Origin of the sequence: Flavobacterium sp. (assembly GCF_044341265.1) — a bacterium.
In the GTDB taxonomy this organism is placed as follows: Bacteria; Bacteroidota; Bacteroidia; order Flavobacteriales; family Flavobacteriaceae; genus Flavobacterium.
This window is the reverse complement of record NZ_JBIISA010000027.1, coordinates 1-53,141: the sequence shown is the minus strand read 5'-3', so window position 1 is coordinate 53,141 and position 53,141 is coordinate 1. Positions and strand designations below refer to the sequence as shown.

At 32.8% G+C, this 53,141-nt stretch carries 38 protein-coding genes and 1 tRNA gene; 32 read left to right on the top strand and 7 right to left on the bottom strand.

The window, feature by feature from the left end; genetic code table 11:
* Positions 1-340: 340 nt before the first annotated feature.
* Positions 341-1,663, top strand: coding sequence for a hydroxymethylglutaryl-CoA synthase family protein (locus ACIQ06_RS12440; protein WP_396146775.1), 1,323 nt, complete (start codon positions 341-343; stop codon positions 1,661-1,663).
* Positions 1,664-1,726: 63 nt separating this feature from the next.
* On the opposite strand, the gene ACIQ06_RS12435 is transcribed toward ACIQ06_RS12440, so the two are convergent.
* The gene (locus ACIQ06_RS12435) at positions 1,727-3,262 is read right to left on the bottom strand and encodes a YifB family Mg chelatase-like AAA ATPase (protein WP_396146773.1); all 1,536 of its coding nucleotides are present in this window, start codon (positions 3,260-3,262) and stop codon (positions 1,727-1,729) included.
* A gap of 181 nt (positions 3,263-3,443) precedes the next feature.
* On the opposite strand from ACIQ06_RS12435, the gene ACIQ06_RS12430 reads away from it, so the two are divergent.
* From ACIQ06_RS12430 to ACIQ06_RS12415, 4 genes are all read left to right on the top strand, one after another.
* Positions 3,444-6,437 carry an amidohydrolase family protein gene (locus ACIQ06_RS12430; protein ID WP_396146771.1) on the top strand — a complete coding sequence of 998 codons (2,994 nt, stop codon included), beginning with the start codon at positions 3,444-3,446 and terminating at the stop codon, positions 6,435-6,437.
* Between the two features lies 1 nt (position 6,438).
* Entirely contained in the window at positions 6,439-7,737 is a 1,299-nt protein-coding gene (locus ACIQ06_RS12425) for an amidohydrolase family protein (protein WP_396146769.1), read from the top strand.
* 89 nt (positions 7,738-7,826) lie between these two features.
* A complete protein-coding gene (locus ACIQ06_RS12420) occupies positions 7,827-8,306 on the top strand; it encodes a hypothetical protein (RefSeq protein WP_396146766.1) in 480 nt (159 codons plus the stop codon).
* Complete coding sequence (locus tag ACIQ06_RS12415; RefSeq protein WP_396146764.1) at positions 8,296-8,496, top strand: helix-turn-helix transcriptional regulator; 201 nt, start codon at positions 8,296-8,298, stop codon at positions 8,494-8,496. The genes ACIQ06_RS12420 and ACIQ06_RS12415 overlap by 11 nt, the downstream gene beginning before the upstream one ends.
* A 35-nt stretch (positions 8,497-8,531) precedes the next feature.
* On the opposite strand, the gene ACIQ06_RS12410 is transcribed toward ACIQ06_RS12415, so the two are convergent.
* From ACIQ06_RS12410 to ACIQ06_RS12395, 4 genes are all read right to left on the bottom strand, one after another.
* Positions 8,532-10,541, bottom strand: coding sequence for a cytochrome c biogenesis protein CcdA (locus ACIQ06_RS12410; protein ID WP_396146762.1), 2,010 nt, complete (start codon positions 10,539-10,541; stop codon positions 8,532-8,534).
* Positions 10,542-11,849, bottom strand: a complete 1,308-nt coding sequence (tilS, locus tag ACIQ06_RS12405; protein WP_396146760.1) for a tRNA lysidine(34) synthetase TilS — start codon at positions 11,847-11,849, stop codon at positions 10,542-10,544.
* Between the two features lie 236 nt (positions 11,850-12,085).
* Positions 12,086-12,475: a hypothetical protein gene (locus ACIQ06_RS12400; RefSeq protein ID WP_396146758.1), complete on the bottom strand. Its 390-nt coding sequence runs from the start codon at positions 12,473-12,475 to the stop codon at positions 12,086-12,088.
* Between the two features lie 47 nt (positions 12,476-12,522).
* Complete coding sequence (locus ACIQ06_RS12395) at positions 12,523-13,812, bottom strand: anthranilate synthase component I family protein (protein WP_396146756.1); 1,290 nt, start codon at positions 13,810-13,812, stop codon at positions 12,523-12,525.
* A 201-nt stretch (positions 13,813-14,013) separates the two neighbouring features.
* Here ACIQ06_RS12395 and ACIQ06_RS12390 point away from each other — a divergent pair, with 201 nt between their 5' ends.
* The 4 genes from ACIQ06_RS12390 (at position 14,014) to ACIQ06_RS12375 (ending at position 16,221) form a co-directional block, all read left to right on the top strand.
* The gene (locus ACIQ06_RS12390; RefSeq protein WP_396146754.1) at positions 14,014-14,916 is read left to right on the top strand and encodes a DUF4349 domain-containing protein; all 903 of its coding nucleotides are present in this window, start codon (positions 14,014-14,016) and stop codon (positions 14,914-14,916) included.
* 100 nt (positions 14,917-15,016) lie between these two features.
* Positions 15,017-15,397, top strand: coding sequence for a DoxX family membrane protein (locus ACIQ06_RS12385; protein ID WP_396146752.1), 381 nt, complete (start codon positions 15,017-15,019; stop codon positions 15,395-15,397).
* Positions 15,398-15,464: 67 nt separating this feature from the next.
* Entirely contained in the window at positions 15,465-15,971 is a 507-nt protein-coding gene (locus ACIQ06_RS12380) for a hypothetical protein (RefSeq protein WP_396146750.1), read from the top strand.
* A gap of 109 nt (positions 15,972-16,080) precedes the next feature.
* Positions 16,081-16,221 carry an SsrA-binding protein gene (locus tag ACIQ06_RS12375; protein ID WP_298306146.1) on the top strand — a complete coding sequence of 47 codons (141 nt, stop codon included), beginning with the start codon at positions 16,081-16,083 and terminating at the stop codon, positions 16,219-16,221.
* On the opposite strand, the gene ACIQ06_RS12370 is transcribed toward ACIQ06_RS12375, so the two are convergent.
* A complete protein-coding gene (locus ACIQ06_RS12370) occupies positions 16,218-16,730 on the bottom strand; it encodes an adenine phosphoribosyltransferase (RefSeq protein WP_396146748.1) in 513 nt (170 codons plus the stop codon). The two genes, ACIQ06_RS12375 and ACIQ06_RS12370, sit on opposite strands and share 4 nt — an antisense overlap.
* Positions 16,731-16,801: 71 nt before the next feature.
* On the opposite strand from ACIQ06_RS12370, the gene ACIQ06_RS12365 reads away from it, so the two are divergent.
* The 23 genes from ACIQ06_RS12365 (at position 16,802) to ACIQ06_RS12255 (ending at position 43,697) form a co-directional block, all read left to right on the top strand.
* Positions 16,802-16,875: transfer RNA gene (locus ACIQ06_RS12365), tRNA-Arg, on the top strand.
* 181 nt (positions 16,876-17,056) lie between these two features.
* Positions 17,057-17,182 carry a hypothetical protein gene (locus ACIQ06_RS12360; RefSeq protein ID WP_396146746.1) on the top strand — a complete coding sequence of 42 codons (126 nt, stop codon included), beginning with the start codon at positions 17,057-17,059 and terminating at the stop codon, positions 17,180-17,182.
* 112 nt (positions 17,183-17,294) lie between these two features.
* Positions 17,295-20,600: a T9SS type B sorting domain-containing protein gene (locus ACIQ06_RS12355; RefSeq protein ID WP_396146745.1), complete on the top strand. Its 3,306-nt coding sequence runs from the start codon at positions 17,295-17,297 to the stop codon at positions 20,598-20,600.
* A gap of 472 nt (positions 20,601-21,072) precedes the next feature.
* Complete coding sequence (locus ACIQ06_RS12350) at positions 21,073-21,705, top strand: hypothetical protein (RefSeq protein WP_396146743.1); 633 nt, start codon at positions 21,073-21,075, stop codon at positions 21,703-21,705.
* Between the two features lie 83 nt (positions 21,706-21,788).
* A complete protein-coding gene (locus ACIQ06_RS12345) occupies positions 21,789-22,604 on the top strand; it encodes a hypothetical protein (protein WP_396146741.1) in 816 nt (271 codons plus the stop codon).
* Between the two features lie 132 nt (positions 22,605-22,736).
* Positions 22,737-24,329 carry a hypothetical protein gene (locus ACIQ06_RS12340; protein WP_396146739.1) on the top strand — a complete coding sequence of 531 codons (1,593 nt, stop codon included), beginning with the start codon at positions 22,737-22,739 and terminating at the stop codon, positions 24,327-24,329.
* A 151-nt stretch (positions 24,330-24,480) separates the two neighbouring features.
* Positions 24,481-25,332, top strand: coding sequence for a DUF4328 domain-containing protein (locus ACIQ06_RS12335; RefSeq protein ID WP_396146737.1), 852 nt, complete (start codon positions 24,481-24,483; stop codon positions 25,330-25,332).
* 176 nt (positions 25,333-25,508) lie between these two features.
* Complete coding sequence (locus ACIQ06_RS12330; RefSeq protein ID WP_396146735.1) at positions 25,509-26,996, top strand: N-6 DNA methylase; 1,488 nt, start codon at positions 25,509-25,511, stop codon at positions 26,994-26,996.
* On the top strand, positions 26,989-27,408 hold the full coding sequence (locus tag ACIQ06_RS12325) for a hypothetical protein (RefSeq protein WP_396146733.1): 420 nt from the start codon (positions 26,989-26,991) through the stop codon (positions 27,406-27,408). The genes ACIQ06_RS12330 and ACIQ06_RS12325 overlap by 8 nt, the downstream gene beginning before the upstream one ends.
* Positions 27,409-27,414: 6 nt before the next feature.
* Positions 27,415-29,241, top strand: a complete 1,827-nt coding sequence (locus ACIQ06_RS12320; RefSeq protein WP_396146731.1) for a DUF262 domain-containing protein — start codon at positions 27,415-27,417, stop codon at positions 29,239-29,241.
* Positions 29,242-29,252: 11 nt separating this feature from the next.
* Positions 29,253-30,029: a hypothetical protein gene (locus ACIQ06_RS12315; protein ID WP_396146729.1), complete on the top strand. Its 777-nt coding sequence runs from the start codon at positions 29,253-29,255 to the stop codon at positions 30,027-30,029.
* A 4-nt stretch (positions 30,030-30,033) separates the two neighbouring features.
* The gene (locus tag ACIQ06_RS12310) at positions 30,034-31,494 is read left to right on the top strand and encodes an N-6 DNA methylase (protein WP_396146727.1); all 1,461 of its coding nucleotides are present in this window, start codon (positions 30,034-30,036) and stop codon (positions 31,492-31,494) included.
* Positions 31,494-32,630: a restriction endonuclease subunit S gene (locus ACIQ06_RS12305; RefSeq protein WP_396146725.1), complete on the top strand. Its 1,137-nt coding sequence runs from the start codon at positions 31,494-31,496 to the stop codon at positions 32,628-32,630. Before ACIQ06_RS12310 ends, ACIQ06_RS12305 begins: the two co-directional genes overlap by 1 nt.
* On the top strand, positions 32,630-33,316 hold the full coding sequence (locus ACIQ06_RS12300; RefSeq protein ID WP_396146723.1) for a hypothetical protein: 687 nt from the start codon (positions 32,630-32,632) through the stop codon (positions 33,314-33,316). Before ACIQ06_RS12305 ends, ACIQ06_RS12300 begins: the two co-directional genes overlap by 1 nt.
* Positions 33,317-33,391: 75 nt before the next feature.
* Positions 33,392-34,363 (top strand): hypothetical protein, encoded by a 972-nt coding sequence (locus ACIQ06_RS12295; protein ID WP_396146721.1) that lies wholly within the window; start codon positions 33,392-33,394, stop codon positions 34,361-34,363.
* Positions 34,356-36,290: a hypothetical protein gene (locus ACIQ06_RS12290; protein WP_396146719.1), complete on the top strand. Its 1,935-nt coding sequence runs from the start codon at positions 34,356-34,358 to the stop codon at positions 36,288-36,290. Before ACIQ06_RS12295 ends, ACIQ06_RS12290 begins: the two co-directional genes overlap by 8 nt.
* A gap of 3 nt (positions 36,291-36,293) precedes the next feature.
* Positions 36,294-38,003: an AAA family ATPase gene (locus ACIQ06_RS12285; protein ID WP_396146717.1), complete on the top strand. Its 1,710-nt coding sequence runs from the start codon at positions 36,294-36,296 to the stop codon at positions 38,001-38,003.
* On the top strand, positions 38,004-38,876 hold the full coding sequence (locus ACIQ06_RS12280) for a hypothetical protein (protein WP_396146715.1): 873 nt from the start codon (positions 38,004-38,006) through the stop codon (positions 38,874-38,876).
* A 1-nt stretch (position 38,877) separates the two neighbouring features.
* Positions 38,878-41,850 (top strand): type I restriction endonuclease subunit R, encoded by a 2,973-nt coding sequence (locus tag ACIQ06_RS12275; RefSeq protein ID WP_396146713.1) that lies wholly within the window; start codon positions 38,878-38,880, stop codon positions 41,848-41,850.
* 11 nt (positions 41,851-41,861) lie between these two features.
* Positions 41,862-42,224: a hypothetical protein gene (locus tag ACIQ06_RS12270; RefSeq protein ID WP_396146711.1), complete on the top strand. Its 363-nt coding sequence runs from the start codon at positions 41,862-41,864 to the stop codon at positions 42,222-42,224.
* 3 nt (positions 42,225-42,227) lie between these two features.
* Positions 42,228-42,518 (top strand): hypothetical protein, encoded by a 291-nt coding sequence (locus ACIQ06_RS12265; protein ID WP_396146709.1) that lies wholly within the window; start codon positions 42,228-42,230, stop codon positions 42,516-42,518.
* Entirely contained in the window at positions 42,515-42,874 is a 360-nt protein-coding gene (locus ACIQ06_RS12260; RefSeq protein ID WP_396146707.1) for a hypothetical protein, read from the top strand. Before ACIQ06_RS12265 ends, ACIQ06_RS12260 begins: the two co-directional genes overlap by 4 nt.
* Positions 42,875-42,893: 19 nt before the next feature.
* A complete protein-coding gene (locus ACIQ06_RS12255) occupies positions 42,894-43,697 on the top strand; it encodes an SseB family protein (protein WP_396146705.1) in 804 nt (267 codons plus the stop codon).
* A gap of 220 nt (positions 43,698-43,917) precedes the next feature.
* On the opposite strand, the gene ACIQ06_RS12250 is transcribed toward ACIQ06_RS12255, so the two are convergent.
* Positions 43,918-52,929 carry a DUF4082 domain-containing protein gene (locus ACIQ06_RS12250; protein WP_396146703.1) on the bottom strand — a complete coding sequence of 3,004 codons (9,012 nt, stop codon included), beginning with the start codon at positions 52,927-52,929 and terminating at the stop codon, positions 43,918-43,920.
* Positions 52,930-53,141 lie beyond the last annotated feature (212 nt).

Sequence of the window (53,141 nt, the reverse complement as noted above, 5' to 3'; positions counted from 1 at the left end):
TACAATAAAAAACAGTTGCAAAAAGTAAAACGCTTATAACGGATGTATAAAATCCTACTATAAGCGTTTTTTTATTCTCTAAAAAACGGTGCTAATCAAAATAAACGATGTTTTTCAGTGCCCTCTTTTGAAATTGCTCTTTTTTTTATGCAAAAATGTTTTTATCAAAAATCAGCTTTTGATAACTATTTGAGATAAACCAAACCAATAATTTTAAAAAATATAAAAAAATAAACTAAAAATTATCACATTCACAAATCGACATCACTTCAATTAAATTTAGACATTGTTCAAGTATTAATATACTTTCAAATAGTAATTTTGTCTAAAATTTACTATCATGAAAGTCGGAATTGACAGCATTGCATTTGACCTACCAAAAATACATTTACCTATAAAAGTTCTTGCAGAAAATAGAAATATTGAACCCGAAAAACTTGTAAAAGGTTTAGGCTTACATAAAATGAGTTTTCCAGATGTACACCAAGATGTTGTAACTTTTGCTGCTAATGCCGTTTACAAACTTATCCAACAAGAAAACCTAAACCCAAAAGATATTGCCCGAATTTATGTTGGAACAGAAAGCGCTGTCGATTCTTCAAAACCTATAGCAACTTATATAACTTCATTATTAGAACAACAATTTGGTGAAGGAAGTTTCAATTATTGTGATACTTTAGACATGACTTTCGCTTGTATTGGAGCTGTAGATGCTCTTCAAATAACTCTCGATTTCATCAGATTAAATCCAACCAAAAAAGCCATAGTTGTAGCCACCGACAATGCCAAATACGATTTGAATTCAACTGGTGAATATACTCAAGGTGCTGGAGCAATTGCTATGTTAGTTACTGCTAATCCAAGAGTTTTAGCATTCTCTCAAGAAGTTAGTGTTTCTGCTCAAGGTGTTTTTGATTTTTTTAAACCAAGACGTTACTTTTCAAAAGAAGAAATTTTAAATACAAATGAAAACCCTGAATGGTTTGGAATTCTTGAAAATGAAATTGCTTTCTACAAAGAACAACCTGTTTTTGACGGACAATATTCAAATCAATGCTATATCAACAGAACTTCTGAGGCTTATTTCAAATACAAAGAAATCACCAACCAAAATGGAAAGTTGTACGAAAGTTGGGAAAACATTTTGATGCACCTACCCTATTGTTTTCAAGCTCGAAGAACATTTATAGAAATTTTTGCCAAAGAAAATAATCTAACAGAAGATATTAAAACCATTTCAAAATCACCTGAATATTTAGAATTTGTAAAACAAACTATTTTTCCCTCAGAAATCGCTTCTGGTCAAGTGGGAAATATGTACACTGGTTCTATTTTCCTCGGAATGTTATCTACATTATGCTATCATGTACAACAAAACACTAATCTTACAAACAAAAAATTTGGTTTCATTGCTTATGGAAGTGGCTCAAAATCAAAAGTTTTCGAAGCCGAAGTTCAAGAGAATTGGCAATCAGTAATTGAAAAAACACAGTTATTTGAAACCCTAAATAATTCAACTGAAATAGATTTTGGAACCTATATCACACTACACAAAAAAGAACGTAAACAATCCGTATTACAACCTAAAAATGAATTTGTTTTAGATTATATCGAAAAAGAAAGTCCTGTTTTAGTTGGTGCTAGGTATTATAAATTTCAATAGCCAACACCTTAAGGTGTTGGCTATTGATTAGTGAAAATATAATCTTTTATCTAATATCTAAAATCATCCAAGCCATCCATCTCTATCTAAACTTCTGTATTGAATAGCTTCTGCAATATGATTGGAAACCACAATTTCTGAATTTTCTAAATCAGCTATGGTTCTAGCAACTTTCAAAATTCTATCAAAGGCTCTTGCAGAAAGATTCAATCGCTCCATAGCAGTTTTTAGCAATTGTAAAGATGCTTCATCTAAGGCACAATATTCTCTAATCTGTTTCGAATTCATTTGTGCATTATAATGAATGTTATCAAATGTCTCAAATCGTTTGCTTTGAATTTCTCTTGCTGCTGTTACTCGTTTTCTAATTTCGATACTACTTTCTGATTTTCGTGTTTCTGTTAATTTGTCAAATGGAACTGGCGTAACTTCTATATGAATGTCAATTCTATCTAAAAGTGGTCCTGAGATTTTACTCATATAGCGTTGCATTTCATGAGGCGAAGAACTTTGTGGCGCATCTGGATCATTAAAATAACCACTCGGACTCGGATTCATACTAGCCACCAACATAAAAGATGATGGATAAGTAATTGTGAATTTAGCTCTCGAAATAGTCACTTCCCTATCTTCCAGAGGTTGACGCATTACTTCTAAAACTTCTCTTTTGAATTCTGGTAACTCATCAAGAAACAAAACGCCATTGTGAGATAAAGAAATTTCTCCAGGTTGCGGATAACTTCCTCCTCCAACAAGAGAAACACTTGAAGCGGTATGATGTGGCGCTCGAAAAGGTCGTTGACTCATCAATCCAGCGTCTTTAATTTTTCCTGCTACCGAATGTATTTTTGTAGTCTCCAAGGCTTCTTTCAAAGTCATTGGTGGTAAAATACTTGGCAATCGTTTGGCAAGCATTGTTTTTCCTGAACCTGGTGGACCGATTAAAATAATGTTATGTCCGCCAGCTGCGGCAATTTCCATACATCTTTTAATAGACTCTTGACCTTTGACATCTGAAAAATCAAACTCCGGAAAATCTAATTCCTTGTAAAATTCTTCTCTTGTGTTGATGATGGTTGGTTCTAACGTTCCTTTTCCTTCAAAAAAATTGATTATTTCAGTTACGTTTTCAATTCCATAAACTTCCAATCCATCAACAACTGCAGCCTCTTTGGCATTTTGTTTTGGCAGAAAAAAACCTTTAAAACCTTCTTCTCTAGCCTGAATTGCAATAGACAAAGCGCCTTTTATGGGTTGCAAACCTCCATCTAAAGACAATTCACCCATAATAACATATTTATCTACATCATCGGCTTTAATCTGACCAGAAGCTACAAGAATTCCAACTGCTAATGTCAAATCATAAGCAGATCCTTCTTTACGTAAATCAGCTGGCGCTAAATTTATTGTGATTTTTTTTACTGGTAATTGATAACCATTATTTTTGAGTGCAGCAGCAATTCGATAACTACTTTCTTTAATGGCGTTGTCGGGCAAACCTACAAGATGGTATCCAACTCCTTTATCAATATTTACTTCAACAGTGATTGTTGTGGCTTGAACGCCAAAAACGGCGCTTCCATAAACTTTTACTAACATGGCGTATATAATTAAGTCACAAATATCTAAAAAAAAATTATTCAACAAAAATTTTTGACTTTTTTTATTCCTCATCAGTTCTTCATAACATGTTTAAAAAGTTAAAACTCAAAAAAATTCAAACAAAAGTTTAATATTACTAAAACGTTTTTTACTTTTAACGAATATACTACTAACCACTATGAAGAAAATTCTATTTCTAATTGTACTTAGTTTAATTACTAGCACAATTTCCGCACAAGATTATTTTCCAATCAATGAAAATGTAAAAAACAAAAGCACTAATTATACTGCTTTTACCAATGCAAAGATTTACGTTACACCAACTCAAGTTATTGACAAAGGAACATTGTTAATTTTAGATGGAAAAATTATTGCCGTGGGAACAACGGTTTCAATTCCTAAAAATTGTCTAGTCATTAACATTGAAGGAAAATCTATTTATCCCTCATTTATTGATATTTACACCAATTTTGGAGTAGAAAAACCGAAAGCAATTAGCAGTTTCGAAGGTGGTCAATTATATGATACTAAACGAAAAGGATATTATTGGAACGAGCACATTCGTCCAGAAATAAATGCTTTTGAGTTATTTAAGTATGATGAAAAAAAAGCAGAGGATTTTTTAAAAATTGGCTTTGGTGTTGTAGGAACTCATAATCAAGATGGTATTGCTCGTGGTACTGGAAGTTTAGTAGCACTTAATAACGCTCCAAACAGTTCTAAAATTATAAGTAATTCCATTTCAAATCATTTTGGATTTACTAGAAGTTCTGGTTCGGCACAATCGTATCCAAATTCTCTAATGGGAATGATGGCACTTCTTAGACAAATGTATTATGATTTAGACTGGTATAAAAAAGGAAATTCAGAAACTACCGATTTGTCACTTGAAGCGTTAGCTAAAAATGAAAAATTAATACAAATATTCGCATCAGAAGATAAATTAAATAGCTTAAGAGCATCAAAAATTGGAAACGAATTTAACATCAACTACCTGCTTAAAGGTTTTGGAAACGAATTTGAACGCATCGACGAAATCAAGAAAACCAATGCAAAATTCATCATCCCAATAAATTTTCCTGAAGCTTACGATGTTTCCAATATATTTCAAGCCAATCAAATGGAATTAAATGATTTACGCTATTGGAATCAAGCTCCTACCAATCCGAAAGTATTATCAGAAAACGGAATTACTTTTGCGCTAACAACTGATAAACTAAAAAAATTAGACGATTTTAGAACGAATCTATTACGTGCAATTAAGTTAGGATTTGATAAGACTAAAGCCCTAGAATCATTAACAACAATTCCTGCACAAATGCTTGGTAAAAGCAACGAAATTGGCAGTTTAAAAGTAGGAAGTTATGCCAATTTTCTAATTACATCTGGAGAAGTATTTGGAGAAGAAACGATACTTTTTGAAAATTGGGTACAAGGAACAAAATATGTAGTAAACGATGGAACTATAAAAGATATACGTGGCGATTACGATTTAACCCTAGACAATGAAACCTACAAAATGAAAATTGAAGGAAAAATTGCTAGTCCAAAAGTAAACATCAAATCAAAAGAAGATAAAACAGTAAGCTCTAAATTTTCTTTTTCAAACAATTGGATTACACTTATTCTAAAATCAAAAGATACAATCAATCCATCAATAAATAGATTAACTGGATATGTTGAGAATACTTCAAATCTCTTTGGTAAAGCTATTTTAAATGATGGCAAAGAAGTTTCGTGGAGCGCCATAAAAACAGCACCTTTTGTAAATAAAGAGGAAGTAAAAGAAGCTGAAAAACCTTTCAAAGTCTTTCCGGTAACCTACCCTAATTTACCTTTTGGAAATTCGCAAAAATTAGCATCTCAAAATTTACTATTTAAAAATGCAACGGTTTGGACCAATGAAAAAGAAGGCATACTTCAAGAAACCGATGTATTAGTAAAAAATGGAAAAATTGTAACCATCGGAAAAAACATTTCGGATGCTAGTGCAACAATAATTAATGCTAAAGGCAAACACATTACTTCAGGAATAATTGACGAACATTCACATATTGCAATTTCAAGAGGTGTAAATGAATCTGGACACAATTCAACTGCAGAGGTTACTATAGAAGATGTGGTAAATTCTGAAGATATTAATATTTACAGAGAACTTGCTGGTGGCGTTACAACATCACAATTACTTCATGGTTCTGCTAATCCAATTGGTGGTCGTTCGGCCATTGTTAAATGGAAATGGGGATTAGCACCAGACGAAATGTTGTATAAAAATCAACCAAAATTTATCAAATTTGCCTTGGGTGAAAATGTAAAACAATCTAATTGGGCAGATCAAAATCCGACACGTTATCCTCAAACTAGAATGGGTGTTGAACAAGTTTTTACCGATTATTTTCAACGTGCCAAAGAATATGATGACGCTTGGAAAAGCTACCGTGCTAATTCAAAAAATACTAAAGCACCAAGAAAAGATTTAGAATTACAAACCCTTGCAGAAATCATCAACAAAGAACGATTCATTACTTGCCACTCCTATGTGCAATCTGAAATATTAATGATGATGAATGTGGCTGAAAAATTCAATTTCAAAATGAATACCTTCACTCATATTTTAGAAGGCTATAAAGTAGCTGATAAAATGAAAGAACATGGTGTTGGAGCCTCAACGTTCTCCGATTGGTGGGCTTATAAATTTGAAGTTAATGATGCCATTCCATACAATGGTCCGATAATGCATAATGCTGGTGTGTTAGTTGCCTACAATTCTGATGATGCTGAAATGTCTAGACGTTTAAATCAAGAAGCTGCCAAAGCAGTAAAATACGGCAATGTTTCTGAAGAAGAAGCATGGAAATTTGTAACACTAAATCCTGCAAAATTATTGCATATAGATGATAAAGTAGGAAGCATAAAAGTTGGTAAAGATGCCGATTTAGTAGTGTGGAATGAAAATCCGTTATCTATTTACGCAAAAGCAGAAAAAACAATAATTGAAGGCGTAGTATATTTTGATATTGAAAGAGACACCATACAAAGAGACGCAATTACAAAAGAAAAAAATGAATTGATTAGTCAATTGCTTGAAGAAAAAAATAAAGGAATGCTTACGCAAGAGCCTATAAAAAAAGAAAAGAAAGAATATCATTGTGACACTTTAGAAGAAAACTAAAATGAAAAATTTATGTATAATCATTGTGATTTTAAGTTTAACAACAAACTTAATCGCTCAAAAAAAGCCAGCTGATAAACAAAGTAAATCCGTTTTAATTATGAACGGAACAGCTCATTTAGGCAACGGAAAAGTTATAGAAAATAGCATCATTGCTTTTAAAGAGGGTAAATTGCAATTTGTCGCCGATGCAACGCTTATCAGAATTGATATGAATACTTATGATATAAAAATTGATGCTGCCGGCAAACACATTTATCCCGGATTTATTGCTCCAAATTCCACATTAGGATTGGTTGAAATTGATGCCGTAAAAGCCTCTGATGATGAAGATGAAATTGGAAACTTTAATCCAAATGTCAAAAGTTTAATGGCTTACAATTCTGAATCAAGAGTAACCGAAACTGTGGTTAGTAATGGTATTCTTACAGCGCAAATCACTCCAAGAGGAGGAAGAATTTCTGGATCATCTTCTATCGTTCAATTAGATGCTTGGACATGGAAAGATGCGGTTCTTAAAGAAAATGATGGTATTCATTTGAATTTTCCTAACACTTTTAGAACTGGTCGTGGAGCAGAAAATGGTGTTATTGAAGTTAACAAAGACTACAACAAACAAATTGAAGAAATTGTAAATTTTATCAATACCGCGAAGAGCTATTCTAGCAGTACTCCGAAAGAAAGAAACCTTGTACTTGAAGCAATGAAAGGATTACTTGACGGAACACAAACACTTTTTATACACGCCAATGACGAAAAACAAATTATTGATGCTGTTAATCTATTCAAACAAAACGGAATCAATAAAATGGTTATTGTTGGAGGATATGAAGCCTATAAAACAACAGAGTTGTTATTAAAACACAACATTCCTGTTCTTCTAAGACGTGTACATGATATGCCGGTAAATGATGATCAAGATTATGACCTTCCTTTCAAAATGGCTAAAATACTTACCGATAAAGGTATTCTTGTAGGACTAGAAAACAGTGGTAATATGGAGCGTATGAATACTCGTAACCTACCCTTTCTTGCTGGTACTTGTGCAGCATACGGACTTGATAAAGAAATAGCCTTACAACTCATAACTTCTAATACAGCCAAAATTTTAGGAATTGATTCTTTTTGTGGAACCTTAGAGGAAGGTAAAGACGCAACTCTATTTATTTCTGAAGGTGATGCATTAGATATGAGAACCAATAAATTAAAGGAAACTTTTATCCAAGGAAGATTAATCAATTTAGAAAACCATCAAAGCAACCTTAATAAAATATACAAATCAAAATATAATCAAAACTAAAAAGTAAAATATTTCATTCTTTTTGTAAAATAAAGTTGTCTATATGTAAAATATACTTTACATTTGTTTCAACTTTAAATCATTTATATATGAAAACACACTTTTTATTTCCAAACGCATTTAAAAAAATTGGATGGTTGTTGTTTGTGCCAAGTTTCATTCTAGGTACCTACCTTCTTTTGAGTGGCTTTGATTTTGACAACTCATTTGTTGTAAAAACATTTGCAATAGTCAATGATAGACTATTTAATCAATCTAAGTATTTTAATTTTATTGAAAATGGAATTCTTGATGAACTAATTACTGTTTTAGTAATAGTTGGCGGCATACTAGTAGGATTTTCAAAGACCAAAAATGAAGATGAATATATCTCAAAAATAAGATATGAAAGTCTTGTTTGGGCAACCTATTTCAATTTTGGCTTATTACTTTTTACAACCCTTTTTATTTTTGGATTTCCATATTTTTACATCCTAATTGCTAACATTGCAGCTATGTTGTTGTTCTTTATTATAAGATTCCATTATAAAATTTATCAATTAAATAAAGCTACTAACGATGACGAATAATTTGAAAGTCTTGCGAGCTATTAAGAATATTTCGCAAGAAGATTTAGCCAAGCAAATTGAAGTCAGTCGTCAAACGATAAACGCAATGGAAAAAGGAAAGTATGTTCCCTCAACAGTTTTAGCACTTAAACTAGCACGCTTTTTTGATAAACCTGTAGAAGACATTTTTACCTTAGAAGCAACCGATTAAAAAAAATCCCATCTAAATTAAGATGGGATTTTTTATTATTTTTTAAAATTTACAATTCCTTGTTTCAACCAATTCTCATACAATGCAACATCAGGATCATAACTTGTAGTTGGTGTTACCTTATTCAAATTATTACCTTTATTGTCAACCAATACGTATAATGGTTGCGTATTAGTGTTGTATTTAGTTATCATAAAATCGGTCCATTTGTCACCAATAGTTTCTATTTCTGCTCCTGTAGATTTAGAAACAAACTGTTCTTCATTTGGCAATGGACGTTTGTCATCTGCAAATAATGAAATTACAACAACATCGTTCTTTAATATTTTCAAAACTGGTTCTTCTGACCAAACATTGTTTTCCATTTTTCTACAATTCACACAAGCGTGTCCTGTGAAATCTAATAATGCTGGTTTCTTTACTTTATTAGCATAAGCCATTCCTTCTTCATAATCTGTAAAAACTACTATACCATGCGGACCAAGTTCAGCGCCTTCTGGTAATTTTTCTCCTGTACCATTAGAAGAAGAACCTCCTACTCCATTTGGACTTTCACTGTAAGTTTCAGGTGGTGGAAATGCACTGATTAATTTTAAAGGTGCACCCCAAAGTCCTGGAATCATATAAATGGTAAAAGCTAATACTGTTAAAGCCAATCCTAATCGTCCTACAGAAATATGAGTTATCGGTGAATCGTGAGGCAATGTGATTTTTCCAAATAAATAGAAAGCCCAAGCTCCGAAAATAGCAATCCAAATTGCTAAGAAAGTTTCTCTTTCAAAATAATGCAATTGCAACACTAAATCAGCATTTGATAAAAATTTGAACGCCAAAGCTAATTCTAAAAATCCTAAAGATACTTTTACTGTATTCAACCATCCTCCAGATTTTGGTAGCGAGTGCATCCAACCCGGAAACATAGCAAAAAGCATAAAAGGTAAAGCCAAAGCTGATGAAAATCCTAACATCCCAATAATTGGTGCAATACCTCCTTTAGAAGCAGATTCCACCAAAAGAGTTCCAACAATTGGTCCTGTACAAGAGAACGAAACTATAGCCAAAGCTAATGCCATGAATAAAATTCCAACAATACCGCCTCTGTCTGCTTGTCTATCTACTTTATTTGCCCATGAGTTAGGCAACATAATTTCGAATGCACCCAAAAATGAAGTAGCAAATACAACCAATAGCAAAAAGAAAATGATATTAAACCAAACATTGGTTGAAAGCGCATTCAAAGCATCGGCTCCAAAAATACCTGTAACTGCTAATCCTAAAACAACATAAATTGCAATAATTGAAATACCATAGATAATAGCATTTCGCTTGCCTTGAGCTGGAGTTTTACTTTGCTTAGTAAAGAAACTAACCGTCATAGGAATCATTGGGAAAACGCAAGGAGTTAATAAAGCTGCAAAACCTCCTAGAAATGCTAGAAAAAATATAGTCCAAAGTCCTTTTTTCTCTTCTTTTTTAGGAGCAACTTTTGCTGCTGTTTCTGTGGCAGCTTTGACTTCAGTTTTAGTAGTATCAACAGTTGTTGCTGGTGCTACTTTGGTTGTATCTAAAGCTGGAGTAACTACAGCTGCTGTTTCTATTACTGGAATAGCAAAACTAAAATCTTTATTATCGTTAATACAACCGTCTTTACAAACCTGATAATCAACGTTTAGAAGTATTTTACCAACTTTAGGATTGGTGATTTTTACTTTTTGAATCAGTGTAAACTTCTTTTCAAAATAGTATTCATCGACTCCAAAATCGGCATTGAATTGTTTCTTGTAGGGACTTTCTTTTGCCTTACCTACCAATTCATAATTTCCTTTTTGGTTTTTGAATTCTAAAACAATTGGTAAAGGTCCATCTTCTGGTGTGAATTGAGAATAGACATGCCAACCTTCTTCAATAGTAGCATTCATAACTAAATTAAACTCTGTATCGGATACTTTTTCTACTTTAGATGTCCAAGTTACTGGCTTTTTTATTTGTGCATTTATATTGGTTAAAACCAAAAAAGCAATCAATGTGTAAAAGAAATTCTTCATTTATTGAATGGTTATTTTTAAAATTTTAGTGGTGTTAGAAGTTGCTTTAAATTGTTCATCTTGTCGCATTCCAACTATCCAAATAATTTGATTATCAGAACATAACAACCATTGATTTGATTTTTCAATCAACGATAATTTCTCGTCCTTAAAATACTTGCTAACTTTCTTTTTACCAAGCATTCCTGCAGGATAGAAAAAATCGCCTTCTTGCCATCTTCTCAAGACCAACGGAAACAACAATTTTTCTTCATCGACAAAGATACTATTTGAATTTGATTCAGAAATGTCACCTAAGTTACAAAACTCAAATTTTAAGGGAATATTAACTTGGCTTACATTTTTATCTATCAAATAAACATCGGTTGCAGTAGCTTCCTCTTTCAAAGATAAAATCAAACAATCTCGGTCTTTCAACAAACAATAGTCTTCGGAATAAATCTGTTTGCCTGATTGTGCCTCAACCAAATTATAGATATCATCCCAAGCTGTAAATCCGTAATTTTTGAGCCATTGAAATAAATAGGCTTTATAATTGGGCAATTTCAACAACTCTATTAATTGAAATTTTAAAAGATTCTTTTCCTCTTTAACTACAATTTTATAAACCAATTTTGAAGCATCATCTACCAAAGATTGTGCTTGTTTCAAATGTTCTAAAGTGTTTTCAAAAGAAGCCAACAAATTGGGATGCAATTCTTTCAAAACCGGAACCACATCATGACGCAACTTATTACGCAAATATTTATCGGAAGCATTACTGGAATCTTCTCGCCATTGAACCGCATTTGCTTTAGCATAAAGTTCGATATCTAATCGTGAGAAAGACAATAACGGACGAATGATTCTATCATTTTGATTGGGAATTCCTGTCAGTCCATCCAATCCTGTTCCTCTGCTTAAATTGATTAAAAAGGTTTCTAAGCTGTCATCCAAGTGATGAGCTGTCAATAAATAATCAAAGTGTTCTTTATCTAAAAGTTCATAAAACCATCCATAACGTAGCTTTCTAGCTGCCAACTGAATGGAAAGTTTATAATCTTCAGCAAACTTTGCAGTGTCAAATTTTTGAACAAAAACTTCTATTTGCCTTTCATTACAAAAAGAAGTCACAAACGCTTCATCACCATCACTTTCCTCTCCTCGAAGCTGAAAATTGCAATGAGCAACAGCAAAATCATACTTTAATTGATGTAGTAAATGCACCAAAACCATACTATCAATTCCGCCACTTGTAGCCAAAAGAAGCTTCTTTTCCTTTAGAAAAGGAAAGTTATTTTGTAAATGATTTTGAAATTGGTGTAGCATTTATAGTATGAAAACGCTAAAGTAGTAATAATAAAAGTTTGACGAAAAGAACTCATCAAACTTTTATTGTTATTGAAGTCGTTTAAACTTTTTTGATTGAAGCGAAAAATTAGGGTTTTTGTTTCAGATTTTAGTTTTTTTTCATTGCATAGCAGTGCTACGGAATTAAAAAAAACTGAAATATGGGATAAAAATACAATTTTGTAGCCAATTGAAAAAAGTTTAAACGACTTCATCTATAAAGAAGCAACTCGTTCAAGGGTTTTGGTAAGTTCTTCGGTAGTTTTTGAAATCGGAATTGATTCTACGATTTTTTTAGTTCTTGCATCAACAAAGAATAGAATTCCTGAAGAACGCAACTTTACAAATTCCAAGCCATTGGCTTTCAAAATTTCTGCAGAAGCAGCTTTGGTTTCTTTATTTGTAATGTCGTTTGTTAAAACTGTCATACTATTGCTATCCACTTTAGATAGGAGTTCGCTAACAACTCTATCTTCGTTTTTAATGCAAGTAGAACACCATTTTGCTTTAACCAAAACCACATAATATTTAGGATAGGTTTGAGCAAAAAATGAAGTAGTAAACAGTAATACCGCCAACACTATTAGTTTCTTGAAATTCTTCATAATACCTTTTTTAAATTGTAAGATTGCGCTAAGTTAAACATAAAAAATTAATTATTTTGTAAGGTATCTAACATTGCTTTGGCTTTTAACAAACATTCGTCGTATTCATGTTCTGGAACTGACTTTGAAGTTATGGCACTTCCTACAGAAAATGAAACGTAGTGCAATTTTTCATTGTACAAAATGCTTCTTATGACTACGTTAAAATCAAAGTCACCATTGGGAGAAAAATAACCTACTGCACCACTGTACAAACCTCGCTTGGTTTCTTCTAAATCTTCAATGATGTTCATTGCCGAAATCTTTGGAGCTCCTGTCATACTTCCCATTGGGAAAGTAGTTTGCAACAACGCTGTTGATGATGTAGTGCCTTCAACCTCTGAAACAATAGTTGAAATCATCTGATGCACTTGTTTAAAAGTATAAATGCCACACAACTCTTCTACTTGAACTGAACCTCTGGTAGCTGTTTTAGACAAATCATTACGAACCAAATCAACAATCATGATGTTTTCTGAACGTTCTTTTTCGTTATTTGAAAGCTCGCTCTTTAGAATCGCATCTTGTTCTAAATCAAAACTTCGTCTTGCAGTTCCTTTAATGGGTTGTGAAATCACTTTATTACCTTCTTTTTTCAAATAGCGCTCAGGAGAAGCACACATTAAATAATCGGTGTTGTTTTTGAAATATACTGCAAATGGTGGCTCCGAAATGGCATTCAATTTTTGATAAATGGTAACTGGATTTATTATAGCATTTTCAGCATAAAATTCCATACAAAAATTGGCTTCATAAATATCGCCACGATGAATATGCTGCAACATTTTGCCCACTTTAGAAAGATACTCTTCTTTAGAAATGCGTTGTTGAATTACTACTTCCGAATGTTGGGTACTGAAAACAGAACACTGGTTGATTTCTTCAATATCCGAAGTCATTTCATCATCACACAAATACAAATAGTGCAGCTCTAGTTGATTTCCTTTCAATAAAAACAACTTTTTGGGTTGGAAGAAAAACAAATCAGGAAAGTGCAAACCATCATAATTGTTGGAATGTAAATCTTCAATATCGTTTTTTAAATCGTAGGATAAATAACCAAACAACCAATCGTTTGACTGACTTTGATATTGATGTAAATCTTCAAATGACTTATCAAAATCAGTTTTTATTGAGGTAAAAGCATCAACGGCAACTACACAATCATAATTGGAATAGTGTTGATGGTATTCATTAGAATCTAAAAAAACCACTTCTCTAAATTGATTGGACCACAACAAAAGCTGTTGCTTGAATAATTTAGGGTTTTCAATAGTTCTAGATTGGATTGTTCTCAAAGGGAATTTTATTTTTTCAAAATTACAACAAAAAATATTTTGAGCTAAAATTATAATTTCATTTTTTTTGGCACGATTTTTAGACTGCTAAAATTAAGCACATTTACTTCACTTAAAATTAAATTATTATTGATAATAAAATTACTTATATACATATAGTTAAATACAATTATCTAAATAATAACTTTAATTTTAATTTCTATGAACAAAACCACCAAATTCGTATGGGCAGTGTTACTTATGGGCACTGTCGTTGCTTGCAAACAAGCAGAAAATGAAAACGCAACCGAAGCGACTTACAACCAACCAAGTGCTTCTGCTGATTCAACAAGTGTAATTTCTTCCTCAGCAGCTGTTGAACCCAAGAACAGTAATCGAAAATTTGTTAGAACTGCCGACATCAAATTCAAAGTCAAAAACGTAGCCAAATCAACTACAATTATTGAAGACGCTACAACGAAATTTGGTGGATTTGTAACCTACACCAACCTGCAAAGCCATATAAATGAGGAAGACAAAACCAAAGTAAGTCCAGATAGTACGCTTGTTACCACAAAATATACTGTTGACAACAATATAACTATTAGAGTTCCTAACACCCAATTGGATACCGTTGTAAAAAGTATTGCTAAGCAAATTGATTTTCTAAACTTTCGCGTTATTAAAGCCGATGATGTTACACTTCAAATGTTGTCTAATAAGATGGCTCAAAAAAGAAGTACTGTTACCGAAAAGAGAATTGCAACTGCTATTGATGAGAAAGGTAAAAAACTAAATCAGGTTATTGATGCCGAAGAGAATCTTGACACCAAAAAAGAACAGAATGATGCTAAAACAATAGAAAACTTATCCTTGCAAGACCAAGTGAACTTTAGCACACTAACACTACAAATTTATCAAGATCAAACCGTCAAACAAGAAATGGTTGCCAATGAAAAAAGCACCAACGCCTATCGTCCGAATATTGGACTTCAGATTTGGGACAGTTTAAAAACTGGTTGGTTTATTTTAGAAAGCATTATTTCTTTTGTAGTTGTGCTTTGGCCTTTTGCCCTTATGGCCTTCTTAGGATATCTGGGTTATAAAAAATATTTGAAAAAGTAAATTTGGAATTATAGTCTTACAGAACCACTCTTAGTAGTGGTTTTTCTATTTGAAATAAAATTTATTATCTTTGAGAAACTAACCAATAAATTTTAAAACTATGAGAATTGCAATTATTATTGTGAGATTACTACTTGGTGGCATGATGTTGTTTGCTTCCATTTCCTATTTCTTTAATCTCGGACCGGCACAGCCTCAACCTACAGGTGATATGGCTACACTAATGGCAGGTTTTATGGCTTCTAAGTACATTTTCCCAGTAGCAAAAACAATTGAACTGTTGGCAGGATTGACCCTGATTTCAGGAAAATTTCTACGTATTGGGATTATTGTCCTACTTCCTATTAGCATCAATATTTTTCTTATTCATGCAGTAGTTACCAAATCAGATTTACCAATGGCAACAGCTATTTTATTGGCAAACGTTTTCTTGATTTACGCAAACTGGAACAGCTACAAACATTTATTTGAGTGGAAATAAGAACAAGAGTTTCTGAATTTGAAGACTTTATTTTAAAGGTAGTAGCAATTTTACCAAAACCTAACCGATGAGATATTTTATAACCTTTCTTACTATAACAACGCTTTTTACGTCGAATTTTTCATTTGGTCAGAAGAGTAAAAACTACAGTTATTTAATTGATTGTTTTAAAAATTCTTCCACTGAAAAAGGTGAAAGAACTATAAATGGAATTGGTAATGTGGAAGAAATTGCTTTAAGTTCTAATGAGCTTAATGAAACTGGGATTTTATACTTTGAAATTCCAAAAAATAAAAAGAGCAAGTCACTTGTAAAATTAGCTGAATTGGTGACGAATGATTATATAATAACTTGGAAAAACAATTCAAAAGTCTTACTTAATCAAAAATACGAAAATACTAATGCTTGTATAATTGATTTGAGACTTCATATTAAAATTGAAAATATTTATATGCAGGTAATTGTTATAAATGATGGTGAAAAGATTTATCAGATAATGTGTTTTAGAGATACTGCAGACGAAACTTATTTTAATTTATTAATAGATAAAGTAAAAGTGCAAAACTGCTTATAATAGTCATTTTAATCAATTTAACACCAATGAGCTCAATACTATTTTGGGCTCATTTTTTATTTTCCAAACTAAATAAAAACTAAAAAACTATCTTTGCAAAAAAAAAGTGATGTACAAAGTCTTAGCTAAAATAAACAAACTTTTACTGCCAAGTTTTACCAAACAGCAATTGGATTTGGCTAAAGCTAAAAAGTGGCAAATGGCGCTTATCGCTTATCGTTATTATGTAACTTGTCGTGCCATTGACTAATATGTCATCGCCGCAAAAATCTCATTGTCACCCAATTTATCTCTTCCGTGAAGGAAAGTTAACTCCATTAGAAAATTGCATTGCACTATTTCTCCGCCTAAGCGTTCAACTAGTTCGCAAACCGCTTTTGCAGTTCCGCCTGTGGCTAAAACATCATCATGAATTAGCACTCTATCGCCTTTTTCAATAGCATCAATATGGATTTCTAAAGTATCCGTACCATATTCTAAATCATAGGATGCAGAAATAGTTTCATAAGGCAACTTCTTTGGTTTACGAACAGGAATAAAACCTGCATTTAATGCTTCGGCTAAAAGTATTCCGAAGAAGAAACCTCTGCTTTCTACTCCAATTACTTTACTAATTTGCTTATCTTTTATGGTTGAAAGAAGTAATTCAAGTGTTTCTTGTCTTGCAACTGGGTTACTTAGTAAAGGTGTAATGTCTTTGAAACCAATTCCTGGCTTCGGAAAATCCTGAATATCACGGATGTATTTTTTAAGTGGCATAATTTTTAAATTTAATCCTCATTTTGATTTGCAAGTTACACATTTATCTTTATATTTGCACCCACAAAAAAGGCCTCGTGGCGCAACTGAATAGCGCACTTGATTACGGCTCAAGAGGTTACTGGTTTGAATCCAGTCGAGGTCACTTAAGAATGAAAAGCTCTGACGATAGTCAGGGCTTTTTTTGTATCCCATTTTTAATTTTGAGCTTGCTCAAAGAATTAAAAATGGGATACAAAAAAAGTTTTTCAATAGCAGATTGAAAAAAGCTTTTCATTTCCACTACGGAGCTCTTTCTGGAACTTGCGAAGCAAAATCCAGAAAAAATGCAGATTGAAAAAACCTTCCCATTCATCTACAGCACCCATTCTGGAATAACGAAGTTAATTCAGAATAAAAAAGCTTTTCAATCGCAGATTGAAAAAACTTACTCCTTTCTAAATGGAAAATAAATGTAATCAAATACATACAAAAAATAAAAAAAACACCATTTTATCGTTAAAATGTTACCAATAATCGTGTTTTATTAAAATACATTTAGTAGATTTGTTAATAATATTTATTATGAAAAGGTACCTTTACATACTTCATCTTATCTTTCTTCTGAACCAATTTGATGGTTTTGGATTCAACCTTTCTGTTACAACTGCTAACGAAACTTGTGCTGGAAATGGTAGTTTGCTATTTAATGCAACCAATACTATTGCTGGAGGAAGTATTCAGTACATCATCTATAAATTACCCAATACCACTACTCCTTTTGCAACAACTACTGCTGCAACACTCAACGGATTAGTTGCAGGAGACTATAGAGTAATTGCAAGAGAAACAGTTGGTACCACTACTACAGAGCAACAACAAGATGCAACCATAGTAAACTCCGTTGTGCCCTTAGCTTTTTCGGTTCAAAGTTTAAATCAGGCTTGTTCTAACACAAGTACTATCTCGGTTAATACCCTTACTGGATTTCCTGTTTCTTATGAAATATTTAGTGGTCCGTTATTGTTCCCATTACAGAGTTCTAATACTTTTTCAGGTTTGCCGGTTGGCGTTTATAAAATTAGAGTTTTTGATAATTGTGGAATAGGTATTGTAACAACTTTTACGGTGGTTCAAAATACTACTGGTCTTACCATTGGACAACCTCAAACCGCTCAAACTTCACCAGTTAATTGCAACTTAGTTTCGGTTACCAATACCTTGACCGCTGCTACTGGAACTGTTATTGGCTATCCGCTAAACATTACTTATACCATTTTTCCACCTGCTGGAGCTACACCTATTGTTTTAAATAGTACACTAAATACAGGGAATGCCACATCACAAAATTTGGTGCAAACCATGACCAATTACATCAATCAGAATTTTAGTTATTCGCTTGCTATTCTTGATGCTTGTGGAGCAACTTATTCTTCAAATTTTATTGTAAACAACGGAATAAATTTAACCAATACCATTACCACACTCGATTGCAACGAAAACTTTTTTACGTTTACGCTATCGAATTTTGTTCCTCCTTACAATATAAATTTTAATTCATTTCCGGCTGGATTTAATCCTGCGCTTTTCAACAACGCTTATCCTGGTCCTTACAATCAAAATAGTGTCTCTTTTGGAGATGATTCGTTACCTACACCAATTGGAAATTATGATGCCACCATTACAGATGCCTGCGGTACTATTCAAAATGTGTCCTTTTCAATAATAAACCGACCTCCTATTCCAACAGCAAGAGGAACTCACAATGGTTGTTTGACTACAACAGGAAACATAAACATCGCTATACCTGGCTATATCATCACCAGTGGCTTAGTTACGGCCGCTCCTTCGGATTATCCGTTTCCATTGCCACACAACATCACATCTTCGATTGATGCTAATGGTACTATAACCCTAAATCCTGTTCCTCTAGGAAACTATAGTTTTCAGTTGACCAATACTTGTAATGATGTTATACCACCTATTTCAACTGTTGTTCCTGCTTATGTAGATCAAGGTTTAGCTAGTGCCATAAGAAATGGTTGTGGTTTGACTACTAGTGCTATTAGAATTGAAAGTTTGAATTCAAAATTAACTTCTATTAGTATTACAGCTGCTCCTACTTCATTTGGATTTAGCTTACCTTTTAATGTATCTTCCAACATTGCCTCTGATGGTGTTCTTTACATGAATAATCTACCTGCAGGAAGTTACACTTTTACTGGAACTGACGAATGTAGTTTCACTAATTCAATTACCGTAAGTGTACAAGGTTATAGCATTACTGCTTCCAATTTTTCATTGATTCCTAATTGCGGTTCTTTCAATATTGCGTTAAATTTTGTAAGTAATGGAACTACAGGTCAAACCTATTGGTTGCAAAAATTAATTAATCCGGTAGCTAATACTTGGGGTAATCCTAGCACCAATGCCCTTTATACCGAAGGTACTGTGCCCAACGAAACTAATTCTATTTCCTTAGCCAACAATACCACCAATTTAAATTTCAGTTTTAATGGTACTTTCCGAATTGTTCGTGCCTTTTTATCATACAATAACGGTAGCGAGTGGAACACAGGTGCTGTAAGTAGTGCTAACAAAAATTGTATTGAAATATTAGCTCCAACATTAAGCTACAATGAATCCTTAGAATTTATAGATGCCTATAGATTGCCTTGTTCTGCTAGTGGAGCTTTAGATGTTTTTATTGAAGCCAACGGAACTACTCCTTTGCGCTATACTTTGGTACAAAAAGACGGACTACCATTCTTTTTTGATAATGGTACTTCCAATACTTTTTTCAATTTAGCGCCTGCCATTTATCTTTTTCAAATAGAAGATATTTGCGGAAATATCGTCAACCGATTGTTTGATGTTAGTGCACTTGGTTCCATCATTTTGATAACAACTCCAAGTGATGTATTGGAATGCAAAACGGTTATTACCAACAACGAAACTTTCGATTTAACACAACAAACTGCTGTTATTTTAGGAACGCAACCAGCTAGTGATTATACCATAACTTATCACACTACATTGGCAAATGCGCAAAATGGAACTAACGCTATTACTAACTTGGTTAATTTCAATCCGGTAAGTAATCCGCAACTTATTCATACTAGAATCGTACTTAATTCGCTTCCGAATTGTTATGAATTAAGAAGTTTTAATTTAATTGTCGGACAAACTCCTAGTTTGAATCTTAATTCCAGCTATTTAAATTGCTCAACAAATCCTACGGTCGTTGATGCATCGCTCAATAATTTACCAACAACCACTTACCTTTGGTCGAATGGTGCTACTACTCCATCGGTAAGTATTACGGCTATTGGTGAAACCAATCTAACGGTTACAGCAACAAATACCTACAACGGACAAACGTGTACCAACACAAAAGACATCACTGTAATTAATTCGGGACCACCAGTTATAGAAGGTTTTGAAACCTCCGATTGGACTTTGAATGAAAATAGTATTACTGTGATAACATCTGGAAATGGTTCTTATGAGTACTCTTTAGATGGCACTACGTTTCAAGACGAAAACTACTTTAACAATTTAGCACCAGGATTGTATACCATTTATGTAAAAGACAAAGCCGGTTGTGGCATTACCCTTAAAACCATTTGGTTGCTTTACTACACCAAATATTTTACACCCAATGGTGATGGCTATAACGATTACTGGAGAATTGAGGACGCTGAAAACGAACCTGAATTTAGAGTAGAGATTTTTGATAGATATGGTAAAACCGTTACAGCTTTCACTTCAAAGAGTGCCGGTTGGGATGGCACTTACAACGGAAATCTACTAGTTTCTGACGATTATTGGTTTGTTGCCTACCGTGCCGATGGTAGAACGCATAAAGGACATTTTAGTATGAAGCGATAATCTTTCGTTCTTTTGGAGCACAGAGTTGCACGAAGTATGGCACGGAGTTACACAGAGTTTCTTTTTTAGAATTCTCCTCCTTTGGAGGAGTGGCCGAAGGTCGAGGTGGCTTTTATTTGGAGCACAGAGTTACACGGAGTTTTTTTTAAAATCTTCTGTGATTGTTGTTCTTAATTGGAAAGCGGATTTACTCAGATATCTTTTATAAACTAAATATTTAATGTCATAAACTTAGTTAAGATTAGTTAGCTTTAGTAACTATTTAAACAAGACTTATTGCTTGAGTACTAGCAATTGGTTTAACAGCACAACAAAGTTTAAAACGCTCGACCTGATAGGTTTGAGCGTTTTTTTTTGAAAAATAACCATTTCTAGGGATGCATATTTTAAGAAATACTTGTTTATTTGTAGTATTATCCAGTAAGCCGAAAAGGGAATTTATAGAGTAGGTCGATTTAAAAATAGAGATACTATGAAAACATTTGAAAAATTTATTGAGCAATATTACAAAGGATTCAACTTTATTTCCATAGCCAGTGAAGCCTTTTTACCTGGTGCTATCATTAATAGTGATGACCGAATTATTGACTATGTTGGTAGAATATTTCCTAAAGAAAATCCGGAAAAATGGTCTTATAAAACCATAAAAGCCAACATCCCTAGTGAGATTATAAAAGGCGAAAGAAGTTTGGACATGGGCATTTCTATTTTGGGATTGTTTTCTTTAAAAGGTGGATTTACCTCAAAATATGATATCTCTTTTGAATTTAATGAAGTTACCCAAATCGTTTTTGATACTGAAAATGGTGGCGCCTATGAAAATGAGATTAGAAGAATGATCATGAACTTAAAAAAGTCGGATAGAGACTTGTGGAAAAGTATCTTACATGAGCATGTAATAATGGAAGTAGTAATTGTTAAATCAGCGGTTATTGAGTTTAAGAAGAATGGAACTGTGGTGGGTGAAGCTGAATTTGAAGACATTAAAAAAAATGTAAGTATTAATGGCTCTTTCAAATGGAATAGCGAAGGCAAAATGGTTATCGATAATGTCAACAATATTCCTTTCGGAGTAATGGATTTTCAAATAAAGCGAAATATGTAAAAATGGAGCTTCATTTCGAGCAAGACATCAGATAATTTCTTAGCGTATTTCATTGGAATACTAACTACACAAACCAACTCATTATGACTACAACCACTACCAATTCTAATACTGGAAACGAAAACCGAGTAATCTCTTACCATAAAATACGCCGTGCCGTTGGGCTTATTGGTATGCTCCTACCCTTTAGTTTATGGCTGTTAAATACCATCATCAATGAATCGGGTATTTTGTATAATACTTTTTGGATTACCTTTAGTGATACCTATGAACCTGCCGATAATCTAAAAGATTCTATAAGTCATTTTTATTATGCTACCGTTGGCGAACTATTTACAGGAGCTTTGTGTGCTGTTTCGTTATTTTTGTTTTGCTATCGCGGTTATGACAAGCCCAAATCTGGAAAATATCATTTCGTACCAGGAGATAACTTTATGTGCAATTTTGCAGCGGCTATGGCACTTTTGGTAGTCATCTTCCCTACTAGTTCTGAACCTATAACGGATAACTTTAGGGCTTTTGTTAGTAGTGAATTTACCGGCTATATTCATTATGGAGCTGCTGTGCTTTTCTTTCTTTCTTTGTCTGTTATATCGTTTGTAAACTTTAGACGCACCAAAGACCCAAAAAAGTTTGGCAAAATGAAATCGCATCCTATCTATAAAAACTGTGCTCTGATTATGGTAGCTTGTATGGTAGCGTTGTTAGTGATTTTTGTTATTAGTGGAAAAGATGCCTCTATAACTTGGCCCGATGACTACAACATCACCTTTTGGCTAGAAACTGTTATGCTTATTGCCTTTGGAGTTTCTTGGGTGGTAAAAGGCGAAATTGACCAACAGGTAATGAATACCAACTACTTTGGTAATGGTGTAGAGGAAAGTAAAGAAAATAAATAATTACTTTGTTTATGTTTAAAACGCTCGACCTGATAGGTTTGAGCGTTTTTTTTTTGAAAAATACCTATTTGTAGGGATGTTTATTTTGTGTAATAATAGTTGGTTTGTAGTATTAACCAACAAATTAAAACTATGAAAACAAAATTATTTCTATTGCTTTTACTACTTTCTGCTATTAGCAATGCACAAACTGTAACTCTACTTTCGCCAAATATTAAAAATAAATATGAGGTTAAATTTGAGGATAATAAAAAAGAGGAGATTGAAATTAGCATTATTGATAGTGAAAAAAAATCAATTGCTCATAAACTAACAATGAAAGACGACACTCCAATTAGTTTTATAAATAGTGGTATAGTAAAAAAAATAGATGAAATATCTTCAAATTTCTTCTATGATATTTTAGATTCTAAAATTTTTATTAAGACTAATGTATCAAAGGAGACTATGACTAAAAATGATTTTTATATTGAGTTAAAAAAGCTCTCAAAAAAAGATTTTATTCTTTTACTTAGAACTGTGACAATGTTTAATGAAAAACCAGACTATAAATCTTATTTAAATTCAATTGCTAATATAAACGGCTCTGATAAAATTTTCAATAATACCGATATAAAATATCAAATAAAAAAAACTGCTGTTAATGAATATAAATTATTTGATAATTTAACCGAAATAAAAGTTGTTGATATTGAAAATGAGGATGGATTTTTTGAAATCCTCTACAATGAAGTTAAGGACAAAAACAATATAATTGATTTGTTTTTTACTGACGATATCTTTAAAAAATTTAAAGCAACCGATTTATTATCTGCTGAAAATACTAAAGAATTAGAAAAGGCTTACCAAAAATTGAAAGGTCAAGAAAAAGTTTCAGATTATAATTATATGGGGTATATTGGAACTAACTTTGATTTGGTAGAAGGTGTTAAAGCTAAAAATGTTTTTTTTGCTATAAATGTTCTTTCAAAACCAAAAAGAGAAAAAGATAAAATTGGGTTTTATATAAGTCTTTATGGAAACAGAACTCTCTCTAAAAATGACTCTATTAAAAATATAATAAGAGAGTATCGAGTTTTTGATTCAATTGTTGATACACAGACACAAAAATTTTCTCAACGACAATTATATGATTATAGTAAAACCGTAAACATAGATAATTTAGGTGCTTATTTTTCTCCTTTAGTAAAAGTTTGGAAGTTGAGTAACCTAGATGGTGCAACACAATTCTTTATCAGTCCTTCATTAGAATTTATTTGGAGAAGAATCTCAATAGTTAATAAAATATCAAATATCCAAAATGAAACTCCTTTTTTAGTTCCTGGTTCAACTAACAATTATACACAACAAATCAGCAAAAATCCAAAATCTTACCAATATAATATTTACGATTTCAATTTAGGAGCTGGTTTTTGGCTAATACACGAAAATCCCAAAATCAGTGTGCGCCTAAATATGAATCTTGGATGGTTAAGAAGTTTTGCTCCTAATATTGAAAATGCCCTTGAAACAGAATCATCGGGTATCACTACGTATTACATAAAAACTGCTGATATTTTTTATACTGGAAAACTATGGATAACCGAATCGGGCACTGGAATAACTTTACAAGCCGAAATACTAAATACATTTACTACACCAAATCCATTTTATGGAGTAACACTATCCAAAGCATTTGATTTTGAAAAACTTGGTAACTTTTTCAAACCAATTACATCGAGATAAAAATAAATTTTGCTTTTTTACCCAAAATACGGAAAACCGTAAAACCAATCGTTTTGCGGTTTTTATATTTGTAGAAAATCTTATAAACAAACAATTCTTGCCCAAACAAATTATTTTTGATACGTTTGACAAAACTAAACCAACCAACCCAATGACCGACGTACAACTAGCGCAATGCAAAACTTGTTTAAATCGAAAAAAAGGCACTTTCGAAGCTGATGATATCTGTAATATTAGAGGATTTAAACCTAAAGACGATGAATCTTGCCCTTACTTTGAACAAGACAAACAAGTAATTCCTACTACCGAAAACAAACAAGACCATTTAAAACCCAACGAAAACAGAGCCAAATATGTAATGATAGCTATCTTGATAGTGTTGTTGATAGATATGGCTTCGGCGGTTTCTGCCTATTTTCAATACCAGCTTTTGATTGACTTAAAAAACGGTATTTTTACGCCAGACGAAGTACTAGAAAACAACGATTTGCGCGAACAAATTATTGGATACTTCTATATCGTTGCTTATATAGCGAGTGTAGTCTTTTTTATTCTGTGGTTTCGTAGGGCTTATTTTAATCTCGCTGTGCGCACTGGTAACACCCAACACAGTGAGGGCTGGGCTGCCGGAAGTTGGTTTGTACCCATCATAAGCTTGTATCGACCTTACCATATTATGAAGGAACTCGATGAAGAAACCAGCGAATTACTTACCACTGCTACCAAAAAAGAGGTGGCTACCAATACTTTTATTATTGGCACTTGGTGGACGCTTTGGATTATTACCAATTACGTTGGACAATATCTTTTTAAAAGAATGTTGAAAGGTGAAACTCTTGAAGACTATATCGATTTAACGCGCCTTGATATTGTTACTTCTTGTTTGGGAATACCTTTAGCACTTATCACGGTGTACATGATTAAAAACTACGCCAACAAAGAAACTGCGCTAGTTGCCGAAGAAAATAGAAAACCCGAACCTCAAACCGAACACCCTATTTAAATACGTTTTTTTAATTATTTTTACCCTCATACGGAAAACCGTAAAACACATCGTTTTGCGGTTTTTATTTTTGTTTTTAATCACGTAAAACTACCTAGTAAACTATTGTTAAAGTTATTTATTTTTGGTAGGTTTGGATACAATAATTTAAATCCCTTCTAGAATTAACTTTATTAATGAAATCAGAAAAACTAAAACTCTCTCAATTAGAGCAATACCTATCAAAAGCAGCTTGGATTCTTAAAGGTCCTGTTGATGCTTCTGATTTTAAAATCTATATATTTCCGCTTTTATTCTTTAAAAGATTGTCTGATGTATTTGATGAGGAATATCAAATTGCCTTAGAGGAATCGGATGGTGATAAAGAATATGCTTTATTACCAGAATTTCATCGCTTTATTATACCTGAAGGTTGTCATTGGAATGATGTTAGGGAAACAACTTCAAATGTTGGATTAGCTATTGAAAAAGCATTACGTGGAATTGAACAAGCCAATCAAGAATATTTGTATGGTATTTTTGGTGATGCACAGTGGAGTAATAAAAACAAACTATCTGATAGATTACTTACCGATTTAATTGAACATTTTTCTCAATACTCTTTATCAAATTCATTGGTTGAACCTGATATTTTAGGGCAAGCCTATGAATATTTAATCAAACATTTTGCAGATTTAACCAACAAGAAAGCTGGTGAATTTTATACACCACGTTCTGTTGTTCATTTGCTTGGTTTGATACTAGACCCACATGAAGGAGAAAACATTTATGACCCTGCTTGCGGAACTGGTGGAATGTTGCTGGAATGTGTTGACCATTTAAAACACAATAATGAAGATTACAGAACCTTAAAGTTGTACGGCCAAGAAAAGAACTTAACATCTAGCTCGATTGCTCGAATGAATATGTTTTTACACGGAATTGAAGATTTTCAAATTGCCCGTGGTGATACCTTGAGAAATCCTGCTTTTTTTGAAGCAGACGGACTAAAAACTTTTGATTGCGTGATTGCCAATCCTCCTTTTTCATTGAAAGATTGGGGTTCTGATATTTGGGTTAACGACCCATTTGGAAGAAATATTGCCGGAGTTCCACCACAAGGAAATGGCGATATGGCTTGGGTACAACACATGATTAAATCTATGAACGCGACAGGTAGAATGACTGTTGTTTTACCTCATGGAGCTTTGTTTAGAAAAGCATCAGAAGGAAAAATTAGAGAAGCCATATTGAAAAAAGATGTGCTTGAAGCCGTGATTGGTTTAGGACCGAATATTTTTTACGGCACCCAATTAGCCGCTTGTGTATTAGTTTTTAAACAACAAAAAGAAAAACATAAACAAGGCAAAGTGTTGTTTATTGATGGTTCGGAGCAAGTACGAGTAGGAAGAGCACAAAACTTTTTAGAACCTAATCATGTGCAGCAATTGTACCAATGGTTTACACAATTTGAAAATGTAGAAAACTTTGTGAAAGTAGCTTCTATAGAAGACATAAAAGAAAATGATTACAATTTAAACATTCCACTTTATGTGGAAAAAATCATCGAAGACAATTTACCTTCGGTTGAAGAAGCATTAGCTGATTTAAAAACAGCTTGGGAAGAAAGTTTAAAAGCAGAAGAAAAGTTTAAAAATATTCTGAAAGAGTTCATTAATGAATAGAAAAGACAAAATAGTTCATCATAGTAACTTACTTGCTAAACAAATAGGATTAAATCCTGAAGACAAAGAGTTCAATTATGGCAGAGGAATTGGTCAAGCAGATAATTACTGTTTAATATCTGATTGGATTATAATTTTTGAACTCGAGTTTTCACAAAGACATCCTGAAATGAATGTTTTAAAAGTCTGGCCATTTTTGGATGAATATTCTAATAAAAAAATATTTCTTATTCATCATATTACTGATACAAAAAGCGTTTCTCCGAATAGAATCGAATTGAGTACATTCATAGCTAATAAGGTTAAAAATGAACACAATAATAGATTTGATTATTTTCAAATACTCAATGAATTTGATAAGTCAAAAGAGGCAGAATTAAAAAAGGTATTAAAACAAAAACAAATTATATAATTTATCATGGCATACGAAACTCCCATTACTATTAAAAAGGCTATCGAAAACATCAGAAAGCGTTATTATGTGCTTCCTTCAATACAACGAGAATTTGTATGGGATACAGAACAAATTGAACGTCTTTTTGATTCTATTATGCGTGATTACCCAATTAGTACTTTTCTTTTTTGGAAAGTAGATAAAAACAGAATTAAAGATTTTCAATTTTACGAGTTCTTAAAAAATTATCACGAAAAAGATGCCCGACATAATAAAAAAGCTGATTTAAGTAATGACGAGGACGTGATTGCAATACTAGATGGACAACAACGAATGACTTCTATGTATATTGCATTGACTGGAACTTATGCTAAAAAAATACCTTACTATCGTTGGGACAGTCCTTATGCTTTCCCTAAAAAGAAATTGTATTTGAATTTATTAAGTAAATCGGATAATATGGAGGTAGAATACGATTTTAAATTTTTAACCAAAGAAGAAGCTGAAAATAAAGAAACATTTATTGCAGATATCAATGATGATACCGAAGAAACTGATTTGAAAAAATCTTCTTTTTGGTTTGAAGTTAGTAAGATTCTAGATTTTACAGATATTAGTAAAGTTATGGAATTCTTAATGCTTAATGGCTTAATGGATACCTCAAAATATACACAAGTTGAAGCAACTTTTGCATTACAAACATTGAATCAATTCTTTAACGTAATTCACCAAAAAGGAACCATTAGTTATTACCTTGAAGAAAGCGAAGAACTTGACAAAGTATTGCAAATTTTCATAAGAATTAATAGTGGAGGAACAAAACTTAGCTACTCTGATTTATTACTTTCAATAGCTACAGCTCAATGGAAAGAAAAAGATGCGAGAGAGGTGATTCATGAGTTTGTAGATACCATTAATGGTATTGGTGAAGGATTTAATTTTAATAAAGATTTTGTTTTAAAATCATGTTTAGTATTAGCTGATTTCTCAGACATCAAATTCCAAGTGGATAACTTTACCAAAGAGAATATGGCTATTATTGAAGCTAATTGGGATAGCGTTTCTTCTGCAGTACAAAAAGCCATTGAATTGGTAGCCAAATTTGGTTATAGCCGAGACAATTTGTTAGCTACAAATTCCATTATACCTATAGCCTATTTTATCTATAAAAATCAATTTGATGCTACTATTTTACATGCTGGAGTTAGAGAAAATGATAGAAAAGCAATCAGTGAATGGCTTGCTAGAGTATTGTTGAAAGGAACATTTGGTGGAACACCAGATGCTATATATCCTGTTATGAGAAACCTTACCAATGAGCATTTAGGCAAATTCCCTCTTGAAGAAATTATTGACTATTACAAAGGTAAACGTAAATCAATATCATTTAGTGATGATGATATTGAAAATATCTTAGAAATGGAATATGGTTCTGCAAGAACTTATTGTGCTTTGACTTTATTGTATCCATCATTGAATTACAATTTTAAATACCATCAAGACCATATTCATCCCAAATCATTTTTCAATAAACGCAAATTAGCCACACTTGGTATTGAAGACGACAACACTAAACAAGAATTTATTAATAGTTTTAATAAATTGTCTAATCTTCAATTATTACAATCCAATTCCAATATTGAAAAAAGTGATAAAACCTTTAAAAATTGGTTGGAAGAAATGTATTCCAACCCAAATGATATTCAAACTTTCTTAATTCAAAATCATATTAAATCAGATGCTTCAATAGAATTTACAGATTTCATTAATTTCTATACTGAAAGAAGAAGTAGTTTGAAACTAAAATTACAAGAAGTTTTGAATGTTAGAAATACAGAAGTTAATTCATAAACAAAAAGCTTATGTTTTATTCAATATTATTACAAGTAGCAAACACACCACAAGAAACAGATGTGGATTATAAATTAATCATGACTTTAGTTTCAGCATTGTCAGGAGCACTCATTGGTGGCGGAATTACCGTTTGGCATAAACGAAAAGAAATTAAAAACTTATCAGAAACCTTAAAACTTCAAATGGAAAATTTGAATTTGCAAAAAGATTTATTTCAAGAAACTGTAGTGAACAATGAATTGAAAATAAAAGCAGAATTAGTAAGACTTGAAGATTTAAATAGACAATATCAATTAAGTTTACAAAAGTATGATTTTGAGCATTTATCAAAAGTTTTAGATTTTGCTGGTGACTCAAATGAAAAAGTAAAAATGCTAAAAGATTTTTCTAAAATTTTGAAGGACTACAATCCAAATCATACTTATTATTATGATCAATGTGAATATGAAGAATACATAATAAATCATGTTTATTATAAATTGGATTTTATTAATACGAGTATTATTAAATTATTACATGACTATCCTGCTGTCTTCAATACACTTCACGATGAGTTCAAGAGCGTAAGTGCTGAAGCTAATTATTTAATTGGCTATTCGGGTGAAATATCATCATATAGCGATGATATGGATGAAGAAAGAATTATAAATCAACTAGCACCAAACCTTCTTAAACTTCATGAAAGCTTTTATGATTTACTAAAAAAAATGCAACAAGAATTCTTAGAACTTGATACCCTTAAAAAGAATTATATCAGAAGTCAATTTACCACAAGAACACAATAATAAAATGACCCAACAACAACTAGAAAAATACCTTTGGGGTGCAGCAACAGCTTTGCGTGGTACCATAGATGCAGGAGATTACAAGCAATACATATTTCCGTTGCTGTTTTTCAAACGTATTTGTGATGTATATGACGAAGAATTTGAAAAAGCATTAAAAGACAGCGATGGCGATTTAGAATATGCCGCATTTGCTGAGCACCATCATTTTTTAGTACCAGAACAAGCGCATTGGAAAAAAGTACGTGAAACTACAGTCAATATTGGTATGGCCATTCAAGAAGCCATGCGCGAAATTGAAAAAGCCAACCCTGAAACTTTGTTTGGGATTTTTGGCGATGCGAGTTGGACTAATAAAGACCGACTTTCGGATGCAACCTTGACCAACTTAATTGAGCATTTTTCACAACACCAATTGAATCTTAAAAACGTACCTGATGACCAATTAGGAAACGCATACGAATATTTAATCAAAGAATTTGCCGACGATAGCGGACATACAGCAGCCGAGTTTTACACCAACAGAACTGTAGTAAAACTGATGACCATGATTATGAATCCGCAACCAGGCGAAAGTGTTTATGACCCAACTTGCGGAAGCGGTGGTTTGTTGCTAAACTGCGCATTGCACCTAAAAGAAGAAGGCAAAGAATACCGTACTCTAAAACTCTACGGACAAGAAATAAACCTCATTACCTCAGCCATTGCACGAATGAATATGTTTATGCACGGCATTGAAGAATTTGATATTGCTCGTGGTGATACCTTGGCACAACCAGCTTTTATAGAAAACGACGAATTGAAAAAGTTTAATGTAATCTTAGCCAATCCTCCTTACTCGATTAAAGCTTGGGATAGAAAAAGTTTTGAAACCGATGCTTACGGACGTAATATTTGGGGAACGCCACCGCAAGGTTGTGCGGATTATGCTTTTCAGCAACACATACAAAAAAGTTTAAACAAAGATAACGGACGTTCTATTTCACTTTGGCCTCATGGAATTCTATTTAGAGATTCTGAAGCCGAAATGCGCCGTAAAATGGTAGAACAAGATTTGGTAGAATGTGTGATTGGTTTGGGACCGAATTTGTTTTATAATTCACCAATGGAAGCGTGTTTGTTAATTACAAATAACAATAAACCGAAAGAAAGAAAAGGAAAGGTTTTAATTGTAAATGCTTTAAAAGAAGTAAAACAAGAAAAGAATATTGCCTATTTAGAAAATAAACACATTCAAAGAATTTACAATTCTTACAAGTCATTTATTGATGAGGATGGATTTTCAAAGATTGTCTCTAATGAAACTGTATTAGAAAACAAAGGAAGTTTGAACATTGCTCAATATCTCAGTAACGTAACAATCGATTTAAATAAAATGTCTTTTAAAGATGCTTTTTCTAATTGGGAAACCAATTCTAAAAAACTAAAAGATAATATGAATGAATTATTTCAAATCTTAAATTAATGGAAACGATAATGACAAAAATAGATTTGAATAACTTAGATAAATCAACTTGGGAAACATTTACATTTGAAGAAATAGCATCTAAAGTTTCTGAAACTGTTGACCCTAACAAAACCGATTTAGGTATTTATGTAGGTTTAGAACATATTGATGCCGAAGATATTCACATAAGAAGAACTGGAACTCCAGATGATGTAAACGGTCAAAAGCTAAAATGTTATCCAGGTGATGTTATTTTTGGTAAACGTAGAGCCTATCAAAGAAAAGCAGCTATTGTAGATTTTGAAGGAATTTGCTCAGCACACGCTTTTGTTCTGAGAGCTAACCCAGAAGTTATTGACCCTAAATTATTTCCTTTCTTTTTGCACTCTGACCAATTTATGCATCGTGCAGTAGATATTTCTGTTGGTGGACTTTCTCCAACTATAAATTGGGGTGATTTGAAACATCAAGAATTTCAACTACCTCCCAAAGACCAACAAGCTCAATTAGCGGAATTACTTTGGACGATTAATGATGTTATTGAGAATGAAAATGAAATATCGAATAATTTGAAAACAATTGATTTGGCATATTTAAAACATTATTTTTATGATAATATAACTTCAAAAAGAATAAAACTTAAACAAATTGTTTCTATTAAAAAAGGTAAGCAACCTTCTGAATTAATATCAGATAAAATTGGAGTACCTTATTGCAAGGCTAAATATTTAAGATATGGTATTATTGAAGAAGTTGTTCCTGAAAATTCATTGCAAAATTCAATACTTATTGAAGACAATAATATCGTTGTACTATGGGATGGGGCAGCTGGTGAAGTTTTTAAAGGAAAAAAAGGAGTTTTAGCGAGTACAATGTCTAAGCTTACTATAAAAAATAAAGAATTTCTTAATGATTATTTATTTGAATTTATAAGATTTAGATCAAACTCTATTAACAGAGCCTCAGTTGGTTCAGTTATTAAACATGTTGACCCTACTTATTTTAATAACATCTTAGTGCCAAAATTAAGTATTTTAGAACAAGAGTTAATTATTAAAAAATTTGATTTTTTAAGAAAAAGTATAGAAGATTTTGAGTTAAAAATTTCCAGTTCCCAATCGTTACAAAAAAGTTTAATTAATCAGGTGTTTTAATGGCGTATAAAGTTTTCTTTGCTTTTCAAATGGATATCGATGATAGATTCGGAAAGGGATTTATTCAGTCTGCTATAGAAATTGCTATTCAAAAATTCAAAACTGAAGGGATTGATATTTCTCTCGACTTCGGTTTTAGAGGAACGCCTGGAACCCCATTACTGATTGAGGAAATGCTGAAGAAGAGTTCGGAATCTGACATGGTAATTGTTGATTTAACCTTTACTTCTTCAAAAGCTTGGTCCGAAGCAAAAAAAATTAAAATTTGGGGCAAAGAGATTAAAATAAAAGGCAAAGAGTTATTAATGCTGGACTTTACGCAGGAAAAAAAATCACCTAATCCAAATGTACTCTTGGAAACAGGTTATGCATGGGCTAAAAAAGGAACCTACCGAACTTTGGTTGTGATGAACGAAGCATTTGGGGCTCCAGATGAATTACCTGTAGATTTGAAGGGATTCAGATGGGGCATTACCTATGATTTGAATGAAGGCAATTATAAAGCACGAAAAGAAAAAAGAAAAATTCTAGCAGATAATCTTTACGATGCCATAAAAGCTTCGATAAAATCAGAAGCTTTGTATTTGCAGGAAAAATTGACTCCTATATATGTTAAATCAGAATGGGATAAAGATTATAACTATCCTTATTTTTTGACAGCCAAAGTAAAAGCAAAAATTATATAACTTAGGACATTAATTAAAAAAAATAACGGCAGTATACGACTAACAGGGCTAAAAGATACCGGTAAAACCAGATTAGTGAATGAGGTTTTTAAATCGAATAGTGTTGATTTAGTATATGACAATAAAAATGAATCATTATTATATTATGATATAGAAGGCCCGCTAAAAGGAGATATTGGTAAGCAACTTGTTGATTTGAGAATGGCAAATCAAGAAAAGTTTTTAATACTTGATAACTGTAGTAAAACTGAACATGATAAATATGTTCAGTTATTTAAAAATACAAAAGTAAGGATAATCTCTATTGCTACTGTCAAATCAAATCTGGATACAGATCATGCAAACGTATTTTTAGATGAAGAAATTACGAAGGAAATACATGAGAGTGTTTTAACTAAAAAATTTGATTCTGTGGGAAAAAAGGTCCCAATAGAATTGGTTTCATTAAGTTTGTCTGAAACCATAACATTTCTTGAAAATAATGTTGAAGAAGAAACAGGAGACAGAACAATTATTGAACTTTTAGAAACAATAATCGGAGAGGATAATTTAAAAAATGGAGCTTTCGAATTTTTACAGATAATTAGTTTATTTGGCGCTATTGGTGTATCCGATCGCTATGTTACCGAAATTAATTCAATTAAATCATTTTTTTTAAATGATATGGGTGATGATAATATTAATAATAATATTCAAATATTAATTGCAAAAAAGCTTCTTTCAAAAAAAGTAGACTATATTTTAATAACTGGATTTGAGGAAGAATTGATTGCAGACTGGTGGGTTAAGAAAAAAGCATCATTAAATGAGATTCTTAAAAAATTAGAAGGTACAGGTTTATTGTTTAAATTTATTAATAGAATAATGACTAATCTGAATGAAGAATTCCAAAAAGAATTAAACAGTCTTTTATTCTCTGATAACAGCATTCTTTACGATAACGATTTTTCGGAATCACTTGAAGGTGCTGAGTTTATTAATAAATTAACTATTGAATTTCCTTTGGAAGTATTAGACATCATGGATAAAAAAATTAACAATGAGTAATGCTAAACTAAATACATTAGAAAAACTATGTTATACTAGCGAAACTGCTAGAAAAGCAATTGAGCTAATTTATAAGTTAGCTATTACTGATAACGATTTAAATAATAGTGCTTACTTCACTTTTGTAGATTTATTTCAAGTTTATTTGGCAGAAACAGTAATTGATTTAAAAACTAGATTAGAAATTATTGATGAGTTACAAAGCAAAAGATTAACCAAACTAATTATTACTGCTTATGAACGAGGATTAAAAGCATTTGGTTTCATAGGACATGTTCACGGTTCAGATGATAACTTAATTGAAAAACAATATAGACCTTCTTTTGATGAAGTAAAAATATATCAAGAAGAAATAATTAGAAGACTCAAATTAATTACTCTAAGTGATACAACAGAATTAGGTATTCAAGCAAAGGAATCTTTATATTCAAGATTTTCAGAACAAATTCATTATGGTCAAAGTGAATTGATACTTACGACCATTGAAGAAATTGTATTTACTAAAAAAATACTCGATGATCATTTAAGAAATAAATTTATTGAGTTTACAGCAAAAAAAGCTGAAGTTCCTAATAAGATCAAGATAAGAATCAATGCCATTTTAGAACAATTTCAACCAGAAAGCGTTGAAGAAGAGTTACGATTAATAGTTAGTGAATCTCCATGGATTAATGAAAAAGTTGGAGATAGTTATGTAAATATTTCAAGCCAAAAAGCAACTGATTTAGCTAATCATTATATTAAAGAACAGATTGATTGGTTACCTCACTTAATTCAATTACTAAAAGGAGAACAAAGGCAAACTTTTTATTTTGCTGAAGCGATAGCAAAAAATGGTTTTGAAAAGGATTTAATTATTAATTCATTAATTGATTGTTTAAAATCTATCCCATTAGAAGAACAAAATTCTGTTTTTGTTAATGGTTTAGTAATTGGTATCAATGATAATAACTTTACAAGACAAGTAATTTCAAAATTAATTGAACATCCAGAAACAGAAGTGCATGGAATCAGACAAATTCGTTTTTTAAAGCCAATTACGAAAGAAGATATAATTTTTGTTAGACCTCTTTTAGAAAAAAAACCTGAATACTTAAGAAATCTTGAATATATTGAATTGACTAATTTTTCAAAAGAAGATTTAATTGAAGTTACTTCCTGGATTAAGGACATTAATTACTCTTTTGCGATTGAACTTTTGTACGAAGTTTTAAGAAAGCAAGATCGATGGTATGAATTAAAAGACGTCGTAAACGAGTATCTTTATGTTGATAAGATATTTCAAATAAAATCCTTCATAAACTTAAGTCTACATATTGAAGAGCTAATAAAAAAATCTATAATAGAAAACCCCGAAGAAAGTAAAATCTGCTTTTTAATAGATTTAATAATCAAAGGCTATGATGATTTTAATAATGAAAGTATATTAGACCATTTGACTTATTTTTTCCTTGAAAATTATTGGGAAATTTCATGGAACTATATTGGTGATTTTCTTGCCAACGAAGAAGGTCGTTATCATGGTTTAACTATGTTTTTAGAAAAATATAGATTTGAAAATGAAAAGTTATTTGATTGGTCACAAAAAAACACAGAAAAATATCCTGCTGTAGCATTTCAATTTATGAATATATATGTTGAAGAATCAAATGGTGAATTATCATGGGAGCCTGTTGCAAAAAAAATGATTGATTTATTCGGAAAACAAAATAAAATACTTGAACATCTTTCTTCAAAACTCTCTTACTATTTAATTTATCATTATTCCGCTGAAAGTTTGTATAAGAAAAGAAAACGATTTATTGAAGAATTAATAGAACATCATTTTGATGAAGTAAAATCATTTGTTCAAAAAGAAATTGAATATCTTGATAATAAAATAGAACAAGAAAGAAAGTTTGGTGAGAATTACGAATTAGGAAGATAATTTATGGCAATATTAGATATACATAATGAATTATTGGATTTGTTGGTTAGTTATAGTAAAGATATTCCTAACTTCAGATTCAGACCGCGTAAGACCAATCGCTCCAATAGATTGGCAAGTGGACATTGGTTTTTAGGTAACGAAGACTATTTAGCTATAGGTTTTTGGTCAGGTGATGATTGGAGAACTAAATTACCCAACATTGCCTTTATGGTTGATTATGAAGGTAGTTGTTGGCTACATTTTTCTGCAACAGATACTGATAAAAAATTCAATTTTATACTTAATAATATTTTTCCTGAACTTGGCATAATAATTAGAGAAAAAGATTTTATTGAGAAAGGTGGTAAATATAACCACCCATTTAAAGGTAGAAATATCAAGGAATGTCTCTTAGAATTTATAGATTATTATTGGCCTAAAATTGATAACGTTATAAAAAAACAATCCGTAAATGAAGATAGTTTAATTAGAATTATTGATGAAAGCGTCTTCAATAGGGATCTTGAAAAAGTTCTTTATTATAAAAAAAATATTGAACAGATTGAAGAGGAAATAAATTATATAAAACCTTCTAAATTAATAGGATTTGAAATCAAAAACTATCGTTCAATAAAACATCTAATTTTAGAAAACATCCCATTAAAATCCCAATGGATTTTTTTGACAGGTGAAAATGGTGTAGGTAAAAGCAATATAATAAAAGCTCTAGCAAAAACAATTGGTTTTGGAAAAATTGAAGAAAATGAAACTGATAAAGTAAATCTTTTCGAATGTGAGTTATTTTTAAAATCAAGCTCAATTCCAGATGAAAACCAAGCTTTTTTGAGGTCAGCAAATAATCACATAGGTCGAATTAAACCTCTATTATTGGGATTTGCAGCATATGGTCCATTTCGCTTGAATCCAATTCATGGTGGATTAAGTGCAAATCAATTACAAGAAGCAAGAAGTAAAAATGGAAATTTAAGCACGTTATTTAGTAACAAAGCATATTTACTAGATTTAGAAACTCAATATAAAGAATGGTATGATTCTCCTAATAATCAAGAATTTGCAAATCGAACCTATATTATAAAAGAATTTCTTGAAGGGCTTTTACTTAACATAGGAGAAGTAGGATTTGGTCATAAAATTAATGGTATTCCAACTACTTTATTTAGAGAGAAAGATGGCGAGAATAATTTATATAATCCAGTTGGAATTGAAAAACTTTCTTCAGGCTATATGAGTATACTTGCCATGATGAGTGACTTGTTAGTCAGATTATATAGACAACAGCCCGAGATAGATGACCCAGGCGAATTGAGAGGAACCGTATTGATTGATGAGATTGATATTCACTTACACCCAAAATTTCAAAAACATTTTGTAGAACAATTAACAGCAGCTTTTCCTAAAGTACAATTTATTGTTACAACTCATAGTCCAATACCCTTATTGGGAGCACCAAAAAATAGTGTGATTTGTGTTGTTAAAAGGAATGTAGAGTTGGGAACTTATATCGACCGAATTGACGAAGAAATTATAATTGAAGACATGTTACCTAATGCAATATTGAGTTCTCCAGTATTTGGCTTTAAAGAATTATTTCCTGTTTCACACAATAAAAATAAAAAAATAAGAACAGAAGATAACTTTGAAGATTTAATAAAAAATGATGAATTAAAGTCCAAACTGAAAGAAATTGCTATTAATTTAAGAAACAAATAAGTGAGACATATTCAAAAAGACATAGATAATCAAATTGCAAGAACGAGATTAGAATCTGTTAGCTATATGACAGATACTAATCACTCTATTAATGTTACTAAAGGTAAATATTATCAAAGTAAAAAATATGGACATAAAATTATAAGAGATGAATTAAAAGATATTTATCATAATAAATGCGCCTTTTGTGAGTCAAAAATTAAACCAGTTGCTACACCCAATGTTGAACATTTCAGACCAAAATCTGAAATATCAAGAGTTAATGAAAATGGATATTATTGGCTTGGATATGAATGGTCTAACTTATTATTAGCTTGTCCTTCATGTAATGGAGCTAAAAGTACAAAGTTTCCTTTATATGGGGATAATCATATAACAACGCATCCGGTTGACGTTCATGGTAATATCGATTATTCAAGATTTCCTGAAAATCAAGGATATCTTGCGAAAGAAAGACCTTTATTGATAAATCCTGAGTATTGGCATCCAGAAAAGCTAATGTATATAGACTATTTTGGCAGATTGATTCCAATTAAGAATAATGTTTTCGCAACTACAACAATAAGAGAAATTGAATTAAATAGAGATGATTTAGTTGCAAAAAGACAAAAAAAAATTGATAAAATTATAGTTAGACTTGAAGAACAAATTTTTGCAAGATATGGTGATAATCCATTGAATGATTTACAATACCAATATCAATTAAATATAATTTTTAAGGATATCGTAGGAAGACTAGACAAAAAAGCTGAATATACTTTGTTAGGAAAATGTATGGTCGAAAGGTTTGATGAACTAATTTTAGAAGATATAGAGCCTGAATTCAGAGAAGAAATAATGAATTATTTTATTGACTTTTTAAACAACCTTTAAGATGGCATTTAACGAATTAAACAGTGTAGAACATTATATCATTCATCAATTGAGTGGTGTAAACTTGAATGCCTTAGGTGTTGCCGAAGGTAAAACTCCTTATGGAGCGCAATGGCAATATATTTCTGCCACAGAACTTAACAGAACTGTAAATGAAGTGCTATTGGAAACCGAACTAAAGAATGCTTTAATTCGTTTGAATCCTGAGATAGCATTAAAAAACGAATTAGCAGAGGAGATTATCCATAAATTAAGAGCAATACTCTTATCAGTTAATCAAATTGGTTTAGTCAAAGCCAATGAAGAGTTCTTTAAATGGATGTGTGGCGAAAAAACCATGCCGTTTGGAGAAAACAACCGCCATGTGCCTGTTCAATTAATAGATTTTGATGATATTTTAAACAATACTTATTTAGTTACGAATCAATACCGAGTTCACAGCAGAGAAACTAAAATACCTGATGTAGTTTTATTGATTAACGGATTGCCAGTAGTTATTGGTGAGGCTAAAACACCTATTAGACCTTCGGTAAGTTGGTTGGATGGTGCACATGAGATACATGATATTTATGAAAATGCTGTCCCTCAATTATTTGTTCCTAACATTTTGTCATTTGCTACAGAAGGCAAAACCTTTTATTATGGTGGTGTACGAACTCCATTAGAGTTTTGGGCTCCGTGGCGATTGGAAGATGATGAAGATGATGATAAATTAGCCAAACAACTAGGTTTGGGAGAAATTGGCAAAGAACTTTCTGATTTATTACATCCTAAACGATTGTTAGATATTTTGCAAAACTTCTCTTTGTTTACTACCAACAAAAAGAAACAACGCATCAAAGTATTGTGTAGGTTCCAACAATATGAAGGAGCCAACAAAATAGTTGAACGCGTAAAAGAAGGAAAAATTAAGAAAGGTTTGATTTGGCATTTTCAAGGTTCTGGTAAATCGTTGTTAATGGTTTTTGCAGCACAGAAATTACGCAAAATGCAAGAACTTAAAAGTCCTACTGTTATTGTATTAGTAGATAGAACTGATTTGGATACACAAATTACAGGAACCTTTAATGCGGCAGATATTGCTAATGTAGTAACAACTGAAAGCATATCAGAACTGCAAACCTTATTAGAAAGAGATACCCGAAAAATAATTATTTCGATGATTCATAAGTTTAGGGATGCTAAACCCAATATGAATACTAGAGATAACATTATAGTATTAGTTGACGAAGCGCACAGAACCCAAGAAGGTGATTTGGCACGACAAATGAGAGCTTCATTACCCAATGCATTCTTATTTGGATTAACAGGAACACCAGTCAATAAAGCTGATAAAAACACCTTTTGGGCTTTTGGAGCACCTGAAGATGAAGGTGGATATATGTCGCGTTACACGTTTCATGATTCCATTAGAGATGATGCCACAAAACCATTACATTTTGAACCACGATTGGTAGATGTTCACGTTGACAAAGAAACCATAGACAAAGCTTTTAAAGAGTTTAAAGATGAAGCGGCATTAACAGATGAAGAAGCGGATGCATTGAATAAAAAATCGGCTAAGATGGCTGCTTTTCTAAAATCGCCAGAACGAGTTGCAAAAATTGTAGAGGATATTGCAAAACATTTTAATGAAAAGGTATTACCTCATGGTTATAAAGCTATGATAGTAACACCTGACCGTTATGCTTGTGTGCAATACAAAGAAGAATTGGATAAGTATTTTGCTACTGAAGCTAGTAAAGTAGTTATATCAACTTCTGCAAATGATGATTTTGAATTCAAACAAAAATGGGGATTGGATAAAAGCCAACAAGAAAAAGTGGTTGATGATTTTAATGATGCTAATTCGGCTTTGAAATTCATCATTGTAACCGCTAAATTATTGACTGGTTTTGATGCTCCAATATTACAAACCTTGTATTTAGATAAATCCATAAAAGACCATACTTTATTACAAGCTATTTGTAGAACCAATCGTTTGTATCCTGGAAAATCCTTTGGAAGAATTGTAGATTATTTTGGTGTCTTTGATGATGCGGCAAAAGCATTAGAATTCGACGAAAAAAGCGTTAGTCAAATGATAACCAACCTTTCTGAATTAAAAGAGAAATTACCTGAAGCAATGGAAAAAGCATTGTCTCATTTTATAGGAGTCGATAAAACTATTCATGGATTTGAAGGATTAGAATTGGCTCAAAACGCAATTAATACCGATGATAAAAAAGATGCTTTTGCTAAAGATTACAAATATCTTTCTAAACTTTGGGAATCATTGTCACCAGATAGAGTATTAGACCAATATCAAGCAGAATACCGTTGGTTATCACAAGTATTTGAATCCGTTAGACCATCATCTGACCATATTGGAAAATTATTATGGTTTACTTTGGGTGCTCAAACAACCAAATTAATTCATGAGAACATCCATGTGGGTGAAGTTCATCAATTAGAGGAATTTGTTTTAGATGCAGACGTAATTGAAAACATCTTCAATAATCCAGACCCTAAAAATGCCAAAAAACTTGAACGAATTTTAGTAAAACGTTTTAAGAAAAATGGTGGTAATCCTAAGTTTAAAAAATTAAGTGAATTATTAGAAGCGTTAAGAGATAAAGCAGAACTTGGTTTAATTACATCTATTGAGTTTGTAAAAGAGTTGTGTAAACTGGCTAGAGAAGTACTTCAAGCTGAAAAAGAATTAGAAGCAGAACAACAAGAAAAAACACCTCAAGCAGCGCTTACTGAATTATTTTTAGAATTAAAAACAGACCAAACACCAGCTGTAGTAGAAAGAATTGTAAATGATATTGATGCTATTGTAAGACAAGTTCGTTTTCCTGGTTGGCAAAAAACAGCCTCTGGTGAAAGAGAGATTCAGAAGTCGTTGCGTCAAGCTTTATTGAAATACAAACTTCATAAAGAGCAAGTTTTGTTTGATAGAGCTTACGAGTATATTAAAGAATACTATTAAACTATTATTTTATGAAAATACCTGATGAAATTATTCCTAGTGCCTATTCTACTGCTAAAAAAGTTTATGAAAATAAGCTAACTCAAAAAGAAGCCAAAGATTATTTAAGTAGTAATTTTAAGATAACTTATGGTTCTACAGGTGATTATTATGTCTTTTTTAGATATTTGATTGAAGGTAAAGGTTCATTCAGAAAATTAAATTGCCCAACTATGGACTACTTTCTAGAAAAAATTCATAAAGATTATGGAAAAGAACAATTAAAAAAATCTTTAGATGCTTTTTTAAATCTTATAAAATATTATGAAGGATTAAAAAAATCGGAAAGTAAATCTATGAGAGCGATTTACGAAAAGTATTCAAAAACTATATAACCTATGAAAAAATTCTTTGGAGTACTACTCCTATTTATTGGTCTGTTTCTTGTTGCTTTGGGTATGTTTGGTATGGGTAACACCAATGGAGAGCGCAATTGCCATTACAGTCAAATAGAAATGACGCCAACTGCTAAACCCTACAAAGAAACCGAAATGGTTATGGGTGGAGCCATTGTAATTGTGGGATTTATTTTTCATGTCATTGGTACTGTTTTATTGGTTACTAAAACCAAAAAACAACTACTGTTGGAAGCAGAACTATATGTCTTAAAAAACAACAGCACAAAATGAAACACCTAACCTTACTCCTATTCCTAACCTTTTCCACTTTATCCCTTGCCCAAACGCCAGTCGTTGCTCTTGATGACATTCGCAATCACATTGGAGCAACCGTTACCGTTTGTGCCGAAGTAAAAAGTACTTATAAAACTAATGACCATCGTCACAGTTTACTCAATATGGGCGGTGTTTATCCAGAGCAAAAGCTTACCATTATCATATTAGAGAAACACCTTAAAAACTTCAGTTATATTCCTGTAGAGTATTTGGCTGGTAAAACCATTTGTGTCACTGGAGAAGTAACGTTGTTTAAAGGCAAACCACAGATAAAAGTTAAAAGAGCATCAGAGATTGTGGTGCAATACTAGTATAGAAAACGATACCACTATGAACTTATTTAAAAAACTATTCGGCACCACCGAAAAAAAAGAAACACCAAAAGAAACCACCTTTACACCAGATAACAGTAGATTAATTGCGTTGCTCCATATTTATCATCAAAATACCTCACAAGCCAATTATAAGGCTGTTTTAGATGAATTGTATGGCGAAACTGCTTTCTTATTAGTGCCTACCAATGGTAAAACTGTCGAAAAATCAAACAGTTGGGAAACTCTAAAAGAAGGTGCAACTATAGAGTTTAAAACAGTTTTCAATGTAGACGGTTTATTGGTTTTTGGTGTGTTTACCTCAGAAGAAACCTTGTCTAAATGGATTAATGAAGTGACAACATTTATGGCTATTCCTGCCAAAACCGTACTAGAGATAGCCGAGGAACAAAGCTTTGGGCGTATTGTAATTGATAGTGACCAAAGCACAATGTTTGTCCTAGAACGCGATGTACATAATCAGAAACGCGAAGTCATAACCGAAGATACACCTATTTTGGTATGGATGCCACAAAATCCGATGTCGGGTAGTCACCAAAAGCAATTTCAAGAAGCGTTTGCTAAAGTGGACAGCATTCAAGAAGTCTATCATTTTGGTATCACTAAAAACAACGAGCAAATCTTCTTGTTGGTCATTGTATTGCATCCGAAAACAGAAAACTCTATTTTAGCCACACAAGCCAGCATCAACGACGGCATGAAAGGACACGAACTAGAATTCCCACTAGAAGTAACTTACGTTGAAGAAGGCGACTATCTACTAGAAACCGCTCGACAATTTGAATTGTTTTATAAAAAGTAGGTTTAAGATGTTTACGTAACGTTGGCTTCGAGAGCATTTCGAGAGCCTCAATGTAAAACCTCAGCCAACGGAGAATATCCTACATTTGAGGAACTCAGACAACGGAGATTTATAGCTTAATGAAGAGTTTTTGAAAGATGTTTGCGTAACGTTGACTTCGAGTTACCTCAGCCAACGGAGCATATCCTATGATAAAATACCTCAGCCAACGTTACATTATTTATCTTTTTATTATTCTTAGTATTTTGTTATTCGATTCTTGAGTTACAATTATGCTATAAATTCCAGATGGATACTCACTACCTATGGTCAGATTTTGAACCTCTGATGGCGTTGCCGTTTTATTTTCTAATAATTTACCAATCATGTCATACACTTTTATTTGAATGTTAGCATCACTGGTTGTTTTGACATCTAGAGTAAAATAATTTTCAAATGGATTAGGATATGCAACGGCTTCAAAAACGGCAATTACATCTAACTCATTTACAGAACTTATAGTTCGAGCTTGCATTGGTGATTTTATATTACAAGCTTTGCCAAAAGGTCCGAAATTAGGTTCATTAGGAAATTTAACAGCTACTTGAACGGAATATATTTCTCTATTTGGAACTATTCCCAGAAAGTTATTCAATGTAAATCTGTTGAATGGCGTGTCATAATACGCATCATATACATTATTATATACTCTAAATCGATACATTGTTGCTCCAACTACTGCATCTGCAATTAGCAACTCTGAATTGCTTGTTACTTGATAAATAGTACATTGCGAAGCTCTAAGTTGTGTTGCTGGATGTGCTGGCGTTTGTATATCACAAGGCAAATTATAAGGCAAAAATGTGCCATCTGTATTTCGTAAAGAAACCTCAACACGATACGAACTTGCATAAAGAATACCTGATAGTTGTGCCATATTAAACTTGTTTGTTGGCTGCGTTATTTCTTGCGCCATTCCCACTGGCAAACCGCCAACTACTCTAGTTACTCTAAACCTATAGGCAGTAACAATAGGAACATAACTCGCTGTAATCCATTGGTTCATAGCAGTTAAAGTGCTTCCGCATTGCAATCCAATAGTACTCACAGGATTTGGTGTGTACAGATAACAAGCCGGACCATAAAATGGTTGCCATGTGTTATTGTATCGTACTGCAATTTCAAATTTATATTTCGTGTGATAAGCCATGTTTGGCACATTTGCAAGCGATAGATTATTTACTGGTCTATCAATAATAATTGGAGCTGCCAACGCAACGTTCGTATCATTGTCTACTTTTGTGATTTTAAAGCGATAACCTTGCGCAAAATTAGTCCAATTGGCTGTAATTGTTGTGTACCAACCCGAAAGTGTAGTACCACAAGTGGCAGTTGGAAGTGAACCTACGATTGGAGTACAAGAGTTGTCAATGATTCCATTACAATCGTTATCTAAACCGTCATAACAAACATCTATCGCACCAGGTTTGATGGTGGCATTGGCATCATTACAATCGGTACCAAAAACAACATAACCAACTGGTGGTCCGCTACAAGATTGTATACTTACTGCTGGATTTCCGAAGCCATCATTATCAGCATCAGCATAGTAGGTTTGTGCATTTTGAATGGTTAAATTCAATGTTTGTGTGGTACAATTAGGTTGCGTATTCGTATAAATACCACTCTGTGTATAGGTAATTCCGGTAACACTCCAAGTATAGTTAGTACAAGCAGTAACGTTTTGTGCTACTAGGTTACTTTTTGTTGTTGTAACAGAAGTTGAAGCAATTAGATTACCAGTTCTAGCACAACCTGTAGCACTAACAATTTCGGTTAAATTATAATCAGTTGTACTGAAATTGCTGTTAAAAACTACATCAACCCAATAATTCGCCGTACTAGAAGTACTTGGATATCCTGTTCCTGGTTGCTTATAACTACTTGCTTCTGCTGTTAATAGTCCGTTAACTATAGGTGCTGACATTCCGAGGGCAGTATAGGCATAGTAGTTGGGCGAAGGAGAAAAATAAGATGCTATATAGCTTGTATTGGCAGTTATAGCAATTGGAGTTGTAAATACAATTTCTTTCCAACCAGAGGTTTCATCACTTGTATAATTGGCTGTAGCCAAAGGTGATGCAGTATTACCAACAGCCCAAATGGATCCAGTAAAATTAAGAATACCAGTGCCCGTTTTATAAAAACGAATTTTTGTAATGGTACCAGCTTGAGCTGCTTTAAATCTGATTCCTAATTCTGTTGGTGCATTATCTACCGATTGGGTTCCACCAATTAGAGAAGGATTCCAAATAGTTGCGGCAGAAGTTGCATAAGTTGCATTACCTACTGAAAAAGGCACGTTGCTTTGTATATTAGAATAATTTGTTCCATTAATAGCTAATGTAAAAGGACCTGTTCCAGAAGTTGCATTGAACATAAGATTAACAGCACTTCCTTCACAAACATTGGTTTCAGTTGCAGAGATAGATCCTGCTGGAGAAGGACTTGTTGTAACTGTTAAACTATGTAAAGCACCAGAAGATGTACAACCTTTAGTATCTGTAATACTTGTTAAATCATAAGTAGTTGAAGTGTTGCTAATTTCAGAAAATAAGACATCAACCCAATAATTGGCTGTATTTCCTGAATTTGGGAAACCACCACCATATCTAAAAACTCCATTAGGTCCATCAACTCCCGATTGCAATGCTGTGAGCGGTGCATTAGTTACACCTGTACTTGAGAAAAAACCGGGACTAATAGCAAAATAGCCACCATTAGAAAGGTAGGAAGCAATGTAAGTAGTATTGGATTGAATTGCAACCGGAGTAACAAATCGTACTTCTTGCCAACCACTTGGAGTTTCTGCGCTAAAATCTGCACTTGCTAATAATGTACCAGTAGATGTCCATAAATTAGCCGTATGCAATCCTGTATTGGTAATTCCTTTATAAAATCTGATTCCTGTAATATATCCATCATGTGTCGATCTGAATTTGGTTCCAACTTCAATGGGTACATTATCTGTAACACTAGGATTTGTTGGCGTTCCTGATGAACCCCAAATACTTTTTTCTGTTGTAGTAATTGTTGTGAATACTTGATTGTTAGTCACGTTAGCATAAGTAGTTCCGTTGACAACAATACTAAATGGTGCTGCACCTGTAGCATTGGTTAGTTGTAGTGCGATAGCTTCGCCGCTACATATAGGATTTGATACAGCACTGATAGTAGCTGAAGGTAATGCATTTACTGTCAGTGTTGCAATATCTGTAGTTGCATTTCCGCTAGTATTGGTATACACAGCTTTAAACTGACTTCCGTTGTCTGAAGCTACAGGTATAAAAGTATATGTTGGATTTGTTGCCAAAGGAATATCCGACCATGAAGTTCCGTTGTCACTACTCACTTGCCATTGCACTGTTGGTAACGGATTTCCATTAGCCGAAGTTACAAAGGTTACCGAAGTTCCTATACATACCTCAGCAGCTATGGGTTGTGTTGTAATAACAGGAACAACGTTTGTTGGTGTACTACATGTTATGGTAAAATCATCTAATATTGGTGAAACTGAAGTATTAGAAGTAGTAAACTCTGCTTTATATTGTATGTATTGAGAAGTACCACCAATCGTTGCTCCATTGGAAGGAATCGCTGTCCAAGATGCAGTCATAATTGAACTTGCCGAAGTTGATTGTCGTTGCGATAATGACAATGTAGTTCCCATAGGAACACTAGAAGTCCAAGAAGCTATTTCCCAATTTTTTATTGTGCCAGCATCAAAAACTCTAGAAGTGAATGTACCAGACGCTACATAAGGTGTAGCTCGAATCCTATTGACCGTTAAACCCACTCCACCAGATGGATAATCACTAATTTGGAGAACTAAATTACTACTTACAGATTGAGTAATACCTGGTGTAGCAATAAGTACATCATCAACATAAAATATAAAAGAGCCATTAGTTAGCCATTCTATTCGGTATTTATGAGATGTATTTAAAAGTGATGCACCTAAAGAAACCGATTGATTGTTGGATGTTCTAGCATATAAGTTTGCATCGCCAGCATTTCCTCTTCCGATAACAATCCATGGGCTATTAAAATCAACATCACCTGTAAAACCTATATTTTGAAAATTACCTTCCGTAAAAGTTGCTTCAAATTCTAAAGAAGTTCCTGGTGAAAAAGAATTATTATAACTCAAATGCGTACCATTTACAGTTACTTGTCCGTTATTATAAGTTGTAATTGCGCCACCTTGACCATCCCAAATAGCATTTGTCCAACCTGAAGGTGTCGTAGCTATTGAAAACTCTTCATTAAGAGAAGGTTTCAAACTTACTGCTCCATCATTGTTGTCAACAACTAAAGTATTAGTTCCTGTTGCACCCAAATTAAAATGAGCAACTGTGGTATCATTGACACATGCTGCCTCTGGAATCGTAAAACTTAATGTTGCAGGAATTGTTGGTTGTGTAGTACTATTTGATGCTATATCTGAAGAACTTACATTAAAGTAATATACTGTTCCTGCGTTTAATCCGGTAAGAGTTACGCTATGATTAGTTACTAAAGAAGCACTAGTGCTGTTAGAACTTAAATTATTAGAAAGCGTACCATAATTTACTACAGAAGTTGCCGCTTCATTGGTAGTCCAAGTTATAGTAGCAGTGCCATTGGAGCTTGGTGTTGCAATAATGTCGGTGATAATTGGAGCTGTTGTATTAGTAAGATATGTTGCCGAATAGTTTCCTGAAATAGCATCAAAAAAAGCATAATTAATTCCCTTAATAACTTCAGTTGTAAAAGATACTGGAGTGTTATTTAAGGTTATTTCGTTAAGTTCACCAACAGCAACTAAAACCGGAAGCATTCCTTGGAGTTTATAAGCAGCAGTTACAGCAGTTACTGAAAAGCTCAAGTTTGATCCGTTCCAAGTAATAGCATTGAAAGAGGATGCGTTTCTTGCGTCTAACCAAGTTAGCATTTGCTTTGCTGAAATAACTGGAATATTTCGAGCTAATGCTGAAGCAATAATAGCATCAGAACCAGGAGATGTTGAGGCATCGGTATGCATATTAGCACAAAAAACACCATAATAACCTAACGAACCGATAGCATTGTCGAGCAAAGTATTTACAAATCCTGGGAAAGAAATACCCGATTCATCAGGCATTTGTGTTGTCACCTGATAATTGTCTATAATAGTTCCGTCTAAATCGGCAAAACGCATTGGCATACCAGAACCTGTAAACATTCCAGGACGGTTTTGTACCCATGCAGCAGGCCAATAATAATAATCGGTATTTAAGCGAATACCGTTCGCTACTTCGACTTTTGGTTTACTTGCCCAATCACTCCAAGAAATACAATGCGTGCGATGCGTTGTTGGTGATGGCAAACTAGTATACTTTGCGGTAAATTGTGGCAGTTGACTGTTGAAAAAACCTTCTAAACTGGCTTGATTGTATGTGCTGCAATTGGTACTCAAGTGCAAACCTATTTCGAAACCTTGGGCATGGAAAGAAGCCGCTTGTGAATCGCTAAGCGGTGTACTAGTATAAATGTAAGAAGAGCCACGAACTGCTTTCCAGTCTAACACATCTTGAGCAGAATTATTTCCATATCCAAGATATTGATTGAAACGAGGAATTGTACCACCACTTGCATGGTCGTCACCAGTCATCACTATTGCGGCTTTTAGTTTACGAGGTAAAAACCAAAATTTTGGTAGCGGCTTTTTGTGAAGATTACCTTGTATAATGATGTTTGAAAGCAAACGTTGTTGTTCATCTGCTTGAGGAATTGCTACTTTATTTAGGTCTATCCAATCTGGAAAAAACATATCACTAGAACGAATATTATCCGTTTCGCCATCTCTTTCTGTTCCTGCCCAATCAGGATTGCCTTGACGTGTATAAATAATTGATTTTGCCAAATCATAAGTAAAAGCAATTGCTTTTCCTCCGTTAGTACCTACACTATTTGTTGTCACTGCTGGATAAGTAGTAGCCGTAGTTGCATTTGAATATAAAGTAGCAAGAGCTGTTGCAGCATTTTGATTTAGTGTATATAAATCTGCTGAACTATGGTACTGAATCGTTTGATTAACTAATCCAACTCCAGGACCATCATCAGTTTTAAGCAATACATATTTATCTGAAAGTGAGCCTGAGGCCGGAGTAATTCCTAATAAAGGAGCTAGCAATACACTTGGTTTGAATGCAATTAATGTTCCTCCACTATTTACCCAATCAGTAAACATTGTAACATTTGATGGTGTAAGAGGCATTTCACCCAAAATAACTACATCATAATTAGTTAAAGTAGCTGCTGAAACAGCAGAAATATCCATGGCATAAAATTCATTTAAACCTTCGGCTCTTAAAATCTCTACCGCATAGCGGCTAAAAGGATTAGAAGCAGAACTAACAACTAATATTGGTCCACCCGGACCTTCTGATGGCGGAATAGGTGTTGGAGCAGGCACTGTTGCTGTGGTAAACGACCAAGTGTAATCTGACGACAAATTATTTCCTGCTATATCTTTGATGGTTGTTCCTCCAACACCTCCTTTAAGTGTTACAGTATAAGTGGCATTATATTGTAAAACAGTAGAAGGATAAAAAGTAATAGTATTTGCATTATAATTAATAGTTCCACTTACAGCTGTATTTCCTGCACCTGTCATTAAAACCGTACTGCTATTTATAGTTAAGCTATCTAATTCTTCATTGAATGTGGCACTAGGGTTAATGGTAACAGCACTACCAATAGCATTGTTTAATGGTGAAACTTCCAGCACTACAGGTGCTGAAGTATCTGGACCTATTGAATTATTAAAAACTACATCTACCCAATAATTAGAGGCGTTATAAGAATCTGAAGGATAAATTCCACCAGTACCATATCTGTACACACCATTTAAACCATCGATTCCGCTTTGCAAAGCTATCAGAGGCAGATTAGTAACACTACTATTAGCAAAAAAATTGGTAGTAACTGCGTAATAACCCGTATTGGTATGATAACTTGCTACATAAGTTGTATTAGCTGTTATTGCGATTGGAGTATTGAAAATAGCTTGTTGCCAACCGCTAGAAGTTTCATTTGTAAATATAACAGTTGCTAATGGTGAAGTAGTGTTTGTAGTTGACCATAAATATCCAGTATGGGTGCCAGTATTTGCCAAACCTTTGTAAAAACGAATTCCAGTTATGTAACCAGCTTGTGTTGAACGGAACTTAATACCCAGCTCTACTGAATTGGCATCATTCTCAATGGAAGGTATTATTGAAGGAGAAAATAGTGTACAAGGACATATAGCAGGCTGAGGTTCAGTAATGATAATATTTATTGCATTAGTAGAAGGTACTTGACCACTTACTTCTATATTTCCAGAATCATCAAAAGCTCTTGAAAGAATCGTGAAAATTCCTTGAGAAGATGGTGTCCAAGAATAAGACCACACATTAGTTCCTGTTGCAACATTCCATGTTGTTCCACCATCAACAGAAACTTCAACACCTGCAACGGCACCATCTACATCGGTAGCATTCCCGGTGATTGTTATAGCATTTCCTGCTGAAAATGAACTATTATTGCTGGGAGAAGTGATAGTTGATACAGCTGCTGTAGTATCATTTGAAGCTTGTGCTATAATTAATCCAGAATGCGGAGTTACAGGTTGTACGCCCATATCAGCAAAAAGATTAACAGTAGCTTGTTGCATTATTATACTTGGTGCTTCACTACCTCTATCATGAATGTTGTCTAATCCCCAAGACCATTGTACAGTACCTGCACCAAACACCAACGCTCCACTATTATGTTTATATAAAGATAGTTTGTGCGTATGTCCGTTATAAAAAGTATTTGAAAGAGTAATTCTTCCTTTTGGGTTATTTGAAGCATAATCCACTTGTTCCCAATCCCATTCATAACCTAACGTTCCGTATGGAAATGTAATAGACTGACCAGATGCTAAATTAGTAACTGCTGTATTTCTCCAAAAGCGTAAATTTTTATATGTATCTGGAACAATAATTGATGAAGTTGTTCCGTCCCAACTAATTTGACCCGTTAAGGCATTTTCTGGATTTCCTCCGTCGCTTCCGGGATAGGTAGTTGCGTCACCATCTCGCCACAAACCTGTCCATATATTAGTTGAGGTATCACATTTAAAACCACAAGTATTGTTTGCTAAGGTTCCTTCTTTATAGCAAACTAATGTACGGTGATTGTCTTCCCAACGCACTTTCCAATAAACTTCATTACCACTGAAGAAAGCAAGATGAACTCCGTTATTTCTGGCTGTTTCAAATTTGGTTCTTTCATTAGTAGACCAATATTCATCGTGACCAACAGACAATAAAATTTTATGTTTTGCTGGTGTTATTGTAGAAGAATCTCTGTCCATGTCAACATCAGTTGTATAACTAACATCATATCCGTTTCGTTCAAGCCATCTTAGCATTGGATATTCTGCATTAAATAACCAATCTTCTGATGCGCCACCGCCACCGCCACCATTTCTTGTGTAAAAAGGTCTATCATAACTTACTTTTGTAGCATGATTAAATCCTTGTATACTTTCACCAGAATTATTTACATACAAACTATTACCACCATAGTTATTGTATGCTTGCCACGTTGTATCCGATGTTTTGAAGAGCATAGCAGCATTTCTGTTATCATTTCTTACTACAAAAGCTATATGACTTGAGCCATTTGTATCGGTTCGTGTTAATTTAGCAATATAAATACCAGAAACTGCATCTGAAGGTACGTTCCAATGTGCTGAAATAGCCCAATTGCTGCAACTTGTTTTACCAGTAACTGTATCATAATCGTCATCAGGTTGACTTTGAGGAAGTATCGCATCAAAAACTACTGAATTAGTAGCACTTACTAATCGAGCGCCATCTCCATTATACCATCCTAATCTATAAATAGTAATAGTATAAGCAACTGGAGATTTAATTTTAAAGTAAATGGTTTGCCCATTATTGACACTAATATCTGTAGAAAAACCTTGAATTGAAAGATCACCAGCACCAGAAATATCCCATTCTGATTTTGGACTTCCTTGGAGGCTATTTTCAATCGTAATGGCATTTTGTGCAATGGCAACATTTGCGAACAATGATAAACCTAAAACAATAGTAAAACTTGCCTTTAAAAGATTAGATTTATACAAAATTGATTTACAAAATTTGGAAACAGATGAGGATAACAATGATTTCATAATTTACTGAATTAGCATTTAAAAGAAAATAATCTCTTCATTGGACAATACTAAATTCAATAATGTTTTTTAGATAAATATAATAAAATCGATTAACGTTATAAAAAATAGATAAAATGCAAAAAGTAGCTTTAATTCTACAAAAAAATAATCTTTGTAAATAAATAACTATCATTTTTAATTAAACTATAAAAATAATTTTAGAAGTAAAA

Bases quoted from the DNA above. Each gene is read 5' to 3' on its own strand.
- ACIQ06_RS12410 (WP_396146762.1), bottom strand. From the start codon at position 10,541: ATGAAGAATTTCTTTTACACATTGATTGCTTTTTTGGTTTTAACCAAT.
- ACIQ06_RS12320 (WP_396146731.1), top strand. From the start codon at position 27,415: ATGGCATACGAAACTCCCATTACTATTAAAAAGGCTATCGAAAACATC.
- ACIQ06_RS12260 (WP_396146707.1), top strand. From the start codon at position 42,515: ATGAAACACCTAACCTTACTCCTATTCCTAACCTTTTCCACTTTATCC.
- ACIQ06_RS12375 (WP_298306146.1), top strand. From the start codon at position 16,081: ATGTACAAAGTCTTAGCTAAAATAAACAAACTTTTACTGCCAAGTTTT.
- ACIQ06_RS12315 (WP_396146729.1), top strand. From the start codon at position 29,253: ATGTTTTATTCAATATTATTACAAGTAGCAAACACACCACAAGAAACA.
- ACIQ06_RS12290 (WP_396146719.1), top strand. From the start codon at position 34,356: ATGAGTAATGCTAAACTAAATACATTAGAAAAACTATGTTATACTAGC.
- ACIQ06_RS12345 (WP_396146741.1), top strand. From the start codon at position 21,789: ATGACTACAACCACTACCAATTCTAATACTGGAAACGAAAACCGAGTA.
- ACIQ06_RS12275 (WP_396146713.1), top strand. From the start codon at position 38,878: ATGGCATTTAACGAATTAAACAGTGTAGAACATTATATCATTCATCAA.
- ACIQ06_RS12400 (WP_396146758.1), bottom strand. From the start codon at position 12,475: ATGAAGAATTTCAAGAAACTAATAGTGTTGGCGGTATTACTGTTTACT.
- ACIQ06_RS12305 (WP_396146725.1), top strand. From the start codon at position 31,494: ATGGAAACGATAATGACAAAAATAGATTTGAATAACTTAGATAAATCA.
- ACIQ06_RS12430 (WP_396146771.1), top strand. From the start codon at position 3,444: ATGAAGAAAATTCTATTTCTAATTGTACTTAGTTTAATTACTAGCACA.
- ACIQ06_RS12380 (WP_396146750.1), top strand. From the start codon at position 15,465: ATGAGATATTTTATAACCTTTCTTACTATAACAACGCTTTTTACGTCG.
- ACIQ06_RS12440 (WP_396146775.1), top strand. From the start codon at position 341: ATGAAAGTCGGAATTGACAGCATTGCATTTGACCTACCAAAAATACAT.
- ACIQ06_RS12270 (WP_396146711.1), top strand. From the start codon at position 41,862: ATGAAAATACCTGATGAAATTATTCCTAGTGCCTATTCTACTGCTAAA.
- ACIQ06_RS12435 (WP_396146773.1), bottom strand. From the start codon at position 3,262: ATGTTAGTAAAAGTTTATGGAAGCGCCGTTTTTGGCGTTCAAGCCACA.
- ACIQ06_RS12325 (WP_396146733.1), top strand. From the start codon at position 26,989: ATGAATAGAAAAGACAAAATAGTTCATCATAGTAACTTACTTGCTAAA.
- tilS (WP_396146760.1), bottom strand. From the start codon at position 11,849: ATGCTACACCAATTTCAAAATCATTTACAAAATAACTTTCCTTTTCTA.
- ACIQ06_RS12390 (WP_396146754.1), top strand. From the start codon at position 14,014: ATGAACAAAACCACCAAATTCGTATGGGCAGTGTTACTTATGGGCACT.
- ACIQ06_RS12265 (WP_396146709.1), top strand. From the start codon at position 42,228: ATGAAAAAATTCTTTGGAGTACTACTCCTATTTATTGGTCTGTTTCTT.
- ACIQ06_RS12255 (WP_396146705.1), top strand. From the start codon at position 42,894: ATGAACTTATTTAAAAAACTATTCGGCACCACCGAAAAAAAAGAAACA.
- ACIQ06_RS12360 (WP_396146746.1), top strand. From the start codon at position 17,057: ATGCAGATTGAAAAAACCTTCCCATTCATCTACAGCACCCATTCTGGA.
- ACIQ06_RS12420 (WP_396146766.1), top strand. From the start codon at position 7,827: ATGAAAACACACTTTTTATTTCCAAACGCATTTAAAAAAATTGGATGG.
- ACIQ06_RS12330 (WP_396146735.1), top strand. From the start codon at position 25,509: ATGAAATCAGAAAAACTAAAACTCTCTCAATTAGAGCAATACCTATCA.
- ACIQ06_RS12285 (WP_396146717.1), top strand. From the start codon at position 36,294: ATGGCAATATTAGATATACATAATGAATTATTGGATTTGTTGGTTAGT.
- ACIQ06_RS12350 (WP_396146743.1), top strand. From the start codon at position 21,073: ATGAAAACATTTGAAAAATTTATTGAGCAATATTACAAAGGATTCAAC.
- ACIQ06_RS12385 (WP_396146752.1), top strand. From the start codon at position 15,017: ATGAGAATTGCAATTATTATTGTGAGATTACTACTTGGTGGCATGATG.
- ACIQ06_RS12250 (WP_396146703.1), bottom strand. From the start codon at position 52,929: ATGAAATCATTGTTATCCTCATCTGTTTCCAAATTTTGTAAATCAATT.
- ACIQ06_RS12340 (WP_396146739.1), top strand. From the start codon at position 22,737: ATGAAAACAAAATTATTTCTATTGCTTTTACTACTTTCTGCTATTAGC.
- ACIQ06_RS12425 (WP_396146769.1), top strand. From the start codon at position 6,439: ATGAAAAATTTATGTATAATCATTGTGATTTTAAGTTTAACAACAAAC.
- ACIQ06_RS12355 (WP_396146745.1), top strand. From the start codon at position 17,295: ATGAAAAGGTACCTTTACATACTTCATCTTATCTTTCTTCTGAACCAA.
- ACIQ06_RS12310 (WP_396146727.1), top strand. From the start codon at position 30,034: ATGACCCAACAACAACTAGAAAAATACCTTTGGGGTGCAGCAACAGCT.
- ACIQ06_RS12335 (WP_396146737.1), top strand. From the start codon at position 24,481: ATGACCGACGTACAACTAGCGCAATGCAAAACTTGTTTAAATCGAAAA.
- ACIQ06_RS12300 (WP_396146723.1), top strand. From the start codon at position 32,630: ATGGCGTATAAAGTTTTCTTTGCTTTTCAAATGGATATCGATGATAGA.
- ACIQ06_RS12370 (WP_396146748.1), bottom strand. From the start codon at position 16,730: ATGCCACTTAAAAAATACATCCGTGATATTCAGGATTTTCCGAAGCCA.
- ACIQ06_RS12415 (WP_396146764.1), top strand. From the start codon at position 8,296: ATGACGAATAATTTGAAAGTCTTGCGAGCTATTAAGAATATTTCGCAA.